We start from the raw sequence: 57,671 nt of genomic DNA, 5'->3' as shown, positions 1-57,671 counted from the left end.
CACGGTGGCAACCAGCGAATTGGTGGTGCCGAGGTCGATACCGACCGCCAGACGATGTTGGTGGGGAGCGGCGGACAGGCCGGGTTCAGCAATCTGCAACAGAGCCATGGGCAATCTTTGAACGGGTGGCGGCAAGCCGGCTGGAGCCGGCGGCAATCAGAACAGCAGCGACTCGATGGCGTCGCCGATTTCCTGGTCGAGCTTGTCGAGAAAACGCAATTTTCTCACGCCAAGCGCGGCAACGTCATATTCCTGCGTCACGTCCAGCGACCGGACCAGTGCGGCGACCAGCTCATCCCGGTCGGCACGCACGGCGGCGGCCAGTTGCTCCAGGCCTTCGACATCGCTGGCAGCACGGGCATTGGCCACGGCTTCGCGCCATTCCATCTGCGCCATCAGGAAATCCACCGGCATGGCGGTATTGGTTTCTTCCTGTGTATCGATGCCGCGCAGTTGCAGCAGGTAGCGGGCCCGCGCCACCGGGGAACGCAGGGTCTGGAATGCCTCGTTGGCCTCGGTGGCCAGCTCCAGCGCACGCCGGCGTTCGGCTTCGGGAGCAGAGGCAAAACGGTCGGGATGCACTTCGGCCTGTACCTTGCGGTACGCCGTCTCCAGGGCCTCGCCGTCGACCGCAAAGCGGACGGGCAAATCGAACAGCTCAAAATACGACATGACAGCACTCGGCAGCAAAAAGGCCGGCAGCCATCCGGTTACGGACGGCGTACCGGCCGGAATCGGTATCAGACGTTGAAACTTTCGCCGCAACCGCACTCGTTCTTGACGTTGGGGTTGTTGAACCGGAAGCCCTCGTTCAGGCCTTCCTTGGTGTAGTCGAGTTCGGTGCCGTCGATGTAGGCCAGGCTCTTGGCGTCGGTAAACACGGTCACGCCGTGGCTTTCAAAGCTGATGTCGTCAGGGTCGGGCACGTCGACGAATTCCAGCTTGTAGGCCATGCCCGAACAGCCCGAGGTCTTGACTCCCAGCCGCAGGCCCACGCCCTTGCCGCGGCGGGCGAGAAAACCCAGCACATGGGTAGCGGCACGTTCGCTCAGGGTAATTGCCATGCTGCTCTCCTTATTCCTGGCTGCCGTGCTTTTCGCGGTAATCCTTGACGGCGGCCTTGATGGCATCCTCGGCGAGGATCGAGCAGTGGATCTTGACCGGCGGCAGAGCCAGTTCTTCGGCAATGGCGGTGTTCTTGATCGCCAGCGCCTCGTCGAGCGTCTTGCCCTTGACCCACTCGGTCACCAGCGAGCTGGATGCAATCGCCGAACCGCAGCCGTAGGTCTTGAATTTCGCATCCTCGATCACGCCGTTTTCATTGACCTTGATCTGGAGCTTCATCACGTCGCCACAGGCCGGAGCGCCCACCATGCCGGTGCCCACGCTGCTGTCGCCCTTTTCAAACGAACCGACGTTGCGCGGGTGTTCGTAGTGCTCGATAACCTTTTCGCTGTAAGCCATGTCCCTGTTCCTTGTTGCCTGCGGCAGCCCGCCCGGGGCCGGCTGCCGTGAATGCCGATATCAGTGTGCAGCCCATTCGACCGTATTGAGGTCGATGCCGTCCTTGTACATTTCCCACAGCGGCGACAGTTCGCGCAGCTTGCCGATCTTGTCGTTGAGCAGCCGGACGGCAAAGTCGATTTCTTCTTCGGTGGTGAAGCGGCCGAGGGTGAATCGGATCGAGCTGTGCGCCAGTTCGTCGTTGCGGCCAAGGGCGCGCAGCACATAGGACGGCTCCAGCGAGGCCGAGGTGCAGGCCGAGCCGGACGACACGGCCAGTTCCTTGATCGCCATGATCAGGCTTTCGCCCTCGACGAAGTTGAAGCTGACGTTGAGGTTGTTGGGCACGCGGTGTTCGAGGTCGCCGTTGATGTAGACCTCTTCCATGTCCTTGATGCCGTTCCACATGCGGTCGCGCAGGCGGGCGATGCAGGCCTGTTCTTCGTCCATTTCCTCGCGGGCGATGCGGAAGGCCTCGCCCATGCCGACGATCTGGTGGGTGGCCAGCGTGCCGGAGCGGAAACCGCGCTCGTGGCCGCCACCGTGCATCTGGGCTTCAAGGCGCACGCGCGGCTTGCGGCGCACGTACAGGGCACCGATGCCCTTGGGGCCATAGACCTTGTGCGCCGACAGGCTCATCAGGTCGACCTTGAGTTCGCTGAGGTCGATCCTGACCTTGCCCGGGGCCTGGGTGGCGTCAACGTGGAAGATGATGCCTTTTTCGCGGCAGATGTCGCCGATGGCGGGAATGTCCTGGATCACGCCGATTTCGTTGTTCACGAACATCACCGACACGACGATGGTGTCCGGGCGGATGGCAGCCTTGAACACTTCAAGGTCGATCAGGCCGTTTTCCTGCACCGGCAGGTAGGTGACTTCAAAGCCCTCGCGCTCCAGCTCGCGACAGGTGTCCAGCACCGCCTTGTGTTCGGTCTTGACGGTGATGAGGTGCTTGCCGCGGCTCTGGTAAAAGTGGGCAGCACCCTTGATCGCCAGGTTGTCCGACTCGGTGGCACCCGAGGTCCAGATGATTTCCTTCGGATCGGCATTGATCAGCCGGGCCACTTCGGCCCGTGCGTTCTCGACCGCTTCCTCGGCTTCCCAGCCGTAGCTGTGGCTGCGCGAAGCGGGGTTGCCGAATTTTTCGGTCAGGAAGGGAATCATCTTCTCTGCCACGCGCGGATCAATCGGGGTGGTGGCCGAATAGTCGAGATAGATCGGGAATTTCAGTTGGCTCATTTGAAGCTCCAGCAGAGGGCCGGGAATGTCAGGCAACCGCACGCGCGTCGCCGGCAGCCGGCCGGTCGGCCCGGGCATCCACCAGTACGGCTTCGCCGTTCTGGGCGCGCTGCCGGTCCATCAGGCTGCCAAGGGTGATACCTTCGAGGTAGGCGTAAATGGTGCGGTTGAGGTCGATCCAGAGATCGTGGGTCATGCAGCGGCGGCTGTCGTGACAGTCCTCGCGACCACCGCACTGGGTGGCGTCGAGCGGCTCGTCAACTGCGATGATGATGTCGGCCACCGTGATGGCTGCCGGCTGGCGGGCCAGACAGTAACCGCCGCCGGGACCGCGGATGCTCTCGACCAGCTCGGCCCGCCGCAGCTTGCCGAAGAGCTGTTCGAGATAGGAGAGGGAAATGTCCTGCCGCTCGCTGATGCCAGCCAGCGTCACCGGCCCCTTGTGTTGTCGGAGTGCGAGGTCCAGCATGGCAGTGACGGCAAAGCGGCCCTTGGTGGTCAGTCGCATGTCGTTCTCTCTCGGGTGATCTTTCACGCGAGCGTACTAAACCCGACTAATTTAGTCAACCATTGAATCGATGCGATACCCGCGCATGATACCGCCAATGCGCATTGCACCGCAGCATGGAATCAGGGTGCATCCGGCAACGCGCAGGCGACGCCGCCCACCAGCTGCGCCAGCACCCGCTGTACCGTGCCCAGCGCCTCGGCAAACGATGGCGAACTGGTGCTGAAGCTGACTTCCCGGGTGCTGTCGCCCTTGCCGGCAGCCCAGTTGACCACCGGACACAGGCTGGCATACGGGATGCCCTGTTCGCGCGCCAGCACGGCCTCCGGCATGCCGGTCATGCCCAGCATGTCGGCCCCGTCCCGCTCCAGCCGGCGGATCTCGGCGGCAGTATCCAGACGCGGCCCCTGCACGCAGGCATACACGCCACCGTCAGCAAGCGGCACGCCGCAAGCGGCGGCAGCGTCCAGCAAGCGCCGGCGCAGTCCGGCATCGTAGGGCCAGGTGAAATCCACATGCACCACCGGCACGTCATCGCCCTCGAAGAAGGTATGTGCCCGACCCCAAGTGTAATCGAGCAACTGGTCCGGCACGGCCACCATGCCGGGCTGCATGGCGGCAGAAATCCCGCCGACCGAGCCCACGCCGACGATGCCGGACACATTCTGTCTCGCCAGCGCCCAGATGTTGGCGCGGTAGTTGATCTCGTGCGGCGCCAGCGTATGGCTGTAGCCATGGCGGGCCAGAAACACCACGCCCTGGCCCGCCAGGTTGCCGAAAGTCAGGGCGCCGGACGGCTCGCCATACGGCGTACGCACGATCTGGCGGTGGGTGATGACAAGGTCAGGCAGGCGGGTCAGGCCGCTGCCGCCGATGATGGCCAGCATGCAGGACTCCTCAAGACTCGGGATTCCGCCAACATACCATTCCCCGCGCCAGCCTGCTTCAGTGCCCGGAGGACACCAGCGCGGTTTCGCGCCGCATTTCACGCAGCATGTAACGGATGATCCAGACAAACTTGGCCACTGCCAGTCCCATGCCGGCCACGCTCATCAGCCCCGCCTCGCTACCCAGCAAATCGATCCACAACGCCATGATCCGCCCCTTTCGCATTCGTCTTGCTTCGATGCAGGGCAGATTGCCGGTCGAGATTTAAGCTCAAGTGATTGACCTTTAACGCCAGGTTAAAGGCCTGTTTTTTTTCGGAACAGCACGGCGACTACCAGAAAAGCACGCCAGAACCCGCGTCAGTCGCGGGTCAGCACTTCCAGCAGCTCGATCTCGAAATGCAGGTCGGCATGCGGCGGGATGCGGCCGACCTGGCGGTCACCGTAGCCGAGTGCCGCCGGCACCCGCAGGCGGCGCGTACCGCCCACCCGCATGCCGGCCAGACCGATGTCCCAGCCGCGGATCACCCGGCCGGTGCCGATCACGCACTGGAACGGCTTGCCGCGCGACCAGGAAGAATCAAACTCGCTGCCGTCCTCCAGCCAGCCGCGGTACTGCGTGGTGATCAGCGCGCCTTTCACCACTTCCCGGCCCTCACCCACCACGACATCCGTCACCTGCACGTCTTGCATCATCTTCATTGCATCCTGTGGTTCATTCATGTCCGGACGCCACGCCAAGGCGCCACAGCGACGTCACTTCCTGCGCCCGCGCGGCATGCAGCCGGTCGCGGCCGTCATGCGCCTTGGGATGGCACGGCGCCGTATCCAGCCGGCCCAGCACCCGCAGGCCGGCACCGGCAATCCAGTCCAGCAGCTGCTCACGCGAGCGCAGGCCCAGGTGTTCGGCCAGATCCGACAAAATCAACCAGCCCTCGCCTTCCGGCGTCAGGTGTCCGGCCAGCCCGGCCAGAAAGCCGCGCAACATGGCCGAGTCCGGGTCGTACACGGCGTATTCGATGGGTGAGGTCGGCTGTGCCGGCAGCCACGGCGGATTGCACACCACCAGCCCGGCCCGCCCGGCCGGAAACAGGTCGGCCTGCCGCACCTCGACCTGCTCCGCCAGTCCCAGCCGGACCAGGTTGTCGGCAGCGCAGGCCAGCGCCCGCGGGTCCTGGTCGGTCGCGATGACCCTGGCCACGCCACGGCGGGCCAGCACGGCTGCCAGCACGCCCGAACCGGTGCCGATGTCGAACGCCAGCTCCGCCTGCGGCGGCAACGGTGCATTCGCCACCAGACCGACATACTCGCCCCGCACCGGCGAAAACACGCCGTAGTGCGGATGGATGCTCCCGTGCACGGCCGCTACCGGCACGCCTTTCTTGCGCCACTCATGCGCGCTGATGACCGCCAGCAGTTCGCGCAGCGCTACCACGGAAGCCTCGGTTCCGACCGGGCCATAGGCCTCTTGGCAAGCTGCCTGTACGTTCTGCGCCCGACGCAGCGGCACCCGGTAATCTGCCGTCAGCGGCACCAGCACCCGGCCCAGCCACGCGGCCCGCTGCCCCTGCTGCGTCCGGTGCCGGGCAAAGGCTTCACCGGCATCCCGTGCCGGCTTGCCGCGGGAGGCATGCAGCTGCCGGTCGGCCAGCCGGCCCAGCGCCTGCATGAAATGGCGCGCCCGCACCCAGTCGCCCTGCCACAGCAAGGCGACTCCCTGCTGCACCCGCTGCAAGGCCTGCTCGGGCGGCAGGTTGTCGCCCGCCAACTCGATCTCTGCGTGTGGCGGTACGCCGGCTTCGGAACGCCAGCGGGCCTGCTGCGGATTGCCCCGCCGGTCCTGCCAGCAGATCAGGGCCGGAGCAGCCGGGAATGAAGCGTCAACGGGAGCCATGGGCATGAGCGACCATCCGAAAATCCATGAAAAACCAGCAAGTTTGCAGGGGGAGCAGGGCAGATGCAACCATACCGGCCAGTCAGGCCAGGTCCGGCAGCGTGGCCCCGGTTACAAAGTTGCATGCCTGCCCGAAAGGCATTCCGCCCGTCAGCACCCCGCATTCATGGCTCACGGGAAAACGCCTGCGCCCTGACGGGCGGCTTTCCGGACCATCAGGTGACCTCCGGTTCGCCGGGCAGCCGATCGACAAGACTGCCACCGCCGGCACCGGACGGACGGTCTGCATGCCAAACAACCTGACCGCTCTGGAATTTCCCCCCAGCGCCCTCTGGCAATGCAGGCCGCCCCAGGGTCGTCATCCTGCGGCGGGCTCCACCTCGGCGAAAGCCGCCAGCAGGGCCGATACGGCGGGCAGTTCACGCATGTCCGGAGCGTAGCAAAGGCCGATCCGGCGACGGTATGTTCCTCCGTGCAAGGGTACTCCGCAGACGTTTCCCTCCAGCAGCGAGGATGGCAACCAGGCCACGCCCAGCCCGGCGGCCGCCATTGCGGCAGCAAGGCTCAGGGAACCGGCCACCACCGTCCGGCCAGGCATCTGCCCTCCCATCCAGGCCAGCAGCCGCTGATGCGAGTCGTGAGCCGGGCAGATCACCCAGTCCATGCCGGCCAGTTCCGCCGTTCCGGCCTCAGTGAGTGTCGCCAGCGGATGCACCGCCGGCACGGCCAGCACAAATGCCTCCTCCCACAACGGCAAAAAAAGCTCGTCCTCGCAACACAGGGTTTCGCATCCGAGCCGTACGTCACCCCAGCAGCCGGGCTGCACCTCGACCTCTACCGACGACAGGGCCACCACAGCCGCCAGCATTCCGGCCACATGCAGTCGCCCCACGTCCGCCTCCACCCCGACCCGCAGCGGATGTCGCGGCACATCGTCCCGCACCTGCCGGGACAGCCCCGACAGCTCGGCCAGCAGGCGCCTGGCCTGCGGATACAGCCGCCGGGCAGCCTCCAGCGGTTCGACCCCGCGCGCCTGACGCAAAAACAACCGGGTGCCGAGTGACGCTTCCAGCTGGGACAACGTGGCCGACAGGGTCGGCTGGGTAATGCATAACAGCCGGGCCGCCTGCGTGACATTGCGGGCTTCAAATACCGCCACAAACGCTCTCAGGTGGCGCACATCCATAGACATGATCGATACCTCCGATGGAAACAATCCATTTTCAAGCCAATTGACGCCGGACTATAGTGCTCCGGCCACTTGATCCATCATATTCATCTATTTCAGGAGTGTTACATGACCCAACCGCTCGTGATTGTCACCGGCGCCAGCTCCGGGATCGGAGCCGCCATTGCCCAGCGTTTTGCAGCGCTGGGGCATCCTCTGCTGCTGCTGGCACGCCGGCTCGACCGGCTTGAGGCACTCGGGTTACCGGACTGCCTGTGCCGCGAGGTGGACATCACCGACCGGGCGGCTGTTGCCGCGGCCGTGGCCGAAGCGGAAAGCCGGTTCGGGCCGGCTGACCTGATCGTCAACAATGCAGGACAGATGCTGCTGGGCCAGCTGGCGACCCAGGACCCGCAGGAATGGGACCGGATGCTTGATGTCAATGTCAAAGGCGTGCTCAACGGCATTCATGCCGTGCTGCCCGGCATGCTCGCCCGCCGCCACGGCACCATCATCAACATCAGCTCCGTCGCCGGGCGCAAGACCTTCCCCAACCACGCAGCCTATTGCGGCACCAAGTTTGCCGTGCACGCCATCTCGGAAAACCTGCGCGAAGAAGTCGCCATGCAGGATGTACGGGTCATCACCATTGCTCCCGGAGCAGTGGAAACCGAATTGCTCGGCCACACGACCGACAAGGCGATCAAGGCCGGCTACGAAAGCTGGAAGGCCGGCATGGGCGGCGTGATAGCCGCGGAGGACATTGCCGAAGCCGTGCGCTATGCCTACCAGCAGCCCCAGCATCTGTGCATCCGCGAGATCGTACTGGCGGCGACCCGGCAGGAGCCCTGAAGCCACCATGCAAAAAGCCGCCACAAGGCGGCTTTTTTCCGGCAGCAACACGCCCGGCTTACTTGAGGGCGTAGATGGCCGGCAGGTTGCGCCAGGCACCGCGCACGTCCATGCCGTAGCCGAAGACATAGCGGTTGGGCACGTCCAGGCCGACAAAATCGGCCTTGATCGGCTTGACCTTGTCGATCAGCTTGTTGGCAAACACGGCGCTGTAAAACGCCTTGGCCCCCATGCCCAGCACTTTTTCGCGGATGGCGGCCATGGTTTCGCCCTCGTCGAGGATGTCGTCGAGCACCAGTACCACGCGGTCACGCACGTCTTCTTTCGGTGCCGTGCGCCAGGTCAGTTCGCCGCCATGGGTCTTGTCGCCGTAGCGGCTGACATGCACGTAGTCAAAGTCCAGCGGAAATGCCAGACGCGGCAGCAACTGGCCGGAAAACACCACGGCGCCGCCCATGACCGACAGCACCAGCGGATAGGTTTCGCCAAGCTCGGCAGTAATGTCGGTGGCCATGCGTTCGATGGCGGCGCTGCACTGTTCGGCCGTGAACAAGACGTCAGCACTGTTGAGCAACCCGCGGGCAGCGGCAATATTCGGCATGATGATGGCTTCCTTCTCAAACCCGAAAAACAAGAGCCGCCCCCGGTTGCAGGAAGCGGCTGCGATGTTTCAAAAATGATTCCGGCGCGGATTCTACCCGGCGTGGCGCGATTCTAGCCAGTCGGCAAAGCCGCGGCCGACCTCGGGGTGACGAAGGGCAAAGTCGACCGTCGCTTTCAGGTAACCCAGCTTGGAGCCGCAGTCATAGCGCACGCCCGACAGCGGTTTGGCAAACACGGCTTCGTCCTGCATCAGCATGGCAATGCCGTCGGTCAGCTGGATTTCCCCGCCGGCACCTGGCGTCACGGTACGCAGCTTGTCAAAAATCGCCGGTGTCAGGATATAGCGCCCGATCACCGCCAGGTTTGAAGGCGCCACGTCCGGATGCGGTTTTTCCACGATGCTGGTGACCCGCTGGCTGCCTTCGGCCGGCACCACCTCGACAATGCCGTACGAACCGGTATCGCGCGGGTCTACCCGTTCCACACCCAGCACCGATGCACCGACGGTCTGGTAATGTCCGACCAGCTCGGCCACCGCGCCGGAGGGCGAATCCACTAGGTCGTCGGCCAGGATCACGGCAAACGGCTCGTCGCCCACGGCCGGCCGGGCGCACAGCACGGCATGACCAAGCCCCAGCGCCTCGGTCTGGCGGGTGTAGAGGCACGACACGTTGCGCGGCAGGATGCCCCGCACGGTATCCAGCAGCCGGTGCTTGTTGCGCAGCTCCAGTTCGGTTTCCAGTTCGTAGGCCTTGTCGAAGTGGTCCTCGATGGCCCGCTTGCTGCGGCCGGTGACGAACACCAGTTCGGTAATGCCGGCAGCCACGGCCTCCTCAACGGCATACTGGATCAGCGGCTTGTCCACGACCGGCAGCATTTCCTTGGGGCTGGCCTTGGTGGCCGGCAAAAAGCGGGTGCCCATTCCGGCCACCGGAAACACGGCCTTGCGAATCGGTTTCATGACGTTCCTTCTTCAATGCAAATCAGGTTCAAGTCAGGCGTTACCGGCCAGCAAGGCCAGCAGGGCGGCCTCGTCCAGTACGGTAATGCCCAGCTCGTGCGCCTTGTCGAGCTTGCTGCCGGCAGCTTCGCCCGCAACCACGTAATGGGTTTTTTTCGACACGCTGCCGGTCACCTTGCCGCCGGCAGCCTCGATCCGGGCCTTGGCATCATCGCGGCCCAGGGTCGGCAGCGTGCCGGTCAGCACGAAAGTCTTGCCGCTGACCCCGGCCACGCCGGCACTCGTCACGGTTTCGACCACAGGCCAGCTGACACCGGCTGCCAGCAGGGCATCCACGACCTCGCGGTTATGCGCCTCGGCAAAAAAGTCCACGATCGACCGGGCGACGATCGGCCCCACGTCCGGCGCCGTCATCAGCATGTCCTGGTCAGCGGCCATCAATGCGTCCAGTGTACCGAAATGCCTGGCGAGATCACGCGCAGTGGCCTCGCCGACATTGCGGATACCCAGCGCGTAGACAAACCGCGCCAGCGTAGTGTGGCGGCAGGCATCCAGCGCCCGCACCAGGTTTTCGGCGCTCTTGTCGCCCATGCGTTCCAGCCGTGCCAGCGCCGGCTGGTCCAGGGCAAAGAGATCGGCCGGCGTATGCACCAGTCCGGCATCCACCAGCTGGTCGACCAGTTTTTCTCCCAGCCCCTCGACGTCCAGCGCCTTGCGGCTGGCAAAGTGCTGCAAGGCCTGCTTGCGTTGCGCCGAGCAGTACAGCCCGCCCGAGCAGCGCGCCACCGCTTCGTCTGCCTCGCGCACGATGTGCGAGCCGCACACCGGACATACGAGCGGCATCTCGAAGGCGCGCGCCTGCGGAGGGCGGCGCTCGGCCAGCACGCTGACCACTTCCGGGATCACGTCACCGGCCCGCCGCACGATGACGGTATCGCCCACGTGCACGTCCTTGCGCCGGACTTCGTCTTCGTTGTGCAGCGTGGCGTTGGTCACGGTCACGCCGCCGACAAACACCGGATGCAGGCGCGCCACCGGCGTGATCGCCCCGGTGCGCCCCACCTGTACCGTAATGTCCTCGACCACCGTCAGCGCCTCTTCGGCGGGGAACTTGTGCGCCACCGCAAACCGCGGTGCCCGCGACACGAATCCAAGGCGCGCCTGTTCTGACAGGCGGTTGACCTTGTACACCACGCCGTCGATGTCGAACGGCAGGCCGGCACGCTGCGCCAGCATGGCTTCATAGGCACCGGTCAGCCCGGCCAGCCCGCGCACCACCGATCGCTGGCGGCTGACCGGCAGCCCCAGCCCGGCCAGCCAGTCCATCGTGGCCGAATGGGTGGCCGGCAGGCTGACACCGTCAGCTTCGGCCACGGCGTAGGCAAAAAACGTCAGCCGGCGGCTGGCAGTGATGCGCGAATCCAGCTGTCGCAGGCTGCCGGCCGCGGCATTGCGCGGATTGGCAAAACGCTTGAGTCCGGCGGCGTCCTGTTCGCTGTTCAGGCGTTCGAAATCCCGCTTGAGCATCAGCACCTCGCCGCGCACCTCCAAGCGGGCAGGAACAGCGGCCGGGGCGAACAGGTCGTCTCCGGGAGCATTTTCCAGCCGCAGGGGAATCGAGCGCACGGTGCGCAGGTTTTCGGTGACGTTTTCGCCGGTCTCACCGTCGCCGCGGGTGGCGCCCTGCACCAGCACGCCGTGCTCGTACACCAGGCTGACCGCCAGCCCGTCAAACTTGGGCTCCACGGCGTATTCGACTTCAGCCAGCCCCAGCCCGTCGCGCACGCGCTGGTCGAACGCTGCCAGCTCGGCATGGCGGCCGGCCGGATCGCTGTCCTGCATGTCGGAAAACACGTTGTTGAGCGACAGCATGGGCAAGCGGTGCGTCACGCTGGCAAAGGCCGCCAGCGGAGCGCCACCGACCCGGCGGGTCGGCGAGTCGGCACTCGCCAGCTCCGGATGCGCTGCTTCCAGCGCTTCCAGCTCGCGGAACAGGCGGTCGTACTCGGCATCCGGCACGCTGGGGGCGTCGAGTACGTAATATTCGTGGTTGTAACGATGCAAAAGCGCGCGCAGTCCGGCTGCGCGCGCCGTCGGGTTCAGGTCGGTCATGGGGTCAGGCAAACAGGCGCAGGGCGGTGACCGATCCCGCAGCGATGCCGCGGTCGTCCATGCGCGAGTGAATCGCTTTGAGTTGCTGGCGAATGGTCTGCAGACCGGCCTCGGTCAGCGGCCGGCCGGCGTCATCGACCAGATCGGCCTTGAGGGACCGCGCCAGTTGCTGGGCAAACAATACCGCCCGGTCAAAGACCGTGGCGCATCCGGCGACACGCGGCACGTCAAACAGCAGGGTGACCTGGCTGAAACGCTTTTCCAGCAGTTCCTGCGACACGAACGGCCGGCTGTCGCTGGACATCAGCGTATACAGGTGACTGCCGGAGTCCGAATAGGCATGAAACTGCCCGTCCGCCTCCAGCTTCATGCCGTTGGCCTCGGCAAGGCTGCGCAGCTTGGTGCCGAAGAACGGCTGGCCGGCCACCAGGTTGATGCCGACCAGCACGTCGACCTCGGCGCAGAAAGCATCAAGGTCACGGGCTTCGCGCAGCACTTCGTCGCGCTGCGGCAGCGCCACGTCGGCATTGAAGCCGGCGGCAAAGGCCAGCACCTGGTCGTTGAAACGCTGGATGTCTCCCTCGCTGATCAGGCCGCGCCGGTCCACCAGTTGCAGGCCGATGTCCAGCTCGGCCAGCGCTGCTGCCGGCGGCTCGCTGCCGGCCAGCACCCAGTCGCCGTGCGCCAGCTTGGCCACCATCTGCACCTGCCGCTCGACACCGATGCGCGGCCAGGCGGGCAGGCGCACCGGCGGATCAAAGCGCACGGTGGCGATGAAGTCGAGAGAAGGGTCCAGCAGGGCCCGGGCCACCGCCTGGCAGTCGTCCTGGTCCAGCGACGGACCGGCAGGCACCGGTACTGCTTCGGCCACCAGCGCCTCTTCCGCCAAGGGCGGCACCGGCAAGTATTCGGCCTCGGCCGGCAGTTCCACCGGTTCGGCAGCCACGGCCACCACCGGCGGCACCACGTCGGTGGCGAGATCAGGCAAGGCCGGTTCGACCAGTGGCGCCGCGGCCACCTGTGGCTCCGGCGCAACCAGCGGCACGTCGTCGGCACCGAGGGTCGGCAGCGGTTCGGCTGCCGGCAGCACCGGGTCAGGCTCAAGCGCCGACAGGGGCGGCAGGCCGGTGTCCGGGCGGTCGTCAGCCTCGCCGGCCGTGTTCAGCCGCGGCTCCAGCCGCTCGCCCCCCATGCCGTCGCGCACCTGGGCCGGCGCGGCGTCAAGCAGCGGGTCGCCCTGGTTTTTCTGGAAGGCTTCACGGGTTTTCTGGCGGAAACGGTGCTCCTGCCACTGGTTGTAGCCATACACCAGAGCAATCACGAATGCCCCCACGCCAAGGAGGCCATAGTGCAGGTCGGTCATTACGTCGCAGTACTGTCGATGATCGGAGTAGTCCGGCGATTATACCCAGCGTTAGCGCGGGTGCATGTACTGCGTACCTTTTCTCAGGCGTCGCGCATCTTCAGTGCTTCGACAATGTCGACTGCCACGATACGGCTGACCCCCTGCTCCTGCATGGTCACGCCCACCAGCTGCTCGGCCATTTCCATGGTCAGGCGGTTGTGGCTGATGTACAGGAACTGCGTGCGGTCGGACATTTTTTTCACCAGCTCGCAGAAGCGCCCGGTATTGGCGTCGTCAAGCGGCGCATCCACTTCGTCCAGCAGGCAGAACGGCGCCGGATTGAGGCGGAACAGCGAAAACACCAGGCTCATGGCCGTCAGGGCCTTTTCGCCGCCGGACAGCAGATAAATCGTGCTGTTCTTTTTGCCAGGCGGCTGGGCAATGATCTGCACCCCGGCATCGAGCAGGTCCTCTCCGGTCAGCACCAGCCGCGCCTGTCCGCCGCCGAACAAAAGCGGGAACAGCTCGGTCATCGATGCATTGACCGCATCGAACGTGGTCCGCAGCTGCTCGCGGGTTTCGCCGTCGATCCGGGCGATGGCCTCCTCCAGCGTATTCATCGCCGCCACCAGGTCATCGTGCTGGTGGGCCAGATAGCCTTCACGCTCGCGGGCGGCTTCCAGCTCGTCCAGCGCTGCCAGGTTGACGGCACCCAGCGCGGCAATCGCCTGCGCCAGCCGGCCGATATCGGCCGTCAGGGCACCGGCCTTTTTTGCCTCCGGCAGCAGCGCGACCAGCGCCGCTTCGTCGGCACCGGCCTCGCGCAGTTCTTCGTCAAACCGTTCGAAGGCCAGCCGGGCCTCCTGGGCCTTGAGCAGCATCTGGCTGATGGCCTCGCGCACCGGCGACAGGCCGGCTTCGGCTTCGGTTCTGGCACGGGTGTACTGCCGCAGCCGGGCTTCGGCCTCGTGGGCGGCATCCCGTGCCTGGGTCACCGATTCCAGCGCCTGTTCGCGGGCGTACAGGGCTTCGTGCAGGCGGTCTTCCAGATCGTCGTCGAGGTATTGCTCGGCTTCCAGCACCAGGCTTTCCAGCCGTTCTGCCAGGCTTTCCAGACGCTCTTCGAGATCCTGCTGCCGCCGGGTCAGCTCATCCACATGCTGGCGGGCCGAGGCCAGCTGAAAACGGCTTTCCTGCGCCTGCCGCTCCAGTTCGCGCGCCTTGTCACGGGCCAGTGCCAGCCCGGTTTCCGCGTCCAGCCGCGCCAGCCGGACTTCTTCCAGCTCGCCGTCCAGTTCTTCCAGCGCCATGGCGGCCTCCTCGGCCGTCAGTTCGGCGTCGTCGATGGCCTGCCGCTCGTGGGCTTCGTCTTCCTGCAAGCGCTTTTGCTCGGCCTCGATCGCGGCCGCCCGGGCCTCGCCCTGTTCGCGCTGCTGCTCGAGCCGTGAACGCTGCAGGCGGGTGTCGGTATCCTGCTGGCGGGCGGCTTCCAGCGCCTGCTGCGCGTCGCGGATGGCCTCGCGCGCGACCTGGCGTTCGCTGTCGAGCTGCGTCAGCCGGGCTTCGGCTTCCCACAGCGCCGGCTGCACTTCGCCGATACGGACCCGCAGGGCGTCCAGTTCGGCCTGACGCGCCAGTGGCGAGCCTTCGGCGGACGGTGCGAAATACTGGACGGCAGTCGGGCTGACCACATGGCCTTCGGGGGTAAAGCAGCGCTCCCCGGCTGCCAGCCGGTCGCGGGCCGCCAGTGCTTCTTCCAGCGAGCCGGCCGAACAGGCACCGGCCAGCATGTCGTGCAGCCACGGAGCAAAGCGCTCGTCGCTCAGCCGTACCCGTTCCAGCAGGGGCGTCAGCGCAGCGGCAGGGCGCAAAGCACCGGCTGTTGCCGGCCGGTCCACCAGCACCACCGGCGCCGGCGGCACGCTGCCCGGCAGACGCCCGGTCTGGCGGACGGTGGCCGTGCCCAGCGCCGCTTCCAGCGCTGCCTGCCAGCCCGGTTCCACCTGCAGGACGGCGAGCAGGTCCGGCGCGTCGGCCAGTCCTTCCCGGGCCAGCCAGTCAGCCAGTCCGGCGCGCGCCAGCGCGGTGTCGATCTGCCGTTGCAGGGCGCTGGCTTCGGCTTCGTGGCGGGCCAGCTCGTCGCGCAGGGTGGCGCGCTGCTGTTCGTGCTGCTCGCGGGCTTGATCCAGCGCCGAGAGGGCGGCTTCCTGTTCAGTCGCCTGCTGGCGGGCAGCCAGCAGGGCGGAGGCAGCCGCTTCGCTGGCTGCCACGGCGGCCGCCAGTTCGCCGGGGGCCGGCAGGTCCAGCACGGCGGCTTCGTCGGCTAGCCGGCCCCGCCGTTCGGCCAGTGCGCGCAGGGCGCGGGCGCCATGCTCGGCCTGCTGCCGGGCGAGGTCGCGCCGGCGGGTCAGTTCGGCCAGCCGGTCGGTCAGGCCGGCAAGCTGCTGGTCCAGCTGCCGGAAACGGAGTTCGGCGTCCGGCAGGCTGTCGTCTCCGCTTTCGCGGGCAAATGCGGCATCCTCGGCCAGCAGCTCGGCTTCGGCCTGGCGTTCGTGCCAGTGGGCCAGCTCTTCGCTGACCTGGTTGGCCTGGGCCGACAGGGCCACCTGCTCGGTGCGGGCGGCGTTGCGGTCGCGCTCGATGCGGGCGGCGTTGTCCTTGACGTGGCGGGCCTGTTCTTCCAGCCGGGCCACGTCGGCGCTGACGCCGGCCAGATGCTGCTGGCAGCGGTCGACCTGCTCGTTGGCGGCGAAATGCGCTTCGCGGGCTTCTTCGATGGCTGCGTCCAGTTCGCTGCCGCGCCCGGACAGCATGGCCAGTTCGGTTTCCAGCCGGGCCAGTTCGGCCTGCGCGCGGGCTTCGCCTTCCTGGGCTTCGCGTTTTTTCACCAAGGCCAGCAGGTTCTGCTGCTGCGCCAGCTGCTCGCGCATGGTCTGGTACTGGCGGGCGACCTCGGCCTGTCCGGCCAGCCGGTCGACCTGGCGGGTGAGTTCTTCGCGGATGTCGTTCAGGCGCGACAGGTTGTCGCGGGTGTCGTTCAGGCGCGACTCGGTTTCGCGCCGGCGTTCCTTGTATTTGGACACGCCGGCGGCTTCTTCGAGGTAATGGCGCAGCTCTTCGGGCTTGGCTTCGATGATGCGCGAAATCATGCCCTGCTCGATGACGGCGTAGCCCTTGGTGCCGACGCCGGTACCGAGAAAGAGGTCGGCAATGTCGCGCCGGCGCACCTGCTGGCCGTTGATCCAGTAGCTGGAATCACCCTGACGGGTGAGCACGCGCTTGATGGCGATTTCGCCGTACTGGCCCCAGGCACCGGCAGCACGGCCTTCGCTGTTGTCGAACACCAGTTCGACCGATGCGCGGCCGGCGGGCTTGCGGGTGGAGGAGCCGTTGAAGATCACGTCCTGCATTGATTCGCCGCGCAGTTGTTTGGCGGACGATTCGCCCAGCACCCAGCGCACGGCGTCGATCACGTTGGACTTGCCGCAGCCGTTGGGTCCGCACACGGCCACCAGTTGCCCGGGTACGGGGATGGCGGTGGGATCGACAAAGGACTTGAAGCCAGCGAGCTTGATATGGGTCAGACGCACGGTTGCAGGGATATCCGGTAAGCAGGAAAGAGGCGGATTCTACCGGGCTTGCCGGCCGGCCGGGCAGCCTTCGCCGCCGGTGCGGCATGCCGCGGGCCGGTGAGCCATGCCATAATCGGCACATGGACACTCTCTGCCTTTCGCACCATTTCCTGATCGCCATGCCGGACATGGAGGATTCCCTGTTTGCCCGCGCGGTGGTTTACATGTGCGACCACGGTGAGCAGGGCGCCATGGGCGTGATCATCAATCACGGTGCCGACCTGACGCTGGACAGCCTCCTGGGGCAGATCGGCCTTGATGGCTGCCGGCCCGACCAGGTGGGCCTGCCGGTGTTTGTCGGCGGTCCGGTCCAGTCCGACCGCGGCTTCGTGCTGCACGAGCCGATCGGCAACTGGCAGTCGTCGCTGACCGTGACCGACAACGTGGCGCTGACCACGTCGCGCGACGTGCTGGCGGCTGTCAGCCACCACGAGGGGCCAGAGCGCCTGATCGTGACACTGGGTTACGCCGGCTGGGAACCCGGGCAACTGGAACACGAACTGGCACAGAATGCCTGGCTGACGGTGCCGGCCGACATGCGCATCGTCTTTGACCTGCCGGTGGCCGACCGTTACGACGCCGCCATCCGGCTGCTGGGCATCGAGCCTTCGGCCCTGTTCGGCAGCGCGGGGCATGCCTGATGCAGGCACAAGGCAGCTGGCTGGGCTTTGATTTCGGCGAAGCCCGCATCGGTATTGCAGTCGGTGACCGGCTGGTCGGCATCGCCCATCCGCTGGAAACCCTGAGTGCGCCGGACAATGACAGCCGGTTTGCCCGCATTGCAGCCCTGATCGGCGAATGGCAGATCAGCGGTCTGGTGGTCGGCCTGCCCACGCATGCCGACGGTACGCCGCACGAGATGACCCGGCTGGCCCGGCGGTTTGCCCAGCGCCTGCACGGCCGTTTCGGCCTGCCGGTGGTACTGGTGGACGAGCGTCACAGTTCGCTGCTGGCGGAAGACCTGCTGCGCGAATCCGGCCGGCGTGGCCGCAAGCAGAAGCCGGTACTGGACCAGGTGGCAGCCCAGGTCATCCTGCAAAGCTTTTTCGACCAGGGCGGTGAGGCATTCGACCCGACCCGGCCGATGGCAGAGGGCAAGGACGACTGATGCGCTGGATCGTACTGACCGGCCTGATCGTCATGGCACTGGCCGGCGCCCTGATGCTGTATCGCCAGGGCGAAAAGGCCGTGGCCAGCCAGGACTGGCGCCGGGTACAGGGAACGGTAACGGAAAGCCTGGTTGACCGGCGGGCAGCGCGCTCCAACGAGCGCCAGTGGGATTACAAGGCGATCATCCACTATCGCTATGAAGTGGATGGCCGGCCATATGCCGGCACCCAGCGCCGTTTCCCCGAACCGGGCTACAGCACGACCGAAGCTCCCGAGGCCGAAATTGCTGCCCGCTATCCGGGCGGCAGCCCGGTCTGGGTGTACGTCAACCCGGCCAATCCGGCAGAAAGCGTGCTGGAAACCGGTCGCCACTGGACTGTCTGGGCCGGCATTGGTCTGGCGCTGGCCGTGGCCCTGATTGCGGGATACTTCTTGCTGCACGGCTGACCAGCTGTGTGTTTATCCCCAGAACGGCAGCACGGCAATGTGCACCGGCTGTGGACAAACAGCATAAACCGCTGTTTTTACGTAGAAATTAACTACCGTCTGTTTTTTAGGCAGCTTGTAACCCGGGAAAAGTTGTCCACAGCACACTGTTCCAGTTGCCCCCGCCCGGCGGGGATGGCTGACAGGAAAAAGTGTGGATAACCGCTTCAAGTCATTCTGCCAGCAAGGGAAATCCGGTTTGCCCAAATTTTGGGCACCCCCTACTCAATCCGGAATCAAAGACAAAAAAATCACCAGCTCAAGGCCGGTGATTTCATTTACTGGCATCTTCACTTGACGATGCGCAAGCGGCTTCCCCCTCCAGAGGGTTCGGGAGGCGGTACTCCGGCCTCATGTCCGTCACTGCCATCTTCATCCAGGGCGTGCAGCCCTTCCGACTGCTCATCCTCCAGCTCAAACCCCATCCCTTCGCCGGTTTCCCGGGCGAAAATGGACACGACATTGCCTACCGGCACATGGATCTGCTGGGAAATGCCACCAAAACGGGCGGAAAAACTGATCCAGTCGTTGCCGATATCCAGCCCCTGCGTGGCAGAGGGTGCGATGTTGAGGACAATCTCGTTGTCGCGCACGTACTGATGCGGCACCTGTACCCGGTCATTGACCCAGACGGCCAGATACGGCGTGTGACCGTTGTCGACACACCACTGCCACAGGGCTCGCACCAGATAGGGTTTGGTCGAAACGCTCATTATTTGCGCATGGCCTTTTCGGCCGGAGTCAGCGAATCAATAAAGGCCTGGCGGGTGAAGATGCGCTCGGAGTACTTCAGGATCGGAGCAGCAGCCTTGCCAAGATCAATGCCGTAATGCTCGAGGCGCCACAGCAGCGGGGCAATGGCCACGTCGATCATGGAGAACTCGTCACCCAGCATGAATTTCTGCCGAGAAAACACCGGAGCAATGGTGGTCAGGCTGTCACGGATGGCTTCGCGGGCTTTTTCGGCCTCGGCCTTTTTCGGTGCACCTTCCAAGGTTTTCACATGGGTGAACAGCTCGTTTTCGAAGCGGTGCAGGAACAGGCGGGCACGGGCACGCATGATCGGATCGGCCGGCATCAGCTGCGGATGCGGAAAACGCTCGTCGATGTATTCGTTGATGATGTTGGATTCGTACAGGATCAGGTCACGCTCGACCAGGACCGGCACTTCGTTGTACGGATTCATGACCGCAAGGTCTTCCGGCTTGTTCAGCACGTCCACATCCTGGATCTGGAAATCCATGCCTTTTTCGAACAATACGATACGGCAGCGGTGGCTGAAGGGATCGGTCGTACCCGAATACAGTGTCATCATTTTGGCGGCAACCTTTTCAAAATAAATATCCGGCATGAACACCCCACCTGCCGTGGGGCGGGCAATCAGCGGGATTGTAGCACTGCCCTCCAGGCCCTTGCCAGACAAGAACCGCAAGCCATTGATCCACAAATGAAAACAGGCGGACCAATTGATCCGCCTGTCATTTCACGTTACTGGAATCAGTGTATGTCTTTCCAGTATTCCTTCTTCAGCAGGTAGGCCAGCGGCAGCATGACCAGAACCAGGAACATCAGTACGACGTATCCGACCTGGTGACGCTTGACTTGGGACGGCTCGCCCATGAATACCATGTAATTGGTGAGGTCGGCCATGCGCTGGTCGAACTCGCGGGTATCCGGCTTGCCGTTGACCATGCGGGTCATGGTGCCGGGGGTGACCAGCTCCAGTTTCTGCACGTCATGACCGTTTTCCTTGACGGTAACGAGGCGCTGTTCGCCTTGCCACTGCCAGAACACGTGCGGCATGCCTACCTTGTCAAACACCAGGTTGTTCCAGCCGGTCGGACGGGTTTCGTCACGGTAGAAACCGCGCAGGTAGGTGTAGATGTAGTCTGCACCCCGGGCACGCGCCATCACCGACAGGTCCGGCGGCACGGCGCCAAACCAGTTGGCACCGTCCAGCGGCTGCATGGCCACTTTCATGGTGTCACCGATCTTGGCATTGGCCGGCAACAGGTTGTCCTTGATCTGCTGCTCGGACAGCGCGATGTCCTGCAGCCGGTTGTAACGCATGGCCTGGGCGCTGTGGCAGGACAGGCAGTAGTTGTTGAACAGCTGGGCACCGCGCTGCAGGCTTTCGGTATCCCGCAGGTCAATCGGAGCCGGATCCAGGGCCGGACCAGCAGCAGCGGCCATGGCAGCTCCTGCCGGCAGGGCCAGCAGCAGGGTAGCGGCGAGGAATTGGCGGATGGTTTTTTTCATGACTTGTCGCTCCCTCAATCAAACCAGCTTGGCAAATGCCCAGGCACCGCCCAGAGCGATTGCCACCAGCACAGCGAAGGTCAGTTGACGCTTGCCGTTGGTTTCGGTCACGCGCTCCGGCACCGGCACCGAGCCGATATCGTTGCGGGTGTAGAACGGCATGGCCAGGAAGAACAGGAAGTAGACAACCGACAGCAACTGGGCGATGACGGTACGCACGTTGGTCGACGGCATGGCCCCCAAGATACCCAGACCGATAAAGGCGATCACGAACAGGGTGACGGCAATCTTGAACTTCGGACCACGGTAACGGATCGACTTGACCGGGCTCTTGTCCAGCCACGGCAGGAAGGCGATCAGCACCACGGCACCACCCATGGCCAGCACACCCCACACCTGGGTACCGAAGAACGACGGCACGGCGCGCAGGATGGCGTAGAACGGAGTGAAGTACCAGACCGGTGCAATGTGCAGCGGGGTCTTCAGCGGGTCAGCCGGGTCAAAGTTCGGCTTTTCGAGGAAATAACCGCCGCCTTCCGGAGCAAAGAACACGATGGCGGAGAACACGATCAGGAACACCACCACACCCAGGATGTCCTTGACGGTGTAGTACGGGTGGAACGGAATGCCGTCCAGCGGGATGTGCGTGACCGGATCCTTGTTCTTCTTGATTTCAACACCGTCCGGGTTGTTCGAGCCGACTTCGTGCAGCGCGATCAGGTGAGCGACCACCAGACCCAGCAGCACCAGCGGCACGGCAATCACGTGCAGGGCGAAGAAGCGGTTGAGGGTGGCATCGGACACCACGAAGTCGCCGCGGATCCACACCGACAGGTCCGGACCGATCACCGGGATGGAACCGAACAGGTTGACGATCACCTGGGCACCCCAGAACGACATCTGCCCCCACGGCAGCAGGTAGCCCATGAAGGCTTCGGCCATCAGTGCGAGGAAGATCAGACAGCCGAACACCCACACCAGTTCGCGCGGAGCCTTGTACGAGCCGTAGATCAGGCCACGGAACATGTGCAGGTACACCACGACGAAGAACATCGAGGCGCCGGTCGAGTGCATGTAACGGATGATCCAGCCACCGGCCACGTCGCGCATGATGTATTCCACCGAGTAGAAGGCGGTGGCCGCATCCGGCTTGTAGTTCATCGTCAGGAAGATGCCGGTGACGATCTGGATGACCAGCACCAGCATGGCGAGCGAACCGAAGAAGTACCAGAAATTGAAGTTCTTCGGTGCGTAATACTCGGAGACGTGGGCTTTCCAGGTCGACGTCAGGGGAAAGCGCGCGTCGATCCAGTCAAGGACCGCTTGTTGCTTGCTCATGTGTTTCGCCTCTTTATTACTTGTCATCACCGATCAGCAGCGCGGTGTCGCTCAGGTACTTGTGCGGCGGAATTTCCAAGTTGGACGGGGCCGGAACACCGGAGTACACCCGGGCAGCCAGGTCAAACTTGGAGCCGTGACACGGGCAGTAGAAGCCACCCAGCCAGTCCGCACCGAGGTCGGCCGGTGCGAGGTCCGGACGGAAGGTCGGCGAACAGCCAAGGTGGGTACAGATGCCGACGGCAACCATGATCTCCGGCTTGATCGAGCGGGTGGCGTTCTGGCAATACACGGGCTGCTGGGGCATTTCCGATTTCGGATCAACCAGCTTGCCGTCCAGCTTGGGAAGGTTCTGCAGTTGTTCCGGCGTACGCGACAGCACCCATACCGGCTTGCCACGCCACTCGACGTTGATTTTCTGACCCGGCTCCAGCTTGCTGATGTCCACTTCCACCGGTGCGCCGGCAGCCTTCGCCCGCTCGGACGGGAAGAAGCTCAGCAGGAACGGGGTTGCCACACCGACGGCAGCCACACCACCAGCGGCGCTGGTGGCCAGCGTCAGGAAGCGGCGGCGACCCTTGTCGACTTGCTGCTCACTCATTGGTTTGATCCTCAAACAAGAAATCTGGCTAAACCACGTGATTTTAACTGAATACCCGTATGGCTTAAAGCCGAGCCAGGCAAAATCTCCCTGCAACTTCTGCGGGAATGGTCTAGCTTCAAAAATTATCTACAAAAACAACCACTCAGATCGGATTGTCGATTTCGACATAACGGGCATCCAGCCCTTGTTCCCGCAGCCAGCGGGTCAGGGACTGCACGCCAAAGCGCTCGGTGGCATGATGACCGGCCGCCAGGAACGCCACTCCGCTTTCGCGGGCCAGATGACAGCAGTACTCCGACGCCTCGCCGGTAATGAAGGCATCGACGCCCAGATCGACTGCATCGGCAAACATGCCCTGCCCGCCCCCGGTACACCAGGCAACGCGCCGGACCGGCCGCTCCAGGGAGCCGATCACCAATGGCAGACGCTCCAGGGCCCCGGAGGTGCGCAGCGCCAGCTCACCCACATTGCATGAATTTTCCGGCACACCCCAGGCCAGCAATCCTTGCTCGCCCGCGGTTCCCTGCGTCTGCAACCCCAGCGCCTGCGCCAGGCCTGCGTTGTTGCCGAACTGCGGGTGGGCATCCAGCGGCAGATGGTAAGCCAGCAGGTGCAGGTTGTTGGCCAGCAGGGTTGCCAGCCGTTGCCGCTTGATGCCGGTGACGGCAGCAGGTTCGCCCTTCCAGAAGTAGCCGTGATGCACCAGGACCGCATCGGCATCCAGCCGCACGGCTTCGTCCAGCAACGCCTGGCTGGCCGTCACGCCACACACGACCCGCTCGATCCGCCGGGCACCTTCGACCTGCAGGCCGTTCGGACAGTAATCCTTGAATTTCCACGGTTCCAGCAATGTATCCAGGCGACTGACCAGTTCAATCACATCCATGCGTAATGACTCCTGACGGGACAAACAGCCGCTATTGTGACGGTTCCGGCCCGGAGACACACCTTTGGATACAGCATCGCCCGCAGCAAAAGCGCGGGCGATGCATTTACCATCAAATCAACCTGAAAAATTGCCGGAAGACATTACATGTTTGGATAGTTCGGCCCGCCACCGCCTTCCGGCGTCGTCCAGGTAATGTTCTGTGTCGGGTCCTTGATGTCACAGGTCTTGCAGTGCACGCAGTTCTGCGCATTGATCTGCAATTGCGGCACGCCGCTGTCCTGTCCGACGATTTCGTACACGCCGGCCGGACAGTAACGCTGCTCCGGTGCATCGTAGAGGGCCAGATTGACCTTGACCGGTACCGCGGGGTCCCTCAGCCGCAGGTGGATCGGCTCGTCCTCGCGGTGGTTGGTACTGGAGAAAAACACGTTCGACAGCTTGTCGAACGTTAGGACCCCGTCCGGCTTCGGATAGTTGATCTTCGGCATCTGGCTGGCCGGTTTGAGCGTCATGTTGTCCGGCTGCTTGTGATGCAGCGTCCACGGCGCCCGGCCACGGAACAGGTACGTGTCGATGGCCGAATACGCGATGGCCGGAAACAGGCCCCAGTGGAACGACGGCCGGATGTTGCGCACGGTGAAGAGTTCGTCATGCAGCCAGGACTGCCTGAGCTTCGCCGGATAAGCCGTTGCTTCAGCCGCCGGGGAATCCTGTCCCAGAAGGTCAAACACCGCATCGGCGGCCAGCATGGCCGATTTCATGGCCGTGTGCGTACCCTTGATCTTCGGTACGTTAAGGAAACCGGCAGTGTCACCGATCAGCATGCCGCCGGGGAAGGTCAGCTTCGGCAGCGATTGCAGCCCGCCTTCGGCCAGTGCACGTGCGCCATAGGCAATGCGGCGGCCACCTTCAAAGACACCACGAATGGCCGGGTGTGTCTTGAAACGCTGGAACTCGTCGTAGGGCGACATGTGCGGGTTCTGGTAATCCAGACCGACAACAAATCCTACGACCACCTGGTTGTTTTCCAGGTGATACATGAACGAGCCGCCGTAGGTTTTGGTATCCAGCGGCCAGCCGACCGTGTGCGTCACCGTACCCGGCTTGTGCAGCTCCGGCTTCACCTCCCACAGTTCCTTGATGCCGATGCCGAAAGTCTGCGGATCGGCACCGTCATTGAGGTTGAAGCGCTCCATCAGGAGCTTGGTCAGCGAGCCGCGACAGCCCTCGGCAAACAGGGTCTGCTTGGCCCACAGCTCCATGCCCGGCTGCCAGGCGTCGGTCTGCCGGCCTTCGCGGTCCAGCCCCATGTCGCCTGTGGCCACACCCTTGACCGAGCCATCCTCGTTGTAGAGCACCTCGGCAGCGGCAAAACCTGGGTAGATTTCCACTCCCAGCGCCTCGGCCTGCTCACCCAGCCAGCGGCAGAAATTGCCCAGACTGACAATGTAATTGCCGTGGTTGTGCATCTGCGGCGGCGTGGGCAGGGTGATGGAGCTGCCCTCGGTCAGGAACATGAAACGGTCGGCCCCGGCCGGCGTGTTCAGGGGAGCACCCTTCTCGCGCCAGTCCGGAATCAGCTCGGTCAGTGCGCCGGTTTCGATCACGGCGCCCGACAGGATGTGGGCACCGATTTCCGACCCTTTTTCCAGCAGGCAGACGCTGATTTCGCGTCCGGCTTTTTCAGCCTGCTGCTTGAGACGGATCGCCGCAGCCAGCCCGGCCGGTCCCCCACCGACGATCACTACGTCGTATTCCATGTATTCGCGTTCCACGCACGCCTCCTTATTTTGTCCTTTGCAGGGATGACAGCCACTATTGCATGCCCCGCCCCCGTCGTCAAACGGCCGTTTGAATCAGCAAGATGCTGCATTGCAGCAGGTAATTTTACCCAAAATACCGGAAAACAACCCACAAAACATCGCAAATGTCATTGCATTTTTCGGGTACGTCAGACAAACGCCTGAATACCCGTCTGTGCCCGTCCCAGAATCAGGGCATGGATGTCATGTGTTCCCTCGTAGGTGTTGACGGCCTCCAGGTTCAGCACATGACGGATCACGCCGAATTCGTCGCTGATGCCGTTGCCGCCCAGCATGTCGCGCGCCATGCGCGCAATACCCAGTGCCTTGCCACAGTTGTTGCGCTTGATCAGCGACACCATCTCCGGAGCCGCCGTACCGGCATCCATCAGCCGGCCCACCTGCAAGGCGGCCTGCAAACCGAGGGCAATCTCGGTCTGCATCTCTGCCAGTTTCCATTGCACCAGCTGGTTGGCGGCCAGCGGCCGGCCGAACTGCAAGCGGTCCAGCACGTACTGGCGCGCGGTGTGCCAGCAGCTTTCCGCCGCCCCCAGCGCGCCCCAGGCAATACCGTAGCGGGCCTTGTTGAGACAGGAAAACGGACCTTTCAGGCCGCGGACACCGGGCAGGCAATGCGAATCCGGCACCATGACACCGTCCATGACGATCTCGCCGGTCACCGACGCACGCAGGCTGAACTTGCCTTCGATCTTCGGTGTCGAGAGCCCGGCCATGCCGCGCTCCAGGACAAAGCCGCGAATGTCGCCTGCGTCATCCCTGGCCCAGACCAGCAGCACGTCGGCAATCGGGCTGTTGGTGATCCACATCTTGCTGCCGGACAGCAGATAGCCACCGTCCACCTTGCGTGCCCGGCTGTGCATGCTGCCCGGGTCCGATCCGGCATCCGGTTCGGTCAGGCCAAAGCAGCCCACCAGCTCACCACGCGCCAGACCGGGCAGCCAGCGCGCCTGCTGTTCCGGTGAGCCATAGGTAGCAATCGGATACATCACCAGCGAGCTTTGCACGCTCATGGCCGAACGGTAGCCGGAATCCACCCGCTCCACCTCGCGCGCCACCAGCCCGTAAGCCACGTGTGAAACGCCCGCGCAGCCCCAGTCGTTCAGCGTACAGCCCAGCAGGCCCTGCTCGCCCATTTCGCGCATGATGTCGCGGTCAAACTGCTCGTGCCGGAACGCCTCCCGCGCCCGAGGAGCCAGCCGCGCCTGACAGAAGCTGCGGGCACTGTCCCGGATCAGGCGCTCCTCATCAGTCAGCTGCTGTTCCAGCTGCAAGGGGTCTTCCCATACAAAACGGCTGCTGCCGGCGCCGGCATGCGTCATGGCACTGCTCCCTGGTCACGGACTGCTCTGGTTTTGCTGCGTGGAACCGGTCATGCATGCCGGCCCTGGAAACAGCAAAGGGCACCCCTCGGCACCCTTTGCTGGCAATGCTTATCCGGCCATGGCCGGCATCATGCCGACCTCAACAGCCGGGCAGCGTCCAGCGCAAAGTAGGTCAGGACACCGTCAGCCCCGGCCCGCTTGAACGCCAACAGGCTTTCCAGCATGGTCTTGTCGCGGTCGAGCCAGCCATTCTGCGCCGCAGCCTGCAACATGGCGTACTCCCCCGATACCTGATAGGCAAAGGTTGGCACGGCAAACTGGTCCTTGACCCGGCGGATGACGTCAAGATACGGCAGCCCCGGCTTGACCATCACCATGTCGGCGCCTTCTTCGAGGTCGGCCGCCACTTCGTGCAATGCCTCGTTGCTGTTGCCCGGATCCATCTGGTAGGTCTTTTTGTCGGCCTTGCCCAGGTTACCGGCCGAACCGACGGCATCACGGAACGGGCCGTAGAAGGCCGACGCGTACTTGGCGGCGTAGCTGAGGATGCGTACGTGGATATGGCCTTCGGCTTCCAGCGCCTCGCGGATGGCGGCAATGCGGCCGTCCATCATGTCGGACGGCGCCACCACGTCAGCACCGGCCGCCGCGTGGCACAGCGCCTGGCGGACCAGCACGTCCCGGGTCACGTCGTTGATGACGTAGCCCTTTTCATCAATGATGCCGTCCTGGCCGTGGGTGGTGTAGGGATCCAGCGCCACGTCGGTAATCACGCCCAGTTCCGGAAAACGGGCCTTGAGTGCGCGCACCACGCGCGGCACCAGCCCGTCCGGGTTCCAGGCCTCGGCTGCATCCAGCGACTTGCCGGACTCGATGACCGGAAACAGTGCCAGGGCCGGTACGCCCAGTTCCACCGCCTCGGCCGCCGTGCGCAGCAGGTGATCAAGGCTCTGGCGCACCACGCCCGGCATGGACACCACCGGCTCGGTCCGGTCTTCACCTTCCAGCACGAAGACGGGATAGATCAGGTCGGCAGCAGTCAGGACATTTTCACGCATCAGGTCGCGGGAAAAGGCATCACGGCGCATGCGGCGGGCCCGCCACGCGGGGAAGGAACGGCTAACGGGAGTCATCGGAACATCCTTGTTCATTTCTTGTTCAGGAGTCGAACAAAATTGCCGACCAGCAGCACAAACTTGGCGCCAATCAGCAGGATCCAGAACCATACATCTTCAAAAACGGTCATGTCAGCCTTTCGCGTACCGACTTGACGTGCCCGGGCAGGGTAGGACGGAAGCCCGACAGCCAGGTCTCCAGCTCGGCCGGCGGCAGCCCGCGGGCCAGCCACCAGCCTTGCAGGTAATCGCAGCCCAGCTCGGCCAGATACACCGCCTGGGCATCGGTTTCCGCACCTTCGGCTACTACGGTCATGTCGAGCGTGCGCGCCATCGCCATCACGGTGTCCACGATGCCGCGCGCGTTGGAATTGGTTTCGATGTCCTGGATGAACGAGCGGTCGATTTTGAGGCGCTTGATCGGCAACTGGCGCAACTGGGCCAGATTGGAATAACCGGTGCCGAAATCGTCAATCGACAACTGGATGCCGATATCCTCGAGCGCGTGCAATACGCCCAGCGCCTGGTTCATGTCTTCCACCAGCATCGATTCGGTCAGTTCCAGCTCGATGCGGTCGGCCGGCAGGGCGTAACGCACCACCAGTTCCTGCAGTTTGTCGACCAGCAAGGGATCACACAGCTGGGCTGCCGACAGGTTGATGGCCACGATGAAGTCATAACCATACAGCTCGCGCCACGATGCCAGCTGGGCACAGGCCCGCTCCATCACCCAGTCACCCAGCGACAGGATCAGGCCGCACGATTCGGCCACCTGGATGAATTCGTCCGGCGGCACCATGCCGAGCGTCGGGTGATTCCAGCGCAGCAGGGCTTCCACGCCGGCCACGCGGCCATTGCGCAGGTTGAGCTGCGGCTGGTAGGCCAGCCACAGGCCAAGACCGTCCTGGAGCAGCGATTCACGCAGGCCGGCTTCAATCACGTTTTGCCGTTCATGCCGCGCATTGAGTGCAGCCGAGAACGACACCACGCAGTTGCCGCCTTCCTCCTTGGCCTGCCGCACCGCGAGCCCGGTGTTGATCAGCAGTTCCTCTGCCGTCGAGGCATGATCCGGCAGCAAGGCCATGCCGATGGAGGAGTTGGCCTGAAGTGTGACGCCCGATACCGTCATCGGCAACCCCAGCCGCTCATGGATGCGCCGGGCAAAACCGTTGGCATCTTCCAGTGCCAGTGCCGGCATTGCCAACAGGAATTCATCCACCCCCTGGCGGGCACACCAGCCGGTTTCACCGGCCAGCTGCCCGATATTGCGGGCCTGGGCGACCAGTACGGCATCACCGATCCGGTGACCATAGGTTTCGTTGATCTTGCGGAAGCGGTCGATATTGATGAAGAACAGCGCCAGCTGCCGGGACTGCCACAACTCCGCTTGCAGGCGATCGATAAAGGCATTGCGGTTCATCAGCCCGGTCAGGGCATCTGTTTCCGCCAGCTTGCGGATGTGCCACTCGCGCTCGGTCAACTGGTCAGCCATCGAATCCAGCGAATGCGACAGCTGGGCGATTTCGTCTCCGCCTTCCAGCCGTGCGTGCACCCGTTCGCCACGACCGAAACGCAGGGCAAAGTCCACCAGCTGCCTCAGGCGGGAGTTGATCACCATGCGGAACAGCACGAACAGCACCAGCGACACCGCCAGCATGGCCGATGCCAGCCAGGCGGCTTCGTGTTCGGCCTCGTGCCGGAACTGCAGGTACAGGGGATGCAGGTTCCAGCGCATCAGGATGGCCCCCTTGCGTGCCGAGCGCAGTGCCGGGGATTCCGAGTGCAAATGGATGCCGGCCACGGAATGAAACACGCCGACCGGCTCACCGCCACGCACGAGCAGGCTTTCATCCCGGATGGCATCGCCCACCACGTCCGGTCGCCAGCCCTGGCCCAGATCCCGCCAGTTCTTGCCGACCCAGGCAAACCGCGAAGCTGCCTGTACCTGCCCGCGGTCATCAATCACGACCAGCGACTCCACGTACGGTTCGGCGCCCATCAGCGACACCACCCGCTGCACGCTGGCGATGTCACGCTCCTCCAGAAGACCGCTGATGATCCCTTGCAGATGGTTCATCTCGCTGCGGACTTCCACTTCTGCCATCTGGCGTACCTGGACTTCGGTCTGGTTCACGCGATACACCATGACCAGGCACACGAGGCTCAGCACCAGCGCCACAGTGACTACCGGAACGGTCCGTGCCAGCGGATAACGGGTCAGCCAGCGCATGATCATGACTTGACCTCCCGCACCAGCCGGTCGTCCAGCAAGGTATCCAGCCGGACCGGCCGCGTCAGCAGGTCCATTTCACGCATTCTGGCGGCCAGCCGCACCAGCACCGGATTCAGTTCGGAGTTTTCCGGATTCAGGAGTGTCCGGTTGGCCCGGATTCCCGGAAACTTCATGGCCTCCAGAGCCTCCTGGACCTGTGAGGGAGTCAGTGCCTGACGCTCGGCCACGACGGCAATGGCGGCCGGATCGTAGCGCAACAGGCGGTCAACGGCATCGAACCAGGTCTGCGCAACCTGCTGCAACTGCCGCTGCTTGTCCTGCGGCAGCGAGCGCCGGAATACCAGTACATCGGTAATCTCGCCGGGCACATTCGCACTACTGAAAATCTGCACGGCACCACGGGCCAGCTGCTGGCTGCGGTATGGCTCGAACGTTACCAGTGCATCCACGTTCAGGGCCGAGAAATCCAGATTGTGCCGTCCCATCGGCACATGGACGATGCGGGTCTGGCTGATGTCGAGATTGCGGCTGTCAAAGGCCCGCCCGAGGAGATAGGCACCGACCACCAGGCTGTCGACCCCGACCCGCCTGCCGACCATGTCCTCGACCCGCTTCAGGCCGGGGCGAGCCAGGAGCACGTCGGCTCCGTCGGAATAATCGACCACCAGCCCGATGCTCAGGTCGGGCACCAGTTGCGCCAGCGACAAGGCTTCGTCCAGCGTCACCGCCACGGCATCCAGGGCACCGTTACGAAATGCCCGCATGCCTTCGCTGGTGGAGGTGAATTCGGCCAGCCGCACCGAGGACGGCAGCGACTGGTTGGCCCGCGCAACGAACAGGGGCTCATAGCCCAGCCACCGGTTGACGCCGATTGTTACGGACACCGGCGGCTCGCCGCTGCATCCGGCCAGTATCCCCAACAATCCCAGCCACACCAGCAGCCGACGCCAGCCCTTCATGACAATTCCCCTTGGATAACCCAAGGATTATGCCCTTTTTATAAGTGGCCACTTGAACTGAAATCAAACAAAACGCCCCCTGCACAAGGCAAAAGGGCGTTGACAACAGACAGGGTGGCCAGCCAACAGCACGGCATCAGCGGTCAGGCCGCGGCCGGTGCGCCTGCGCGAATGGCTTCGGCAATCTCCCCGGCCCAGCGCCGGGCCAGATCGGCATCATCCGCCTCGACCATGACCCGCACGACCGGCTCGGTACCGGAGGGGCGCAGAACCACACGGCCATGACCGGCCAGCGCAGCCTCGGCCGCGGCCAGCGGCACGGCAGCCGCTGTCTGCCAGTCCTGGCCCTTGGCCAGCCGCACATTGATCATGGTTTGCGGGAACGGCTGCCACTCCCGGCAAATGCCGGCCAGATCGGTATTCAGCTGCTGCATGGCAGCAAACACCTGCAAGGCCGACACGATGCCATCGCCGGTGGTATGCCGGTCGAGGCACAGGATATGCCCGCTGGCCTCGCCACCGACCTGCCAGCCGCGTTCATGCAGTTGCTCCAGGACATAGCGGTCACCCACCCTGGCGCGGGCAAATCCGATATTGCGCGACTCCAGGGCCAGTTCCATGGCCAGATTGGTCATCACGGTTCCGACCACGCCGCCGACCAGCTCACCCCGTTGCTGGCGGGCTCGCGCAATCACGTAAATCAGCTGGTCACCGTCATACAGGCGGCCCGCCGCATCCACCATCATCAGGCGGTCACCATCTCCGTCCAGCGCCACGCCGAAATCGGCATCGTGCTGCAGGACTGCCGCCTGCAAATGCTTGGGGGCTGTTGCACCGCAGCCATCGTTGATGTTGAAGCCGTCAGGCGCGGCACCGGTTGCCACCACCGTGGCTCCCAGCTCATGGAACACGGCCGGAGCAATGTGATAGGTCGCACCGTTGGCACAATCCACGACGATCTTCAGCCCACGCAGATCCAGGTCATTGGGAAACGTGGCCTTGCAGAACTCGATATAGCGGTCAGCAGCAGTATCGATCCGCTTGGCACGCCCCAGCTCCCTGGAGGCACAGGTTTCCATCGGCTGGTCCATCAGGCTTTCGATCCGGGCCTCCAGCGCATCGTCGAGCTTCCGCCCGCCTGCGGCAAAAAACTTGATGCCGTTGTCCGAATACGGATTGTGCGAGGCAGAAATCATCACTCCGGCATCCAGACGCAGGGCACGGGTCAGGTAGGCAATCCCGGGCGTCGGCAGCGGACCGGTCAGGCGTACGTTGACCCCCGCCGCAGTAAACCCGGCCTGCAATGCCGCTTCCAGCATGTAGCCGGACACACGGGTGTCCTTGCCGATCAGCACGGTCGGATGCGGGCTGTCGCTGCCGACCAGCACCTTGCCGGCGCAATAGCCCAGCTTGAGTACGAAATCCGGAGTGATCGGCGGTTGCCCCACTTCTCCACGCACGCCATCGGTGCCGAAATACTTGCGTTGTGCCATCAGGTTCCCCTCAGGCTGGCTGGCGGCCAGCTCGTTGAATACAGTCGGTCAGTTGCGGGCGAGGCCGGCATCCTTCAGCGCCTGCCAGACGGCCAAACCCTCACGAGTTGCGGCCACATCATGCACACGCACCACGGCAGCACCACGCTCGGCAGCCAGCACGGCGGCCACAACGCTTGATACCGTCCGGGCGGCAGGCTCGGTCACTCCGGTCACCGCCCCCAGCATGGACTTGCGCGACATGCCGACCAGCACTGGCGCCAGCGTGCCAAGGCGAGGCAGATCGTCCAGCAGCTGGTAGTTGTGCATCACGGTCTTGCCAAAGCCAAAGCCGGGATCGACCAGCAGGCGTTCCGCGGCGATGCCGGCGGCAAGACAGGCAGCAACGCGAGCCGACAGATAGGCATGAACCTCGTCCTGCACCCGGGCATACCTTGGTTGCTGTTGCATGGTGGCCGGATCCCCCTGCTTGTGCATCAGGCAGATGGCGGCTGGGCAAGCCGCCAGCAGGGCCAGCGCGCCGTCGTCTTCCAGCGCGGCGATATCATTGATCAGGTCCACTCCCAGCGCCAGCCCGGCCTGCATCACTGCCGTTTTCCGGGTATCAAGCGACAGCGGCACACCGCATCCCTGCAAGGCTTCCAGCACCGGCAGCACCCGGTCGGTTTCTTCGCTGGCACTCACGACCGGTGCATTCGGGCGGGTCGATTCACCGCCGATGTCCAGCAGGTCGGCACCTTCGGCCATCAGCCGGTCCGCCTGCGCCAGCGCGGCGTCACGCCCCTGAAACCTGCCGCCATCCGAAAAGGAATCCGGTGTGACATTCAGGATGCCCATGACCAATGGTCGGTCAAGGGAAAGCCGGTAACGGCCGCAAGCAAGGTGGGTCATGGCGGGAAAAGGAAAATCCGGTCAACAAAAAAAGCGGCAGGCCAAGCCTGCCGCGTGATTATCGCACTCCCGCCGGACCGGCGGGCAAGATCAGTGTTCCTGTGCCGGTGTAATGGTCGGCGCCGGAGCCGGACCGCTGGGAGCCGGCGGCACGCTGCCACCACCCACGCTGGCATTGGGCTTCGGCGGACGAGGCGGACGGCCTTCCATGATGTCGTCGATCTGTTCGGCATCAATGGTTTCCCATTCCAGCAGCGTCTTGGCCATGACTTCAACCTTGTCGCGGTTTTCATCCAGCAGGCGACGGGCCAAAGCGTACTGCTCGTCGATGATGCGGCGGATTTCCGCATCCACCTGCTGCATGGTGGCTTCGGACAGGTTCTTGTGCGTGGTGATGGAACGGCCGAGGAAGACTTCGCCCTCGTTCTCGCCGTAAACCATCGGACCGAGCCTGTCGCTCATGCCGTAACGGGTCACCATGTCACGCGCCATCTGGGTAGCACGCTCGAAGTCGTTGCTGGCTCCGGTGGTCATCTGGTTCATGAACAGCTCTTCGGCGATACGGCCACCAAACAGGATGGCGATGCGGTCCAGCAGATAGCCACGGTCGTAGGCAAAACGGTCCTGTTCCGGCAACTGCATGGTCACGCCCAGCGCACGGCCGCGCGGGATGATGGTGACCTTGTGCACCGGGTCGGATTTCGGCAGCAGCTTGGCAACCACGGCATGACCAGATTCGTGATAGGCGGTGTTCTTCTTTTCGTCCTCGGTCATGACCATGCTGCGGCGCTCGGCACCCATCATGATCTTGTCCTTGGCCGACTCAAAGTCATCCATGTCTACCAGACGCTTGTTGCGGCGAGCGGCAAAGAGGGCAGCCTCGTTGACAAGGTTGGCCAGGTCCGCACCCGAGAATCCCGGTGTACCGCGGGCGATCACCGACGGATCGACATCGTTGGAAATCGGTACCTTCTTCATGTGCACGCCGAGGATCTGCTCGCGCCCACGGATGTCCGGCAGCGGCACCACGACCTGACGGTCGAAACGGCCCGGGCGTTGCAGGGCCGGGTCCAGCACGTCCGGCCGGTTGGTGGCAGCGATGACGATCACCGTGCTGTTGGTATCAAAGCCGTCCATCTCGACCAGCAGCTGGTTGAGGGTCTGTTCGCGCTCGTCATTGCCACCGCCGAGGCCGGCTCCGCGCTGGCGGCCGACTGCGTCGATTTCATCGATGAAGATGATGCAGGGAGAATTCTTCTTGGCGTTCTCGAACATGTCGCGCACACGGGCTGCGCCGACGCCGACGAACATTTCCACGAAATCCGAACCGGAGATCGAGAAGAACGGCACCTTGGCTTCGCCGGCGATGGCTTTGGCCAGGAGGGTCTTGCCGGTACCCGGCGAGCCGGCCAGCAGGATGCCGCGCGGTACGTGACCGCCCAGGCTCTGGTAGCGGGTCGGGTCGCGCAGGTAATCCACGATTTCCCGCACTTCCTCCTTGGCTTCGTCACAACCGGCCACGTCGGCAAAGGTAACCGTGTTGGTTTCCTGGTCCAGCATCTTGGCGCGGCTCTTGCCGAAGCTGAAGGCACCACCACGACCGCCACCCTGCATCTGGCGCATGAAGAACACCCAGACACCGATCAGCAACAGCATCGGGAACCAGCTGATGAAGATGTTCATCAGCATCGAGGGCTCTTCTTCAGGCTTGGCTGCGAAGCGCACGTCATGCTTGAGCAGGTCGTTGACTAGCTGCGGGTCGTACGGTGCGTAGGTCGTGAAGCTACCGCCGCTGGACAGCTTGCCCTTGAGCCACTGGCCACGCAGCGGATGACCTTCGATGGTGACGCTTTGCACGCGCCCGGCATCAAGGTCGGAGATAAATTGCGAGTAGTCGATCAGGTTCTGTGTGTCCTGGCGACGGCTGAACTGGTTGAATACGGTCATCAGCACGAGGCCGATGATCACCCAGATCGCGATGTTCTTGCCGATGTTGTTCAAGAGGAGGCTCCTTTACGCCCTGCGAGGCACACAGTGGTCCCTGAATAATCCATTGTAATCAGCCCTTCCGGCACTGTCAGCGCAAACCCTTGCCGAGCAGGTATATTTCGGCTGAACGATCGCGTGATGCCTTGGGTTTGCGAGAGAGCACCTGCGTAAAACCGGACCGCATGGCGGCAAGGTAGTCATTGAATTCACTGCCCTGGAAAACCTTGACCAGAAACGCGCCGCCGGGCTTGAGATGGCTGCGCGCAAAATCCAGCGCCAGCTCGCACAGATAAGCCGCCCGCACCTGGTCGATACTGGCCATCCCGGAGAGATTGGGGGCCATGTCCGAAATCACAAGGTCCAGCGGACGCCCCGCCAGCAGGGTTTCGAACTGCTCCAGCACGGCATCCTCGCGAAAATCGCCCTGGATGAAATCCACGCCGGGGATGGCCGCCATTTCGAGAAGGTCGAGGGCAAACACCCGGCCGCTGTCGCCGACGATGCCGGCAGCCACCTGCGACCAGCTGCCGGGTGCCGAGCCGAGGTCGGCCACGGTCATGCCCGGACGCAGCAACTTGTCCTTGTCGTGGATTTCCAGCAGCTTGTAGGCTGCCCGCGAACGGTAGCCCTCTTTCTGGGCCATGTGCACCCAGTGGTCGTGAACATGTTCGTTAAGCCAGGCCGCGCTGGTCTTGGATCGGGCCATACAGTAAAATCGCCTTTTGAAACCGATATTTGCAGATTAGACAATGAGAATCGAACTGACCCCGGAACAACGACAGTATCTCAAGGGACTGGCCCATGCGCTGAATCCGGTGGTAATGATTGGCAACAATGGCTTGAGCGACTCGGTCATCCGCGAAATTGCCGTCAATCTGGATGCCCATGAGTTGATCAAGGTGCGCGTACACGGCGACGACCGCGAAGTACGCGCGGCATTGTACGGGCAAATCTGCGATGACCTGGATGCCGCACCGGTCCAGATGATCGGCAAGCTGCTCGTCATTTACCGGCCGTCCGACAAACAGCGCATCAGCCTGCCTTCCGGCCGGAAAAAACCTGCCGCCTGATGCCTTGGTCATCAGCCTGACAGCAAAGGCGCAGCCTACCGGCCGCGCCTTTTGCTTTGCTTAGCACCGCCAGTCAATCCGTACGGGTGACATACACCAGCCCGCACAGGCTTTGTACCAGCAGCAACAGGCTGGAAATGGCCTGCCAGGTGGCAAAGCCACCGCCAAACACCCCGGTCGCCGCTTGTGCTGCACTGGCTTTGAGCCCGACCAGCATCGGCGCGATGGCAAAGTGATTGACCAGCGTGCAGGCCAGCATCAGCAACAGCAGCCAGAATCCGCCTTCGCGCATGCCGGCCAGACCATGCCGCCACAGCCAGTCAACCAGCAGGACCACGGCACAAACCAGCCCGACCCAGCCCATGGTACCCAGCAGCCGCCATGTCAGGCCGCTGGCAACATCCCGGCTCAGGGCGGAAAACAGCAAGGGCGCCACGATCAGCCCGATCGTCCAGACGCCTCCGATCCAGATCGTCTGCGCCACGCGCCGCGACCAGTCCAGCACTCCGTCCATCGCCCCCTCCGGCAGCCTGCGGGCCGCGAGTCAATCAGATGTATTTGACGTCGAGCACTTCGTATTCACGGATACCACCCGGCGCCATCACCTCTACGGTGTCACCGGCTTCCTTGCCGATCAACGCCCGGGCGATCGGCGAATTGACCGATACCTTGCCCAGCTTGATGTCGGCTTCGTCGTCACCGACGATCTGGTAACCCACTTCGTCTTCGGTTTCCAGATCCAGCAGCTCGACCGTGGCACCAAACACGATGCGGCCGTCGGCATCCAGATCGGCCGGATCAATCACCTGGGCATTGGAAAGCTTGCCTTCCAGCTCGGCAATCCGGCCCTCGATAAATCCTTGGCGCTCCTTGGCGGCATCATATTCAGCGTTTTCGGACAGGTCGCCATGGCTGCGTGCCTCGGCGATGGCAGCAATCACTTCCGGACGCGCCACTGATTTGAGCTGCTGCAATTCAGCCTTGAGTTGTTCGGCACCAAACCTGGTCAGCGGGACTTTGATCATGACGGATATTCTCCACGGCGCAACGGCCGGAATCCCCGGCCGTCTGCGACAAAAATGCAAGCCGCCGTCACGCGGACGGCGGCTTTGGACTATTCAACAATTGGTTTGATTCTAACGGCAAACGCCCGGAATTTCCAAGCGTTGCCCCGTCCGGTCAGGCCAGTTCGGCGTGCAGCCCTTGCAGCGGGTATACCCCCAGTGCTTCGGTGGTGGCAATCCCGTGGGCCACCGCGCGGGCGCCAGCCAGCGTGGTGTATTGCGGCACCCGGTTTTGCAGTGCGCTGCTGCGGATCGACTGGCTGTCGGTAATCGACTGGCGTTTTTCTGCCACGGTATTGATCACCATGGCGATTTCGCCGTTCTTGATCATGTCGACAATGTTCGGCCGGTGCTCGGTCACCTTGTTGACGATCTGCACACCGACACCGGCCTCGGACAGCACCTTGGCCGTACCGCGCGTGGCGCACAGGCCGAAACCGGCCCGTTGCAGCTCGCGCGCGACGTCGACGATGCCGGACTTGTCGGCGTCGCGCACGCTGATGAACACCTTGCCGCCTTGCGGCAGGCGGTCGCCGGCGCCCAGCTGGGCCTTGACGAAGGCTTCGGCAAAATTGCGACCCACGCCCATCACTTCACCGGTCGACTTCATCTCCGGCCCGAGGATGGTGTCCACGCCCGGGAACTTGATGAACGGGAATACGGCTTCCTTGACGGCCACGTACGGCGGAATCACCTCGGCCGTCACGCCCTGCCCGGCCAGCGACTGGCCGGCCATGCAGCGGGCCGCGATCTTGGCCAGGCTCTGGCCGGTCACCTTGGAGACGAACGGCACCGTACGCGAGGCACGCGGGTTCACTTCCAGCACGTAGATGGTGTCGCCCTGCACGGCAAACTGCACGTTCATCAGGCCGACCACATTCAACGCCCGGGCCATGGCAACGGTCTGGCGGCGGATTTCGTCCTGGATGGCCGGGAACAGGCTGTACGGCGGCAGCGAGCAGGCCGAATCACCCGAGTGCACCCCGGCCTGTTCCACGTGCTGCATGATGCCGCCGATCACCACGTCCGTACCATCGCTGATGGCGTCGACATCGACTTCGATGGCGTCGTTCAGGAAGCGGTCGAGCAGCACCGGACTGTCGTTGGATACCTTGACCGCCTCGCGCATGTAGCGCTCGAGATCAGCGCGCTCATGCACGATTTCCATCGCCCGCCCGCCCAGCACGTAGCTGGGACGCACCACCAGCGGATAGCCGATTTCCTCGGCCAGCTGCAAGGCTTCCTGCGGCGCGCGCGCCGTACGGTTGGGCGGCTGCTTCAGGCCCAGTTCGTTGAGCAGCTTCTGGAAACGCTCACGGTCTTCGGCAGCATCGATCATGTCCGGCGTGGTGCCGATGATCGGCACGCCGTTGGCCTCCAGCGCCCGTGCCAGCTTCAGCGGTGTCTGGCCGCCATACTGCACGATCACGCCCCACGGCTTTTCCACCGCGCACACTTCCAGCACGTCCTCCAGCGTCAGCGGCTCGAAGTACAGACGGTCGGAGGTGTCGTAGTCGGTCGACACGGTCTCCGGGTTGCAGTTGACCATGATGGTCTCGAAGCCGGATTCGCGCATCGCCAGCGCCGCATGCACGCAGCAGTAGTCGAATTCGATGCCCTGGCCGATGCGGTTCGGGCCACCGCCCAGCACCATCACCTTGCGGTTGCCGCTCGGACGGGCCTCGCACTCTTCCTCATAGGACGAGTACATATAGGCCGTGCTGGTGGCGAACTCGGCGGCGCAGGTATCCACCCGCTTGTAGACCGGCCGCACGTCCAGCGCCCAGCGCCTGTCGCGCACGTCATCCTCGCTGACGCCCAGGAGCTGCGCGAGGCGCCGGTCGGAGAAGCCCTTGCGCTTGAGCTGCCACAGGCGGTCACGCCCGAGGTCGGCCAGCGCCTGGCCTGCCAGTGCCTGCTCGTCCCGCACCAGGTCTTCGATCTGCACGAGGAACCACGGATCGATGGCCGAAATCGCCTGGACTTCCTCCACCGACAGGCCGGCGCGGAAGGCATCGGCCACGTACAGGATGCGGTCCGGCCCCGGTGCGCCCAGTTCGGCGCGGATGGTATCCAGACTGTCCGTCAGCGGATCAAAGCCTGACAGGCCGGTTTCCAGCCCGCGCAGGGCCTTCTGCATCGACTCCTGGATGCTGCGGCCGATCGCCATCACTTCACCGACCGACTTCATCTGGGTGGTCAGGCGGTCGTTGGCCTGCGGGAACTTTTCAAAGGCAAAACGCGGAATCTTGGTGACGACGTAGTCGATCGACGGCTCGAACGAAGCCGGCGTGGCACCACCGGTGATGTCGTTCTTGAGCTCGTCCAGCGTGTAGCCGACGGCCAGCTTGGCCGCCACCTTGGCGATCGGGAAACCGGTGGCCTTCGAGGCCAATGCCGAGCTGCGCGACACGCGCGGGTTCATTTCGATCACGATCAGGCGGCCGGTATCCGGCTGCACGGCAAACTGCACGTTGGAACCGCCGGTATCGACCCCGATCTCGCGCAGCACCGCCAGCGAGGCGTTGCGCATGATCTGGTATTCCTTGTCGGTCAGCGTCTGGGCCGGCGCCACGGTGATCGAGTCACCGGTATGCACGCCCATCGGGTCGAAGTTCTCGATCGAGCAGATGATGATGCAATTGTCGTTGCGGTCACGCACGACTTCCATCTCGTACTCTTTCCAGCCGAGCATGGATTCTTCGATCAGGAGTTCGTGCGTCGGACTGGCCTCGAAACCACGCTCGCAGATGGCAAGGAATTCCTCGCGGTTGTAGGCGATGCCGCCGCCCGAGCCGCCCATGGTGAAGGACGGACGGATGATGGTCGGGAAACCCACCTCGGCCTGGATCGTCAAGGCCTCTTCCATGCTGTGCGCCACCTTCGAGCGCGAGCACTCGAGGCCGATCTTCTGCATGGCGAGCTTGAACTTGTCGCGGTCTTCGGCCTTGTCGATCGCCTCGACCGAGGCACCGATCAGTTCGACATCGAACTGGTCCAGCACGCCGTGGCGTGCAAGGTCGAGCGCGCAGTTGAGCGCGGTCTGGCCGCCCATGGTCGGCAGCACGGCGTCCGGGCGTTCCTTCTCGATGATCTTGGCCACCATCTGCCAGGTGATCGGCTCGATGTAGGTCACGTCGGCCATGTTGGGGTCGGTCATGATCGTGGCCGGATTCGAGTTGACCAGAATGACCTTGTAACCCTCCTCGCGCAGCGCCTTGCAGGCCTGCGCGCCGGAGTAGTCGAATTCACATGCCTGACCGATCACGATCGGACCGGCGCCGATGATCAGGATGCTCTTGATGTCTGTACGTTTGGGCATGGCTGCTTCCCGAAGATTCCGAATGTTGTACTAGAGACTCGCCGTGGCGAGCTTGACGCCGAAACCGATAAAGAGCGCGCCGACTCCGCCGGACAGGCCGGCCGACAGGCGGCGGCGCTGGCGAAAGGAGTCGGCCACACGGCTGCCGATCAGGATCACGGCCGTGAGGTAGGTCATGCTGCACACTTGCAGGATGAGGCCAAGCGCAAGAAAGGTCAGCGCCGGACGGGGATAGGCCGGGTCGACGAACTGGATGAAGAACGAGATGAAAAACAGAATGGCCTTGGGGTTGAGCAGACTGATGGTCAGGGCCTTGCGGAACGGATTGCCGAAGCTGACCTGGGTCGCCGGCACGACGGCCGCCGCCGCCGCCCGCATTGAGCCACCGGCAATCCGCCAGCTGCGCCAGGCTGACAGCAGCATGTGGATGCCGACCCAGCCCAGATACGCCGCCCCGGCCGCCTTCAGTCCCCAGAAAAGCGCCGGGTAGACCTTGAGCATCGCGGCCATGCCGGTGGCTGACAGCACCATCAGCACCGTGTCACCGACAAACACGCCGGCAGCCCCCTGATAGCCGGCCTTGAGCCCGCGTCCGGCCGCAACCGACAGGACATACAGCGAATTGGGGCCGGGCAGCAGCACGATGAAGATGGTGCCGATCAGGTAGGTGGCGAGGTCGGTGATGCCAAACATGATTTCATCCTTCTTTCCGAGTTCGCCGCCGGCCGGGCCGGCGGCAGGTGCACAATCGTCAGCGGGTCCGCCAGCAGGCGGCCCGGCTCACGACTTTAACGCACGCGCTCGTCCAAAAGGGCAATAAACTTGTCAAACAAATACGCCACGTCATGCGGCCCCGGACTGGCTTCCGGGTGCCCCTGGAAACTGAACGCCGGGAGGTCCGTCAGGGCAATGCCCTGCACCGTACCGTCGAACAGTGAACGATGGGTCACGCGCACATTGGCCGGCAGGCTGGTTTCGTCCACCTGGAAGCCGTGGTTCTGGCTGGTGATCATCACGTGGCGGCTGTCGAGGTCCTGCACCGGGTGGTTGGCACCGTGGTGGCCGAACTTCATCTTGCTGGTGCGGCCACCGGCGGCCAGTCCCAGCAATTGGTGGCCAAGACAGATGCCGAACAGCGGCAATCCGGTTTGCAGCAGGCTGCGGATGGCACTGATGGCGTAATCGCACGGCTCCGGATCACCAGGGCCGTTGGACAGGAACACGCCGTCCGGATTCAGCGCCAGCACTTCTTCGGCCGGCGTGGTGGCCGGCACCACGGTCATGCGGCAACCGCGTTCGGCCAGCATGCGCAGGATGTTGTACTTGACACCGAAGTCGTAGGCCACGACGTGGTACTTCGGCTCACTCTGGTCAACGTAACCGCCCTTGAGCCGCCATTCGGCCTGTTGCCACGGATAGGCTGCGTCGCAGCTCACCACGCGGGCCAGGTCCTGGCCAGCCATGCTGCCAAAACCGCGGGCCAGCTCGACTGCGCGGGCTTCGTCAATCTCGCCGGCCATGATGCAGCCGGCCTGGGCACCGCCTTCACGCAGGATGCGGGTGAGCTTGCGGGTATCGATATCGGCGATGGCCACTGTCCCGGTGCGGGTCAGGTAGTCACCCAGCGACTCGGCCGCACGGAAACTGGAATGGGTCAGCGGCAGGTCACGGATGATCAGGCCGGCGGCAAACACGCCGCGCGACTCGACGTCTTCGGCGTTGGCGCCGACGTTGCCGATATGGGGATAGGTCAGCGTCACCAGCTGACGGGTATACGACGGATCGGTCAGGATTTCCTGATAGCCGGTCATCGCGGTGTTGAACACGACTTCGCCAACGGTCAGGCCGGTGGCGCCAATCGCCCGGCCCCGGAAAACGGTACCGTCAGCAAGGGCGAGGATAGCTGGAGTGTCAGACACGGGCGGCTCCTGTGGGTAATGCAAATTCGTGTTGCAGACGCAACAAACGGGGCCTTCGTGCCGTAGCACTCGCCCCGTCCGGATAAACTTTTAGAGTCTATCTCAATGCCATATTTACCCGCAAGCGACATGATTGTTTGAAAACGCAAATAAGCCATTGCCAATATTTCTGTATTGAACACGTCATCAAATCAATCCTGCCCGGTTGACGGTGGATGCAGGGCTGCATGGCGCACCCGCCAGTCCGCCAGGGCCATCCCGGCCCGTGCGCGCAAGCCGGCAGCCTCCAGCTCCGGCACGGGTTCCGACGCGGGTTGCAGCCGGCCGTCGCGCCAGAGCAGGTGCCTTGGCCGCTCAAATCCCCAGACAGCACCGGTCTGGTCCAGCATCAGCCCCCGCCCGCCTTCGCCGGCGACAAAGCTGGTCGCCATTGACGGCCCGCCTGGTGCATAGAGATTGCGCCCGGCAAAACGCGACGGTTCAATCCCCAGCGCCAGCGCCTGCAATGTCGGAAAGATGTCCCGGTGACTGGCCCAGGCCCCGACCTCCGGATCGGCCGGACGCAAGGCTGCCGGCACCCGGAACAGGATCGGCACGCCGTAGGCCAGATCCAGCCGGCTGGCATCGGGATACTCGAAAATGGAGCGTGTATTGTGGTCACCGGTTGCTGCCACGATGGTCCGCTGCCCCCACGGTGCCGCAACCAGCCGCTCCAGAAAACCGCCCAGACTGTCATTGGCATACTGGTAGGTTTCCAGAATGCTGCGAGCCAGGGCGGCATCCGGCGTGCGGTGCGCCGGCAGGGCCGTCGGATCGACCGGCCGGAGCGCATATCCGGCCGGAGTATGGTACGGCGGGTGATTGGTGGTCGACAGCATGAACAGCAGCAGGTGCTCGCCCCTGCGGTCGGCTTCGGCCAGCAGTTCGCTGGCATAGCGCATCATGTAGTCGTCCGGCACTCCCCAGGTACCGGCCTCGGCTTCGGGAAAACGCTGCCGGATCGACTGCTGGTCCAGTACCTCGTCAAACCCCTGCCGGAGCAGGTTGTGGTCCAGATGCCGCCAGCTGCCGCTGCCGGACGTCAGGAACACCACCCGGTAGCCGGCCGCCTTGAAAGGCCGGGTGACCGCAAAACTGAACGGCTGCTGCCCGTAGCGGCTTTGCGTCAGCGGCGTCACCGGCGTATCAAACAACAGCCCCTCCAGACTCGGGAACGTACCGTGCTCCACCGATATCGCATGCGGGAAATAATCATCACGCTGCAAGAACGGCGCCAGACGCCCGAGGGTATCGTTGCGCCCAGGCTCATGGGCATCGATCAGTTCCCGCCCCCAGGCCTCCATCAGGGCAAACACGACATGCGGACGCGGCGCCTGCGGAGCTGGCTGCGGGGCAGCCAGCAATGTCCGCAGCAGTTCATCCTGCGAGCCCTGCCAGCCCAACACCCGGGCCGCTTCCAGCGGCGAAGCAAACCCGAGCCTCCGGACACCGGAAAACTCGTCCCGCCCCAGATCGGTTGCAAGGCGGTCAAGCCAGGCGGAATAGAGTGCCTGCACCCCGTTGGGAACCGCCGCGTTGACAAAGGCATCGCGCCCCACTGCCGCATCGGTATCCCGTAACGGGAAAGTCCCCAGGCTGCCGCGCGCCAGACCGGCCAGCAGCAGGGTCATCACGACAAGCCCCGCCCTGTGCCAGGCCGACAGCATATGCGGCCGTTTCCGGCCCACCCTGGCGGCGCCATACAGGATGCCGGCCACCAGCCCCAGCCAGGCCAGCACCCCCGGGATGACCGGATAGTCGTGCCAGACCGTTTGCAAGACGGCCACGGTATCGTCTTCAAACAGGCCGAAAACGATGGCATTGATCGGCGACTGGTAAAAGCCGAAATAAAAATAATTGACCAGTCCCAGCAGCAGCAGGGCGGCAATGCCGACCGGCACCCAGCACCGGATGACAAAGCGGTCAATCCATCCGGCCGGAACCTTTGGCAACCACGTTGCCAGCACCAGCGCCAGCCATGCCGGCAACAGCCAGATCGCCAGCCACTTTGCATCAAAGCGCCCACCGGTCCAGAACGCCTGCCCCCACTCGTACCATGACGCGGAACTGGCCGGCGGAAGATAGCTGAGGACCAGCGCCAGCCGTATCCCCTCCAGCACCAGCCAGGCCATCGCAAACACCATCCCGCCCTGCCAGGCCCGAAGCCACAGCCACTCTGCACGTCTGATCATGACAAAAACGCAAACACACAAAACATCAAGACCAAGGACATTATCGTCAGTCCCGCCTTTCGTCTACAAACAACAAACCCCGCCGGAGCGGGGTCGGACATGCAGCGCAAGCCGGATCAGAACGCGTCGTCCGCCAGCGCCAGCACACTTTCGCCACCCTGAATGATGGCAGCAGCCAGCCCGGATGTCTGCGACAGGATGTGCTCGCCATAGAAGCGGGCCGTTACCAGCTTGGCTTCGTAGAACGCCACGTCCGCGGCCGGATCGGCGCGACGCTCGGCTGCCACCAGGGCGGCACGCGCCATCTGCCAGCCGCCCAGCAGGATGCCCATCAGCTTCAGGAACGGCACCGAACCGGCAGCAGGCAGCTGCGGCTCGCTGGCAAACCGGGCCAGGATGAAATCAACGCACTGGCCGGCCTGGACAATACCGGCTTCCAGATTGGCCTTGAACACGGCAAAGTCGCTGCCCAGACCTGCCAGCTTGCCGGCAACCGCTTTGGTTTCCTCAAGCAGCGCCTTGGCTGTGGCACCGTTTTCCATGGCGAGCTTGCGGCCGATCAGGTCCATGGCCTGAATGCCGGTGGTGCCTTCGTAGATCGACGTGATGCGGGCATCACGGAAATGCTGGGCAGCACCGGTTTCCTCGATAAAGCCCATGCCGCCATGCACCTGCACGCCCAGCGAGGTGATTTCGACGGACTGCTCGGTGTTCCAGCCCTTGACGATCGGGATCAGGAAATTGATCAGCGCCTGCTGACGGGCCTTTTCTTCCGGTACCGGATGGCGGGCAGCACGATCCAGCGCAGCACCTGCCGCGTAGGTCAAGAGACGCTGGGCCTCGATCTGGGCACGCATGGTCATCAACATGCGGCGCACGTCCGGGTGGCGGATGATCGCCACGCTGGCCGGGTCGCGGCTACCCAGTTCACGGCACTGGATGCGGTCACGCGCGTATTCCACCGCCTGCTGGTAGGCGCGTTCGCTGATGGCCATGCCCTGAACCGCCACACCCATGCGGGCGTTGTTCATCATCACGAACATGTGGGCCAGGCCTTTGTTGAGCTCGCCGACCAGATAGCCGACTGCCCCCCCCTGGTCACCGAAGCTCATGACAGCCGTCGGGCTGCCATGGATGCCGAGCTTGTGCTCGATCGACACGCAGCGGACGTCGTTGCGGGCACCGAGGCTGCCATCGGCATTGACGAGGAACTTGGGCACCACGAACAGGGAAATGCCTTTGACACCGGCCGGAGCATCCGGCAAACGGGCCAGCACCAGATGGACGATGTTGTCCGTCATGTCGTGCTCACCCCAGGTGATGAAAATCTTTTGCCCGGTGATGAGATAGCTGCCATCGGCCTGCGGTACGGCCTTGGTGCGCACCTGGGCCAGGTCCGAACCGGCATTCGGCTCGGTCAGGTTCATGGTGCCGGCCCATTCACCGGAAATCAGCTTCGGCAGGTAGGTTGCCTTGATTTCATCGCTACCGTTGTGCTCCAGCGCCTCGATGGCACCGGTGGACAGCATCGGCGCCAGGGCAAACGACATGTTGGCAGCGTTCCACATTTCTTCGGTGGCCATCGACAGCAGGGCCGGCAGGCCCTGACCGCCAAAGTCGGCCGGACACTTCAGCCCCATCCAGCCCGACTCGCAGAACTGGGTGAAGGCATCCTTGAATCCCGGAACGGTGGTCACGGCATAGTCGGACCAGGTGTTGCCCTTGTCACCCGCACGGTTGATCGGATCCAGTACGCCTTCGGCAAACTTGGCAGCCTCTTCGGTAATGGCTTCAGCCAGCTCCATGTTGCAGTCTTCGAAGCCCGGCAGCGTGCACACGGCGGGCAGTTCGCCCATCTCCAAAGCAAAGCGGATGTCTTTCTGGGGGGCTTGGTAGCTCATCTTGATGCTCCTGTTTTTCTCACGCAGCCCGTACGGGCAAAGCAAAAGGCGGCGGCAGCGCCAGTACCGGATCGCCGCATCACGCCGCCTCGTTCTCACCGGGCCGTCTGCGCGGCCCTTTGATCTGGCATTACTTGGACAGCTCGGCCATCAGCTCCGGCACAGCGGTAAAGAGATCGGCCACCAGACCGTAATCGGCCACCTGGAAAATCGGCGCCTCTTCGTCCTTGTTGATGGCCACGATCACCTTGGAGTCCTTCATGCCGGCCAAGTGCTGGATGGCACCGGAAATACCCAGCGCGATGTAGAGCTGCGGAGCCACCACCTTGCCGGTCTGACCGACCTGGTAGTCGTTCGGGGCATAGCCGGCGTCAACGGCAGCGCGCGAAGCGCCCACGGCAGCGCCCAGCTTGTCGGCCAGCGGCTCGACCACGGCCTTGAACTGCTCGGCCGACCCGAGGGCGCGACCACCGGAAACGATGACCTTGGCTGCGGTCAGTTCCGGACGGTCGGACTGGGTCAGCTCGGCACCCACGTAGGCGGCAAGGCCGGTATCGGCCCCCACGCTGACGGCTTCCACTGCGGCTGAGCCGGTATCGGCAGCCGCTTCGAATGCCGTTCCGCGCACGGTCACCACCTTGACGGCATCGCTCGACTGCACGGTCACCAGCACGTTGCCGGCATACACCGGGCGCACGAAGGTATCGGCGGATTCGATGCCGACGATGTCGGACAACTGGGCGACGTCCAGCAGGGCCGCAACACGCGGCATGACGTTCTTGCCAAAGGACGTGGCCGGTGCCAGCACATGGCTGTAGTCCTTGGCCAGGCCGGCAATGGCCGGTGCCAGGTTTTCGGCCAGCCCGTGGGCAAAGGCCGCGTTGTCAGCCAGCAGCACCTTGCTGACGCCAGCCAGCTTTGCGGCTTCGGCCGCGGCGGCCTGGGCACCGGCTCCGAGCACCAGCACGTGGATGTCACCACCCAGCCGGGCCGCTGCGGTAACGGTGTTCTTGGTTGTCGACTTCAGGGCGGCGTTGTCGTGTTCTGCAATAACGAGGATGGCCATGGCTTACAGCACCTTTGCTTCGTTCTTCAGTTTGGCAACCAGTTCGGCAACCGAACCCACCTTGACGCCCGCCGAACGCTTGGCCGGCTCGGCTACTTTCAGGGTCTTGAGGCGCGGGGCGATGTCCACGCCCAGATCGGCTGGAGACACTTTTTCCAGCGGCTTCTTCTTGGCTGCCATGATGTTCGGCAGCTTGACGTAGCGCGGCTCGTTCAGGCGCAGGTCGACAGACAGCACGGCCGGCAGGGCCAGCTTGACGGTTTCGAGACCGCCGTCGATTTCACGGGTAACGGTCACCGATTCAGCAGACAGGTCAACCCTGGAGGCAAAGGTACCCTGGCCGACATTCATCAGTGCGGCCAGCATCTGGCCGGTCTGGTTGGAATCGTCGTCAATGGCCTGTTTGCCGAGAAACACCAGCCGGGGTGCTTCTTTGTCGACAATCTTTTTCAGGAGCTTGGCGACAGCCAGCGGCTGCAGTTCGGCATCGGTTTCGACGTGAACGGCACGGTCAGCGCCCATGGCCAGAGCGGTACGCAAGGTTTCTTCGCACTGCTTGACGCCGAGGCTGACGACCACGATTTCACTGACCTTGCCGGCCTCCTTCTGACGTACGGCTTCTTCAACCGCAATTTCGTCAAACGGGTTCATCGACATCTTGACGTTGGCAATATCCACGTCGGTTCCATCCGCCTTGACGCGGACTTTCACGTTGTAATCCACAACGCGCTTGACGGCGACTAACGCTTTCATATTCCTCCAGCAGTATCAGTGTGCGCCGAATGAGTGGTATCGACGCGGGCCCACGCCTTACGGCTTCAAACAGTCGTTTGAATTTATACCTCAAGTTGCCTTGGCAGACAATTGCTCGCTTGAGATTCAGCCTGACAAAAGGCAAAACAATGGCATGTTAATATGCAAAAATGTGCAACTGCAACAAACGAGTCAGACAATTTGACACTGAATTCAAGGAGAGACCATGAGCGTGTATCTGGAAGACCTGCAACCGGGCATGTCGGCCGACTACGGCAAGACCATCACCGAAGCTGACATTCTGCTGTTTTCCGCTGTTTCCGGTGACAACAACCCGGTACACCTGAATGCCGAATATGCGGAAAACACCCTCTTCAAAACCCGCATTGCCCACGGCATGCTGACGGCCAGCTTCATCTCCACCATCCTGGGAACACGCCTGCCGGGAGAAGGGACGATTTTTTTGTCGAACAGCTGCAAGTTCAAGGCTCCGGTGCGGATCGGCGATACCGTTACCGCACGCTGCACCGTCAGTGTCATTGATGTGGAAAAAAAGCGCGTAACCTTCAAGACCGAGTGCTGGGTCAAGGATACCCTGGTACTGGAAGGTGAAGCTGTTGTCATGCCGCCACGCCGGGGCTGATGACCTGACAAGAAGAACGCCCGGTATTCCGGGCGTTCTTTTTTCACAACACTGTTATTTTTTCCTGCCAGTATCGGCAGGGCCTTTCACAGGCTTGTCGGCCGGAGGCACGACCGGCTGTATGCCCAAAGGCCCGACCGGACCGGACATGTCTTCCGGGACCACGGCTGTCAGGGCAGTATAGGACTTGGCCGGAATCGCATCACGATCCAGAGGTGCCGGTGGCGTGTAGTCGGTCGCACAACTGGCCACCTCGGCCCGGCTTGCTTCGTCTGGGTAGTTGAATTCTTCAATGGGTTTGAGGTCCAGCGCCGGCAGAAGGGTTCCGATTGCGGCAAGTACCCGGGCTTGCGCCAGTTGCTCGTCCATTTCGGCATTGACGAGCGAGCGGCTAGCATCAAACAGCTCGTTTTCACTGTCCAGCAGATCCAGCAGCGAACGCTGGCCGATGTCAAACTGGCGACGATAGGCATCACGGGCCTTCTCGGTCGACAGCCGGTGCTGACGCAGGGCTCCCAGTTGCTCCTTGAGCTTGCGCACATCGTTGTAAGCAATCACGGCGGTCTGGCGCATGTCCACACATGCCTTGTCACGCAGGTCCAAGGCACTGTTCAGGCGCTGCGCAGCCACTTCAAGCCGAGCCTTGTCCGCTCCGCCACGGGACAGATTGACGTTGAATACCAGCTCGACCAGGCTGCGGTCATAGCGCCCTTCGTAGGTTCCCAAGTTGTCGCCCAGCTGCTTGCTGGCCCTCAGGTCAAGCGTAGGAGAAAATGCACCGCGCCGAACGTGCACCTCACTGCGGCTGGCCCGGATGTTGTCCAAGGCCGACAGATACGACGGATTGTGCTGTGTCGCCATGCTGATCAGATCATTCCCGGCCGGCAGCTTGCTTGCCAAGGAAGGCATGGGGCTCATGTCGACCGGCGGAGCCTCGCCGACCAGCCGGAAATAGCGTGCACTGACATCATTGAGATTGGACGACTCGGTGATCAGATTGGCCTCAGCCAAGGCCAGACGACCATTGGCCTGCTCCAAGTCCACGCGCCGGCCAACTCCTGCGTTCACTTTCTCCCGCACTTGCTCGTAAATGCCTTTGTGCGTGGCATAGTTGTCACGGGCCAGTTCAACGAGCTGGCGATAGCGCAGCACATCCAGCCAGGCCCGGACAGCTTCAAGGGCCTGTGCATCAGTGACGGACAGGAAATCGAAATACTTGCTGCGCTTGCCATACTCCAGCTGCCGTACGGTATTCAGCGTCTGGAACCCCTGAAACAGGTTCTGGGTCAGATTGGCAGTCCAGCCCTTGCGCGTGTAATGCTCTTTGACGCGAGGTCCGTTCTGGCTGAGCGGCTCATTGATATTGTCATTTCCGACGGAATACCCGACATCAAGGGTGGGAAAATAACCGGCCCGCCCCACGCCCATTTCCTCGGCCGCGGAACGGAACTCATGCCAGCGGAACCGCACTTCCGGATTATGGAGCACGGTTTTTTCCACCGCTTCGCGAATACCGGCAGCGTTGACGACCGGCAGCCACGCCGCCATCAATCCTGCCACCAATACCGTCTTTTTCAGAAAAGACATTGTCACCATCCACCTCGTCACCAGACAATAAAACCTATAAAGCATTCTAGATGCAAAATGGATTACGACAATTTCAAAAGGTTTCAAATGTAATCGCCGGCATAGCGGCCGTTTTTCTGTTCCTACCCCAGAGCCCCTGACCATGTCGCGCCTATCCCGCCTGCTTGTGACACCATTGCTGCTGCTGGCATTGTGCTGCGCCTGGCTCAGCTGGGCGCTGGACATTCCCAACGAAGCCACCGCAGCACGCTATGGCCCGCGTGCGCAACAGATCTACCGGGAATGGACCGACGTCATGCGTACGGCCAGCAGTGCCGGCGAGGCCGAGCAGCTCAAACTGGTCAACCAGTTCCTGAACCGGCGCATCCAGTTCCGCGACGACATGGAAATCTGGGGAAAATCCGACTACTGGGCCACGCCACTGGAAATGTTCAGCAAGGGCGCGGGCGACTGCGAAGACTATTCGATTGCCAAATACCTCTCGCTCCGGGCACTCAACATCCCGGCCGACAAGCTCCGGCTGGTCTACGTCAAGGCCCGCATCGGCGGAGCCCAGAGCAACGTGACCCAGGCTCACATGGTTGTGGCCTACTACCCGGCACCGGATGCCGAACCGTTGATTCTTGACAACCTCCTGACCACCATCCTGCCTGCCTCCGAACGCCCGGACCTGATCCCTGTTTTCAGCTTCAATGCCAGCAGTGTCTGGATTGGCAATACTGTCCGCAGCGGAGCCGAGCGCCTGACGCGCTGGCAAGACCTGCTGACGCGCGCGCGCAACGAAGGCTTTCGCTACTGAGGAATCCCGCATGAAACATCCAACCCTGATCCAACGCCTGTGGTTGCTGCTGCTGCTGCTGGTATTTCTCGCTTTCAGCGGCACGCTGCTGGCCAATCTCATGAATGCCCGCAGCTATCTGGAACAACAGCTGACCGCGCAGAATGCCAATACCGCCAACTCGCTGGCCCTGATGGTCAGTCAGCAGCGTGCCGAGCCGGTCATGGCCGAAACGCTGATCAGCGCTACTTTCGACCAGGGTCATTACAGCCTGATCCGCTGGCAGAGCAGCACCGGGCAGGTCCGGGTAGAACGCCAGCGCAGCACCCAGGAACCCGGCTGGCTACCCCGCCTGCTGGAGCTGCGTCCGCAGCCCGGCCGGGCCATGATCAATGCCGGCTGGATGCAGGCGGGTGACATTCTGGTTGAAACCGATCCCGGTGTAGCCTACGCCTCACTGCAAAAAAGCCTGCTGCAAACATTGATGTGGCTGTTGCTGGCAGGTCTGGTCACCGGTGCGATCGGTTCGCGCAGCATCCTGCGGCTGCGCAGTGACCTGAACCGGGTCACCGAACAGGCCCAGGCCATCAGCAACCACCGTTTTTTCCAGATCCCCGAACCGCCCGTCCCTGAGCTGGCCCAAGTGGTCCAGGCCATGAACCGTATGGTGGCCCACCTGCAAAGCTATCTGGCCGGGCTGACCCGCGAAGTGGACACACTGCGCCGCGAGCGGCTGACCGACCGGACGACCGGAGTGGCCAACCGCGAGGCACTGGAGCAGACCTACTCCAGCCTTCAGGCCCAGGAAGGCGGAGCCAGTGGCTGGCTGCTGCTGCTGCGTGCAGCCAGTCTCACCGAGCTGAACCAGCGACTGGGTGGCCAGCGGGCTGATGCCTTGCTGAAACACCTGGCCCAGCTGCTGGAACAGGCCAGCCAGCGTGGGCGCCATGGACTTGCTGCCCGCCTGCGCGGCGCCGATTTCGCCCTGCTGTGCCCGGAAATCGACCAGACACAGGCAGAATCCCTCGCCCGCCAGCTGGCGGGTGAGCTGGCGCTCTGCCAGCAGATGGGCCTGTCCGACCAGGAAAATGTTGCGCACATGGGGCTGACTCCGTTCGCTCCGGGAGAAAGCCTGCCCGCCTTGCTCGGGCGTACCAACCATGCCCTGACCCAAGCCGAGGCACAAGGCGTCAACCGCTGGCAGCTCGACAGCAGCAATGCCGTACCGGTCAGCAGCGAACATGACTGGCGGGAACTGATCGAAACCGCCTGCCGGCAGCATGAACTCCAGTTGCGCTGGTATCCGGTCATCGGCCGCGACCGGCAAGTGCGCTGGCAGGAAGGCATGCTGTATCGCCCGGCCCAGGGCAGCGAGCCCGCAATCAATGCCTTGCGCCTGCTGTCGCACAGCCTGCGCCTGAACCTGACCCACCTGCCTGACCTGGCAGCCCTGCATTGCGCCCTGCAAGCCCACGATGTCGGGCCCGTACGCGCCATCAACCTTTCGCCGGCCTCGCTGGCTCATCCCCGGTTCCTGCCTTGCATAACCGAATCCCTGGGCTCCGTCCGCGGATTACAGCTGTCGTTTGAATTCCACGAGATCGGTCTGACCGAACACTGGGAGGCATTCCTGGCCTTCAGTCAGGCCATCCGCATGCTGGGTCACCGGGTAGCGGTCGAAATCCTTGGACACAATCTGGAACTGGTGGCGCGGCTCAACAGCAGCGGCATCAGCTATCTGGTGATTGACGGGAGCCTGACGCGTGACATTGACCAGGATGCCGGCCGGCAAAACCTGCTGCGCGGCCTGCTGCGCATGACCGGCCTGATGTCGGTCGAGCTGATCGCCAAGGGTGTCAGCCGTCCGGAAGATCTGGCAACCCTGATCGAGCTGGGCGTAGACGGGTTGACCGGGCCTGCCGTGACGCCGTAATTCCGGTATATGAAAAAGCCGCCCCGGTCCGGGGCGGCTTTTTTGTCACACCATCAGGTCTCAGTCGACCGCCAGATTACCGTTGCTCAACAGCTTTTTGACGATCTCGGTATCGGAGAAGCTGCCCGAGCCATTGCTGACCAGATCGACGTTTTTCAGCACGATTTCCTGCGTCACCCTGGACGCTTCGTTTGCCTGATAACCGTCACTGCCAAAGCCACCGGTATGGCTGATCTGGATCAGCGTGCTGCCATCGGCCTGCTTGCTGAAGTGCATGTAGTTCAGCAGGTTGCCCACGTCGTTTCCGGTATGGGTTTCACCTTGCAGCAAGTCGCGCAGGTCCAGTACGTCCTTGACACCTCCGGCACCAAAATCGGTAATGACATCGTGTGCGGGCTTCCCGGGATCGCCCTGATCCCCCAGGGTCCACTTGAAGATATCGGTTCCCCAGCCGCTGGTCAGCCCCGTACCGTCACCGGTCAGGATGTCATTGCCTGCTCCACCCTGGATCAGGTCCGAGCCCTGGTCACCAAACAGCCGGTCATCTCCTTCACCACCGTACAGTTTGTCATTACCGGCGCCACCGTGAAGCGTGTCATTGCCGGCTCCGCCGGAGAGGCTGTCCTTGCCGTCACTGCCGTTGACGACATTGTCGCCCTGGTCCCCCACGTAACTCTGGCCGGTACGAACCTGGTAGGTACCATTCACCTGCACCAGGTCCTGCAATTCTCCCAGCGAGAAAGTTGCCGTCCCGTCAGCGTTGGGTGCAAACAGGTTCAGGCCGTCACTGCCCAAGACCTTGTAGGCACTGTCGGCAGCGCCGGACGGCTTCATTTCAATCCGCAATGTTGCTGCCCCCCCTTGGTCCCAGTAGAGGATTTCGATCGGCAACAATCCTCCGGACAGGCTGACACCGCTGACGGTTTTGGTTGCCGTAGACTGGATGTAGTCTGCCTCCAGCACGCTGGAACCATTGATGTAGAGGCGATAGCCGTCGTCAGCAGTCACCCTGACATCGTACATGCCGCCATCGACGGCCAGAAAACCCACGGCCCGGATGATTGCATCAGTGGTATTACCCAGACCACCACCGGTTGCCGTGATGTTGCTTGCATGACCATCCAGAAAACTGACCAGATTGTTGTCACCGCTGGAAATCATGTTGCCGGCAGTCACCTTCTGGTTGTTGCCCAGATTATTGGAGAACTTGGCATCGCCGCTGGAAGTCAGGCCGAAATCAACCTGATTGACGACAAAGGTGGCATCAGCAGCATTCGGACTGGACCACTTGGCACTGCCGATCAGGTCAGGGTTGTTGTTGCGCCCCTCGATGATGTGCTCAATGTCCGACAGGCTGTCCAGGTTGGCCGTCTGCTGACTGTCATACTTTGCACTGCCATCGTCAGAATGCAGCCGGACGGCCGAGTTTTTCGACGGATAGGCACTATCGGAAGGCGTTCCGGTCCGGTTGTCGTTGTAGCCGAAATACTCTCCCATCAGGCCAGACGCTTTACCAAGAGCGACTGTCGTGCTGGTGAGCTGGATGACCGGCTGCTGGGGCTGGATGGTGATGCCCAGCGAAGCACTGGCCTGGTCTCCATCGAAATCCTGAACGACAAAATTGACTTTCTCAACCTTGCTGCTGCCCGTGATCACCGGCGCACTGTAGAGGTAGTCTCCTGTATCCATGTCCACGACCAGCTTGCCACCGGCAGCAGTCTGGATCGTGAATGCATGCTCGGTCGAATCGAAACGGCCGCTGCCTGAACCCGTGATGGAGAAGCTGCCACCGTTTTTCGGGTCAAAAGAGTAAGTCGTTCCGTCCACCACAATGCTCTTGATGAAACCGCCATCTGCTCCCATGCCGGTACCGTTACCGGCCAGCAGATTGCCGGCCAGCGGCGTGACCACCGTATCGCGCAGCGGCTCCGGCAGCTGCCCGAGATTGGTAACGACCACAGCCGGATTTTCCTGCCCACCTCCAGTTCCGTTGTATGCAATCGGCTCAAGATACGTCGACTTCACATCCTGGCCCAGCCCGATGGCATGAGACAGGATGTTGTTGTTCGTCAGGAATGCCTCCCAGGATTTCTGCTCGGTGGCATCGATGCCGTCGCCCTTGTCCGGATCGACCGTGGCACCCGAGTTGTTTTTTTGCCCGCTGTTCGAGAGTGTGGGATCTCCGTCCGAGAAGAAGTAGGACACATTCTTTGCACCGTCCAGCTGACCTGGCTTGGCAAATGCCTGGCGGGCCAGGTCCAGGGCCTCATCGTAATTGGTGCCGCCATCGCCCTTGGCGATGCCGGCAAGTGCTGCTTTTGCTTCAGCAACAGTCATCCAGTTATTGCTTTGGACGGAACCGCCTTCGCTGAATTTAACCAGCTGGACCTTGACGTCTCCCAGCGCATCATACTGGTCCAGCAACTGGCTGATTGCCTGTTTGGCCAGAGCCAGCCGGCTCAGATCTTTGCCGTTGGCATCCTTGACGCCCGACGGATCATTCATGCTGCCGGACACATCCAGTGTCAGCAGCAGGTTGGTATCCTGGGGCGGCAACGAAACAGTCTGGCTGGTGTTGGCCACAACAGGCATGTCATCTTCAACCGTGATGTTCAAAGGTGCCGTTGTAGTGGTCTGCCCGTCGGATACCTTGATGCTGACATCAAACGCCCGGGTATTTTCGTCCCCTTTGACCGGTGCAACGGGGGCGGAATGATCCAGAGGTGCCTTGAGCTCCACCCTGTAGGACCAGTCACCCTTGCTGCCCGTATCCGGCGGCGTCAGTGCCACCACCATGACGCTGGCCTTCACCCCGTTGGCCTCGGTGTAGCCGGTCAGGGTATTGCTGGCGCCATCCCACGACCATTTCACCTCGGCTCCGCCAGATGTCAGCCCGGCTGGCCCTGACAACGAGACTGTCAAGGTATTCGAGTCCACGTCACCAATGCTGATTTTGCCAATGGCCTGAACCGAGTCAGTCGTATCGGGAGTACCGGACTGGTCAGGCAGGCCCTTTGGCAGCCCTTCTTCGGATACCACAGCAGGCTTGCTGACAATGACGGTCGGTGCAGCATCATTGTCCAGGATATTGCTGGTCGCCGTGTTGTTGCCCTGCCCTGCCACTGCGGCAATCTCAAACGCGGTATTGCGACTGACCGAAACAATGGTGGCTGTCAGGGACTCGGTACTCTCCGTCTGGGTATCGTCCACGGTCTGGACGGTAAAGCTGGTCTGGCTACCGCTCGTAATCGTGACATTTTTCGGAAGCTCGCTGGTATCTGCACCACCGGATGCCGTACCGCTCCAGTTCAGGTCCACCGTCACGGATTTTCCGGCTTCGACCGTGACTGGTTTTCCCTGGCTGTCCACAAGGCTGACGGTATAGGTCAGGCTGCCACCTTCAGTCACACTGCCCTTGTCCACGCTGATCCGGGCATACACCGTATCTTCCGTGCCGGGATTCAGCTCATCGGTAATGGCACTGGTTGCAACCTTGGTCCCCAGGGCAACCCCTTCAAAGCTGCCATGGACATCCGTCACCTTGGTCAGGGTTGCTACCAGCGCTTCCGAACCTTCCTTGAGGTAATCATCCAGCGCGGCAACCGTAAAACTGGTCTGACTGCTTCCGGTCAAAGTCACTTGCGCAGGCAACTGACTGGTATCGGTCCCCGAGGCAGCCGGCCCGCTCCAGAGCAGGTCAACGGTCACCGACTTGTCGGCCGGAACACTGATTGCTTTGCCATTCTCATCAACCAGATTGACCGTATAGGTCAGTGTGCCGCCCTCTGCCACACTGCTCTTGTCCACATTGATCTGGGCATACACTACATCATGGTCATCAACCACGCTGTTGCTGACCGTGCCGGTGGTGGTGACGCTCTCGAAGTTGCCGCCGCTGGTGCCGCTGATGCTGACGTTCTGCTGTTCCGGCCCCTGGCTGTAGGCGTCGTCGCTCCGCACGCCGACGGTGACGCTGCCGCTGCTGGCTCCGTTCGGGATGCTGACTTTGCTGCCGTTGCTCAGCGTCACCACCAGCGGGCTGCCGGTCACCGCATGGTCGGTGCTGACGGTGTAGGTGATGCTGCCGCCTTCGGCGACGGTCTGGCCGTTGGTGACCGAGCTCAGGGTGACATTCGTCACGGTGCCGTTGTCGGTCACGCTGTTGCTGACCGTGCCGGTGGTGGTGACG

Annotated in this window: 50 protein-coding genes (1 of these 50 running past the window's edge); 8 read left to right on the top strand and 42 right to left on the bottom strand. The window is 63.1% G+C overall.

What is annotated here, in order from left to right:
- The 11 genes from hscA to G542_RS16825 form a co-directional block, all read right to left on the bottom strand.
- Window positions 1-108 carry the 5' end (the start) of a Fe-S protein assembly chaperone HscA gene (hscA, locus tag G542_RS0112360; RefSeq protein WP_012698303.1) on the bottom strand. The gene continues 1,752 nt to the left of window position 1, outside the view, so the window shows 108 of its 1,860 coding nt (coding positions 1-108); its start codon is at window positions 106-108; its stop codon lies off the left edge, out of view.
- 48 nt (window positions 109-156) lie between these two features.
- Window positions 157-672, bottom strand: a complete 516-nt coding sequence (gene hscB, locus G542_RS0112355) for a Fe-S protein assembly co-chaperone HscB (protein WP_012698304.1) — start codon at window positions 670-672, stop codon at window positions 157-159.
- Window positions 673-740: 68 nt separating this feature from the next.
- A complete protein-coding gene (iscA, locus tag G542_RS0112350; protein ID WP_012698305.1) occupies window positions 741-1,064 on the bottom strand; it encodes an iron-sulfur cluster assembly protein IscA in 324 nt (107 codons plus the stop codon).
- Between the two features lie 10 nt (window positions 1,065-1,074).
- Window positions 1,075-1,464 (bottom strand): Fe-S cluster assembly scaffold IscU, encoded by a 390-nt coding sequence (iscU, locus tag G542_RS0112345; protein WP_012698306.1) that lies wholly within the window; start codon window positions 1,462-1,464, stop codon window positions 1,075-1,077.
- 60 nt (window positions 1,465-1,524) lie between these two features.
- The gene (locus G542_RS0112340; RefSeq protein WP_027824270.1) at window positions 1,525-2,742 is read right to left on the bottom strand and encodes an IscS subfamily cysteine desulfurase; all 1,218 of its coding nucleotides are present in this window, start codon (window positions 2,740-2,742) and stop codon (window positions 1,525-1,527) included.
- A gap of 28 nt (window positions 2,743-2,770) precedes the next feature.
- Window positions 2,771-3,250, bottom strand: a complete 480-nt coding sequence (gene iscR / locus G542_RS0112335; RefSeq protein ID WP_012698308.1) for a Fe-S cluster assembly transcriptional regulator IscR — start codon at window positions 3,248-3,250, stop codon at window positions 2,771-2,773.
- A gap of 122 nt (window positions 3,251-3,372) precedes the next feature.
- Window positions 3,373-4,137, bottom strand: coding sequence for an S-methyl-5'-thioinosine phosphorylase (locus G542_RS0112330; RefSeq protein WP_012698309.1), 765 nt, complete (start codon window positions 4,135-4,137; stop codon window positions 3,373-3,375).
- Window positions 4,138-4,195: 58 nt separating this feature from the next.
- A complete protein-coding gene (locus G542_RS18565) occupies window positions 4,196-4,345 on the bottom strand; it encodes a DUF3149 domain-containing protein (protein WP_147640251.1) in 150 nt (49 codons plus the stop codon).
- 152 nt (window positions 4,346-4,497) lie between these two features.
- Window positions 4,498-4,860 (bottom strand): FKBP-type peptidyl-prolyl cis-trans isomerase, encoded by a 363-nt coding sequence (locus G542_RS0112320; protein WP_012698311.1) that lies wholly within the window; start codon window positions 4,858-4,860, stop codon window positions 4,498-4,500.
- Complete coding sequence (locus tag G542_RS0112315) at window positions 4,853-6,031, bottom strand: 50S ribosomal protein L11 methyltransferase (protein ID WP_034985813.1); 1,179 nt, start codon at window positions 6,029-6,031, stop codon at window positions 4,853-4,855. The genes G542_RS0112320 and G542_RS0112315 overlap by 8 nt, the downstream gene beginning before the upstream one ends.
- A gap of 358 nt (window positions 6,032-6,389) precedes the next feature.
- Entirely contained in the window at window positions 6,390-7,223 is an 834-nt protein-coding gene (locus G542_RS16825; RefSeq protein ID WP_012698314.1) for a LysR family transcriptional regulator, read from the bottom strand.
- Window positions 7,224-7,328: 105 nt separating this feature from the next.
- Between G542_RS16825 and G542_RS0112305 the strand changes: the two genes are divergently transcribed.
- Entirely contained in the window at window positions 7,329-8,051 is a 723-nt protein-coding gene (locus G542_RS0112305; protein WP_027824268.1) for an SDR family oxidoreductase, read from the top strand.
- 58 nt (window positions 8,052-8,109) lie between these two features.
- On the opposite strand, the gene G542_RS0112300 is transcribed toward G542_RS0112305, so the two are convergent.
- The 5 genes from G542_RS0112300 to smc form a co-directional block, all read right to left on the bottom strand.
- On the bottom strand, window positions 8,110-8,652 hold the full coding sequence (locus tag G542_RS0112300) for a hypoxanthine-guanine phosphoribosyltransferase (RefSeq protein WP_012698316.1): 543 nt from the start codon (window positions 8,650-8,652) through the stop codon (window positions 8,110-8,112).
- Window positions 8,653-8,745: 93 nt separating this feature from the next.
- On the bottom strand, window positions 8,746-9,615 hold the full coding sequence (gene galU, locus G542_RS0112295; RefSeq protein ID WP_012698318.1) for a UTP--glucose-1-phosphate uridylyltransferase GalU: 870 nt from the start codon (window positions 9,613-9,615) through the stop codon (window positions 8,746-8,748).
- A 33-nt stretch (window positions 9,616-9,648) separates the two neighbouring features.
- Complete coding sequence (ligA, locus tag G542_RS0112290; RefSeq protein ID WP_027824267.1) at window positions 9,649-11,727, bottom strand: NAD-dependent DNA ligase LigA; 2,079 nt, start codon at window positions 11,725-11,727, stop codon at window positions 9,649-9,651.
- A gap of 4 nt (window positions 11,728-11,731) precedes the next feature.
- The gene (locus G542_RS0112285; RefSeq protein ID WP_012698320.1) at window positions 11,732-13,090 is read right to left on the bottom strand and encodes a cell division protein ZipA C-terminal FtsZ-binding domain-containing protein; all 1,359 of its coding nucleotides are present in this window, start codon (window positions 13,088-13,090) and stop codon (window positions 11,732-11,734) included.
- Window positions 13,091-13,173: 83 nt separating this feature from the next.
- Window positions 13,174-16,662: a chromosome segregation protein SMC gene (gene smc / locus G542_RS0112280; RefSeq protein ID WP_027824266.1), complete on the bottom strand. Its 3,489-nt coding sequence runs from the start codon at window positions 16,660-16,662 to the stop codon at window positions 13,174-13,176.
- 122 nt (window positions 16,663-16,784) lie between these two features.
- Here smc and G542_RS0112275 point away from each other — a divergent pair, with 122 nt between their 5' ends.
- From G542_RS0112275 to G542_RS0112265, 3 genes are read left to right on the top strand one after another with little or no spacing between them, the layout of a single operon-like run.
- Window positions 16,785-17,345, top strand: a complete 561-nt coding sequence (locus G542_RS0112275) for a YqgE/AlgH family protein (protein WP_012698322.1) — start codon at window positions 16,785-16,787, stop codon at window positions 17,343-17,345.
- Window positions 17,345-17,812, top strand: a complete 468-nt coding sequence (gene ruvX / locus G542_RS0112270; RefSeq protein WP_027824265.1) for a Holliday junction resolvase RuvX — start codon at window positions 17,345-17,347, stop codon at window positions 17,810-17,812. The genes G542_RS0112275 and ruvX overlap by 1 nt, the downstream gene beginning before the upstream one ends.
- The gene (locus G542_RS0112265; RefSeq protein WP_012698324.1) at window positions 17,812-18,261 is read left to right on the top strand and encodes a DUF3592 domain-containing protein; all 450 of its coding nucleotides are present in this window, start codon (window positions 17,812-17,814) and stop codon (window positions 18,259-18,261) included. The genes ruvX and G542_RS0112265 overlap by 1 nt, the downstream gene beginning before the upstream one ends.
- Window positions 18,262-18,590: 329 nt before the next feature.
- On the opposite strand, the gene G542_RS16820 is transcribed toward G542_RS0112265, so the two are convergent.
- The 15 genes from G542_RS16820 to G542_RS0112185 all read right to left on the bottom strand — a co-directional run bounded on the left by G542_RS16820 (window position 18,591) and on the right by G542_RS0112185 (window position 35,921).
- Window positions 18,591-19,013, bottom strand: coding sequence for a ClpXP protease specificity-enhancing factor (locus tag G542_RS16820; RefSeq protein WP_012698327.1), 423 nt, complete (start codon window positions 19,011-19,013; stop codon window positions 18,591-18,593).
- Window positions 19,013-19,615, bottom strand: coding sequence for a glutathione S-transferase N-terminal domain-containing protein (locus G542_RS0112255; RefSeq protein WP_027824264.1), 603 nt, complete (start codon window positions 19,613-19,615; stop codon window positions 19,013-19,015). Before G542_RS0112255 ends, G542_RS16820 begins: the two co-directional genes overlap by 1 nt.
- A 182-nt stretch (window positions 19,616-19,797) precedes the next feature.
- A complete protein-coding gene (locus tag G542_RS0112250; RefSeq protein ID WP_027824263.1) occupies window positions 19,798-20,559 on the bottom strand; it encodes a cytochrome c1 in 762 nt (253 codons plus the stop codon).
- A gap of 18 nt (window positions 20,560-20,577) precedes the next feature.
- A complete protein-coding gene (locus tag G542_RS0112245) occupies window positions 20,578-21,897 on the bottom strand; it encodes a cytochrome b (RefSeq protein ID WP_012698330.1) in 1,320 nt (439 codons plus the stop codon).
- A gap of 16 nt (window positions 21,898-21,913) precedes the next feature.
- Window positions 21,914-22,498, bottom strand: a complete 585-nt coding sequence (gene petA / locus G542_RS0112240) for a ubiquinol-cytochrome c reductase iron-sulfur subunit (RefSeq protein ID WP_012698331.1) — start codon at window positions 22,496-22,498, stop codon at window positions 21,914-21,916.
- 145 nt (window positions 22,499-22,643) lie between these two features.
- The gene (locus tag G542_RS0112235; protein ID WP_027824262.1) at window positions 22,644-23,387 is read right to left on the bottom strand and encodes a Nif3-like dinuclear metal center hexameric protein; all 744 of its coding nucleotides are present in this window, start codon (window positions 23,385-23,387) and stop codon (window positions 22,644-22,646) included.
- Window positions 23,388-23,530: 143 nt separating this feature from the next.
- Window positions 23,531-25,150 (bottom strand): electron transfer flavoprotein-ubiquinone oxidoreductase, encoded by a 1,620-nt coding sequence (locus tag G542_RS0112230; protein WP_012698333.1) that lies wholly within the window; start codon window positions 25,148-25,150, stop codon window positions 23,531-23,533.
- A 191-nt stretch (window positions 25,151-25,341) separates the two neighbouring features.
- Complete coding sequence (locus G542_RS0112225; RefSeq protein WP_027824261.1) at window positions 25,342-26,532, bottom strand: acyl-CoA dehydrogenase; 1,191 nt, start codon at window positions 26,530-26,532, stop codon at window positions 25,342-25,344.
- Between the two features lie 131 nt (window positions 26,533-26,663).
- The gene (gene hemB / locus G542_RS0112220; RefSeq protein ID WP_034985807.1) at window positions 26,664-27,668 is read right to left on the bottom strand and encodes a porphobilinogen synthase; all 1,005 of its coding nucleotides are present in this window, start codon (window positions 27,666-27,668) and stop codon (window positions 26,664-26,666) included.
- A gap of 109 nt (window positions 27,669-27,777) precedes the next feature.
- Window positions 27,778-29,886, bottom strand: coding sequence for a putative bifunctional diguanylate cyclase/phosphodiesterase (locus G542_RS17605; protein ID WP_051190049.1), 2,109 nt, complete (start codon window positions 29,884-29,886; stop codon window positions 27,778-27,780).
- A complete protein-coding gene (locus tag G542_RS0112205; RefSeq protein ID WP_027824260.1) occupies window positions 29,883-30,842 on the bottom strand; it encodes an ABC transporter substrate-binding protein in 960 nt (319 codons plus the stop codon). Before G542_RS0112205 ends, G542_RS17605 begins: the two co-directional genes overlap by 4 nt.
- A gap of 143 nt (window positions 30,843-30,985) precedes the next feature.
- The gene (gene glmM, locus G542_RS0112200) at window positions 30,986-32,335 is read right to left on the bottom strand and encodes a phosphoglucosamine mutase (protein ID WP_012698339.1); all 1,350 of its coding nucleotides are present in this window, start codon (window positions 32,333-32,335) and stop codon (window positions 30,986-30,988) included.
- 48 nt (window positions 32,336-32,383) lie between these two features.
- Window positions 32,384-33,226, bottom strand: a complete 843-nt coding sequence (gene folP / locus G542_RS0112195) for a dihydropteroate synthase (protein WP_012698340.1) — start codon at window positions 33,224-33,226, stop codon at window positions 32,384-32,386.
- A gap of 90 nt (window positions 33,227-33,316) precedes the next feature.
- Window positions 33,317-35,227: an ATP-dependent zinc metalloprotease FtsH gene (gene ftsH / locus G542_RS0112190; protein WP_012698342.1), complete on the bottom strand. Its 1,911-nt coding sequence runs from the start codon at window positions 35,225-35,227 to the stop codon at window positions 33,317-33,319.
- Window positions 35,228-35,303: 76 nt separating this feature from the next.
- Window positions 35,304-35,921 carry an RlmE family RNA methyltransferase gene (locus G542_RS0112185; protein ID WP_027824259.1) on the bottom strand — a complete coding sequence of 206 codons (618 nt, stop codon included), beginning with the start codon at window positions 35,919-35,921 and terminating at the stop codon, window positions 35,304-35,306.
- A gap of 43 nt (window positions 35,922-35,964) precedes the next feature.
- Between G542_RS0112185 and yhbY the strand changes: the two genes are divergently transcribed.
- Window positions 35,965-36,285, top strand: a complete 321-nt coding sequence (yhbY, locus tag G542_RS0112180) for a ribosome assembly RNA-binding protein YhbY (RefSeq protein WP_012698344.1) — start codon at window positions 35,965-35,967, stop codon at window positions 36,283-36,285.
- 73 nt (window positions 36,286-36,358) lie between these two features.
- On the opposite strand, the gene G542_RS0112175 is transcribed toward yhbY, so the two are convergent.
- The 9 genes from G542_RS0112175 to G542_RS0112135 form a co-directional block, all read right to left on the bottom strand.
- Entirely contained in the window at window positions 36,359-36,799 is a 441-nt protein-coding gene (locus G542_RS0112175) for a DUF4149 domain-containing protein (protein ID WP_051190048.1), read from the bottom strand.
- Window positions 36,800-36,833: 34 nt separating this feature from the next.
- Window positions 36,834-37,310 carry a transcription elongation factor GreA gene (gene greA, locus G542_RS0112170; protein WP_012698346.1) on the bottom strand — a complete coding sequence of 159 codons (477 nt, stop codon included), beginning with the start codon at window positions 37,308-37,310 and terminating at the stop codon, window positions 36,834-36,836.
- 154 nt (window positions 37,311-37,464) lie between these two features.
- Window positions 37,465-40,671, bottom strand: coding sequence for a carbamoyl-phosphate synthase large subunit (gene carB, locus G542_RS0112165; protein WP_027824257.1), 3,207 nt, complete (start codon window positions 40,669-40,671; stop codon window positions 37,465-37,467).
- A gap of 30 nt (window positions 40,672-40,701) precedes the next feature.
- Complete coding sequence (gene leuE / locus G542_RS0112160; RefSeq protein ID WP_027824256.1) at window positions 40,702-41,364, bottom strand: leucine efflux protein LeuE; 663 nt, start codon at window positions 41,362-41,364, stop codon at window positions 40,702-40,704.
- A 95-nt stretch (window positions 41,365-41,459) separates the two neighbouring features.
- Window positions 41,460-42,590 (bottom strand): glutamine-hydrolyzing carbamoyl-phosphate synthase small subunit, encoded by a 1,131-nt coding sequence (gene carA, locus G542_RS0112155; RefSeq protein WP_027824255.1) that lies wholly within the window; start codon window positions 42,588-42,590, stop codon window positions 41,460-41,462.
- 191 nt (window positions 42,591-42,781) lie between these two features.
- The gene (locus G542_RS0112150; RefSeq protein ID WP_027824254.1) at window positions 42,782-44,821 is read right to left on the bottom strand and encodes an LTA synthase family protein; all 2,040 of its coding nucleotides are present in this window, start codon (window positions 44,819-44,821) and stop codon (window positions 42,782-42,784) included.
- 116 nt (window positions 44,822-44,937) lie between these two features.
- Entirely contained in the window at window positions 44,938-46,722 is a 1,785-nt protein-coding gene (locus G542_RS0112145) for an acyl-CoA dehydrogenase C-terminal domain-containing protein (protein ID WP_012698351.1), read from the bottom strand.
- 130 nt (window positions 46,723-46,852) lie between these two features.
- Window positions 46,853-47,788, bottom strand: coding sequence for an electron transfer flavoprotein subunit alpha/FixB family protein (locus tag G542_RS0112140; protein WP_012698353.1), 936 nt, complete (start codon window positions 47,786-47,788; stop codon window positions 46,853-46,855).
- 3 nt (window positions 47,789-47,791) lie between these two features.
- Entirely contained in the window at window positions 47,792-48,541 is a 750-nt protein-coding gene (locus G542_RS0112135) for an electron transfer flavoprotein subunit beta/FixA family protein (protein WP_027824253.1), read from the bottom strand.
- A gap of 226 nt (window positions 48,542-48,767) precedes the next feature.
- Between G542_RS0112135 and G542_RS0112130 the strand changes: the two genes are divergently transcribed.
- Window positions 48,768-49,184, top strand: a complete 417-nt coding sequence (locus G542_RS0112130; protein WP_012698355.1) for a MaoC family dehydratase — start codon at window positions 48,768-48,770, stop codon at window positions 49,182-49,184.
- 54 nt (window positions 49,185-49,238) lie between these two features.
- Here G542_RS0112130 and G542_RS0112125 read toward each other — a convergent pair whose 3' ends face one another.
- Window positions 49,239-50,771: a TolC family outer membrane protein gene (locus tag G542_RS0112125; protein ID WP_444542967.1), complete on the bottom strand. Its 1,533-nt coding sequence runs from the start codon at window positions 50,769-50,771 to the stop codon at window positions 49,239-49,241.
- A 142-nt stretch (window positions 50,772-50,913) separates the two neighbouring features.
- On the opposite strand from G542_RS0112125, the gene G542_RS0112120 reads away from it, so the two are divergent.
- Entirely contained in the window at window positions 50,914-51,570 is a 657-nt protein-coding gene (locus G542_RS0112120) for a transglutaminase-like cysteine peptidase (protein WP_012698357.1), read from the top strand.
- Window positions 51,571-51,580: 10 nt separating this feature from the next.
- Window positions 51,581-53,482: a bifunctional diguanylate cyclase/phosphodiesterase gene (locus G542_RS0112115; RefSeq protein ID WP_027824251.1), complete on the top strand. Its 1,902-nt coding sequence runs from the start codon at window positions 51,581-51,583 to the stop codon at window positions 53,480-53,482.
- 60 nt (window positions 53,483-53,542) lie between these two features.
- Here the strand turns inward: G542_RS0112115 and G542_RS0112110 are convergent.
- A partial coding sequence (locus G542_RS0112110; protein WP_027824250.1) for an immunoglobulin-like domain-containing protein occupies window positions 53,543-57,671 on the bottom strand: 4,129 nt, incomplete at its 5' end.

The organism is Laribacter hongkongensis DSM 14985, from assembly GCF_000423285.1.
Taxonomy (GTDB): Bacteria; Pseudomonadota; Gammaproteobacteria; order Burkholderiales; family Aquaspirillaceae; genus Laribacter; species Laribacter hongkongensis.
Note: the sequence above shows the minus strand (reverse complement) of the source record. Positions and strands in the feature narration are given on the sequence as shown.

Bases quoted from the DNA above. Each gene is read 5' to 3' on its own strand.
- hscB (WP_012698304.1), bottom strand. From the start codon at position 672: ATGTCGTATTTTGAGCTGTTCGATTTGCCCGTCCGCTTTGCGGTCGAC.
- iscA (WP_012698305.1), bottom strand. From the start codon at position 1,064: ATGGCAATTACCCTGAGCGAACGTGCCGCTACCCATGTGCTGGGTTTT.
- iscU (WP_012698306.1), bottom strand. From the start codon at position 1,464: ATGGCTTACAGCGAAAAGGTTATCGAGCACTACGAACACCCGCGCAAC.
- G542_RS0112340 (WP_027824270.1), bottom strand. From the start codon at position 2,742: ATGAGCCAACTGAAATTCCCGATCTATCTCGACTATTCGGCCACCACC.
- iscR (WP_012698308.1), bottom strand. From the start codon at position 3,250: ATGCGACTGACCACCAAGGGCCGCTTTGCCGTCACTGCCATGCTGGAC.
- G542_RS0112330 (WP_012698309.1), bottom strand. From the start codon at position 4,137: ATGCTGGCCATCATCGGCGGCAGCGGCCTGACCCGCCTGCCTGACCTT.
- G542_RS18565 (WP_147640251.1), bottom strand. From the start codon at position 4,345: ATGGCGTTGTGGATCGATTTGCTGGGTAGCGAGGCGGGGCTGATGAGC.
- G542_RS0112320 (WP_012698311.1), bottom strand. From the start codon at position 4,860: ATGAATGAACCACAGGATGCAATGAAGATGATGCAAGACGTGCAGGTG.
- G542_RS0112315 (WP_034985813.1), bottom strand. From the start codon at position 6,031: ATGGCTCCCGTTGACGCTTCATTCCCGGCTGCTCCGGCCCTGATCTGC.
- G542_RS16825 (WP_012698314.1), bottom strand. From the start codon at position 7,223: ATGTCTATGGATGTGCGCCACCTGAGAGCGTTTGTGGCGGTATTTGAA.
- G542_RS0112305 (WP_027824268.1), top strand. From the start codon at position 7,329: ATGACCCAACCGCTCGTGATTGTCACCGGCGCCAGCTCCGGGATCGGA.
- G542_RS0112300 (WP_012698316.1), bottom strand. From the start codon at position 8,652: ATGCCGAATATTGCCGCTGCCCGCGGGTTGCTCAACAGTGCTGACGTC.
- galU (WP_012698318.1), bottom strand. From the start codon at position 9,615: ATGAAACCGATTCGCAAGGCCGTGTTTCCGGTGGCCGGAATGGGCACC.
- ligA (WP_027824267.1), bottom strand. From the start codon at position 11,727: ATGACCGACCTGAACCCGACGGCGCGCGCAGCCGGACTGCGCGCGCTT.
- G542_RS0112285 (WP_012698320.1), bottom strand. From the start codon at position 13,090: ATGACCGACCTGCACTATGGCCTCCTTGGCGTGGGGGCATTCGTGATT.
- G542_RS0112275 (WP_012698322.1), top strand. From the start codon at position 16,785: ATGGACACTCTCTGCCTTTCGCACCATTTCCTGATCGCCATGCCGGAC.
- ruvX (WP_027824265.1), top strand. From the start codon at position 17,345: ATGCAGGCACAAGGCAGCTGGCTGGGCTTTGATTTCGGCGAAGCCCGC.
- G542_RS0112265 (WP_012698324.1), top strand. From the start codon at position 17,812: ATGCGCTGGATCGTACTGACCGGCCTGATCGTCATGGCACTGGCCGGC.
- G542_RS16820 (WP_012698327.1), bottom strand. From the start codon at position 19,013: ATGAGCGTTTCGACCAAACCCTATCTGGTGCGAGCCCTGTGGCAGTGG.
- G542_RS0112255 (WP_027824264.1), bottom strand. From the start codon at position 19,615: ATGATGACACTGTATTCGGGTACGACCGATCCCTTCAGCCACCGCTGC.
- G542_RS0112250 (WP_027824263.1), bottom strand. From the start codon at position 20,559: ATGAAAAAAACCATCCGCCAATTCCTCGCCGCTACCCTGCTGCTGGCC.
- G542_RS0112245 (WP_012698330.1), bottom strand. From the start codon at position 21,897: ATGAGCAAGCAACAAGCGGTCCTTGACTGGATCGACGCGCGCTTTCCC.
- petA (WP_012698331.1), bottom strand. From the start codon at position 22,498: ATGAGTGAGCAGCAAGTCGACAAGGGTCGCCGCCGCTTCCTGACGCTG.
- G542_RS0112235 (WP_027824262.1), bottom strand. From the start codon at position 23,387: ATGGATGTGATTGAACTGGTCAGTCGCCTGGATACATTGCTGGAACCG.
- G542_RS0112230 (WP_012698333.1), bottom strand. From the start codon at position 25,150: ATGGAATACGACGTAGTGATCGTCGGTGGGGGACCGGCCGGGCTGGCT.
- G542_RS0112225 (WP_027824261.1), bottom strand. From the start codon at position 26,532: ATGACGCATGCCGGCGCCGGCAGCAGCCGTTTTGTATGGGAAGACCCC.
- hemB (WP_034985807.1), bottom strand. From the start codon at position 27,668: ATGACTCCCGTTAGCCGTTCCTTCCCCGCGTGGCGGGCCCGCCGCATG.
- G542_RS17605 (WP_051190049.1), bottom strand. From the start codon at position 29,886: ATGATCATGCGCTGGCTGACCCGTTATCCGCTGGCACGGACCGTTCCG.
- G542_RS0112205 (WP_027824260.1), bottom strand. From the start codon at position 30,842: ATGAAGGGCTGGCGTCGGCTGCTGGTGTGGCTGGGATTGTTGGGGATA.
- glmM (WP_012698339.1), bottom strand. From the start codon at position 32,335: ATGGCACAACGCAAGTATTTCGGCACCGATGGCGTGCGTGGAGAAGTG.
- folP (WP_012698340.1), bottom strand. From the start codon at position 33,226: ATGACCCACCTTGCTTGCGGCCGTTACCGGCTTTCCCTTGACCGACCA.
- G542_RS0112185 (WP_027824259.1), bottom strand. From the start codon at position 35,921: ATGGCCCGATCCAAGACCAGCGCGGCCTGGCTTAACGAACATGTTCAC.
- yhbY (WP_012698344.1), top strand. From the start codon at position 35,965: ATGAGAATCGAACTGACCCCGGAACAACGACAGTATCTCAAGGGACTG.
- G542_RS0112175 (WP_051190048.1), bottom strand. From the start codon at position 36,799: ATGGACGGAGTGCTGGACTGGTCGCGGCGCGTGGCGCAGACGATCTGG.
- greA (WP_012698346.1), bottom strand. From the start codon at position 37,310: ATGATCAAAGTCCCGCTGACCAGGTTTGGTGCCGAACAACTCAAGGCT.
- carB (WP_027824257.1), bottom strand. From the start codon at position 40,671: ATGCCCAAACGTACAGACATCAAGAGCATCCTGATCATCGGCGCCGGT.
- leuE (WP_027824256.1), bottom strand. From the start codon at position 41,364: ATGTTTGGCATCACCGACCTCGCCACCTACCTGATCGGCACCATCTTC.
- G542_RS0112150 (WP_027824254.1), bottom strand. From the start codon at position 44,821: ATGATCAGACGTGCAGAGTGGCTGTGGCTTCGGGCCTGGCAGGGCGGG.
- G542_RS0112145 (WP_012698351.1), bottom strand. From the start codon at position 46,722: ATGAGCTACCAAGCCCCCCAGAAAGACATCCGCTTTGCTTTGGAGATG.
- G542_RS0112140 (WP_012698353.1), bottom strand. From the start codon at position 47,788: ATGGCCATCCTCGTTATTGCAGAACACGACAACGCCGCCCTGAAGTCG.
- G542_RS0112135 (WP_027824253.1), bottom strand. From the start codon at position 48,541: ATGAAAGCGTTAGTCGCCGTCAAGCGCGTTGTGGATTACAACGTGAAA.
- G542_RS0112130 (WP_012698355.1), top strand. From the start codon at position 48,768: ATGAGCGTGTATCTGGAAGACCTGCAACCGGGCATGTCGGCCGACTAC.
- G542_RS0112125 (WP_444542967.1), bottom strand. From the start codon at position 50,771: ATGTCTTTTCTGAAAAAGACGGTATTGGTGGCAGGATTGATGGCGGCG.
- G542_RS0112120 (WP_012698357.1), top strand. From the start codon at position 50,914: ATGTCGCGCCTATCCCGCCTGCTTGTGACACCATTGCTGCTGCTGGCA.
- G542_RS0112115 (WP_027824251.1), top strand. From the start codon at position 51,581: ATGAAACATCCAACCCTGATCCAACGCCTGTGGTTGCTGCTGCTGCTG.